The organism is Pseudomonas sp. MWU13-2862, from assembly GCF_023242495.1.
Lineage (GTDB): Bacteria > Pseudomonadota > Gammaproteobacteria > Pseudomonadales > Pseudomonadaceae > Aquipseudomonas > Aquipseudomonas gingeri_D.
Window position 1 is genome coordinate 1 of record NZ_JALMEZ010000017.1, and the last position, 57,671, is coordinate 57,671.

Below are 57,671 nucleotides of genomic sequence, written 5' to 3' on the forward strand. Positions count from 1 at the left end.
ACCACAGAATTTCATCACGGCCTCCTCACAGCAAAAGACTAAGTTCGCACCTTGAATTTTGCGCCACCTCCGTGAGGTGGGGAGGCCGGCCAGATGATTCTCAGATATCATGGGCCAGGGCGACACTTCGCAGCGCCTGCTGGTTGAGCAAGGGCACGCCGACCGAGGCCTGTCTCGCTGCGGGAAGGCGGTCGTAAAAGCCTCGGGCCAAGGGGCAGGACTCGCCGTGACAGGCCTTGTCCAGGTGTTCGCAGGCCTTGTCCCGGGCCACCAACTCCAGCACCCGCAGCGGCAACTCGGGTGAGCGCCCATAGAGGACCTGCGCCGCATCCAGGGCCAACTGACGACCCGGGGTCTTGGCCGTCAGGAAAAACACCTTGTCCAGTTGCTGCGGCGCCAGGGCCTTAAGCATCGGGAACAGCGTGCCGAGGGTCTTGCCGATCCCGGTCGGCGCCTGGGCCATCAGGCAGCGACCGGTGCTGACGGCCTTGTACACCGTCTCGGCCAGGGTTCGTTGGCCGGGGCGAAAAGCGTCGTGGGGAAAGGCCAGGTCCCGGGCTGCCTGGTCGCGGGCCTGGCGATGGCCGGCCTCCTGCTCGGCCCAATGCAGGAAACGTTCGCACTGCTGCACGAAGAACGCCTCAAGCTGCGCGGCGCTCCAGGTTTCCCGCAGCACGGTTTCCTTTTCGCTGACGATATCGAAGTAGACCAATGCCAGGTTCATTTCCGGCAGTTGCAACTGCCGGCAGAGCAGCCAGGCGTAGATCCGAGCCTGGGCCCAGTGCAGTTGGCGATGGTTGGCCGGCTGGGCGGCAAGGTCGCCGCGATAGGTCTTGATTTCCTCCAGCAGGTTTTGCCCCGGGTCATAGCCATCCGCCCGGCCCTGGACCTTGAGGTGACGGTAATGCCCTTCCACCGCCAGTTCCGCCTGGTAACCCTCGGCGCGCCGCGAAGCCACGGTGCGATGGCCGAGCATGCCCTCCTGGGCCGTCGGCGACGGCGTGAAGCGCAGGTCCAGGTCGCCGACCTTGGCGGTGAACTCGCACAAGGCGCGCACGGCAACGCGGTAGGTCAAGGTTCCTCCACTGTCCATTGCACATAGCAGACGGCAATCGGCATCTGGTGCTGGCGGCAGAACTCCAGCCAACGCAGCTGGTTGTCCTGCAAGCGGTCACCCGGGCCTTTGACTTCGATCATCCGGTAGCGCTTATCCGCCGGCCAGAACTGGATCAGGTCGGGCATGCCGGCGCGGTTGGCGCGGATATCCAGCAGCAGGCGCTCGAACCAGTGTTGCAGATGTTCGGCGGGCAGGCAGTCGAGGGCCTGCTCCAACAACTCCGGGGTGAGGATATTCCAGAACACAAAGGGTGATTGCAGGCCCCATTTGGCGTTGAAGGTAGAGCGGATGCTGTCCCGGTAGCGACCGTCCTCCAGTTGTCCCAGGCACTCGGCGAACAGCTCGGCACGACGGGCGTGGAAGTCTTCGTCATGCAGGTCCGCCGGACCGCTCTGGAACGGGTGGAAAAAAGCCCCCGGCAGCGGCGCGAAGATCGCCGGCCAGCACAACAGGCCGAACAGCGAATTGACCAGGGTGTTTTCCACGTAGTGCACCGGGGCCTGCGGTTCGTGCAGGTGCCGGGCGACGCCTTCCTCGACGGACAGGGCCGGGTCATTGACCAGTACCAGGTCCAGCCGGGTAATCGCCACCGGCGCTATCGGGGCAATCGCCGGCAGGCCGAGCTTGCGCCGCAGCCGTGGCAGGATACGCAGCAGATGCTGTTGCTCTTCGGCGCTGCGGGGCGCGTCCTGTGCCTGCAACGCCAGGTCCATGGCCGACTGGAACTCGCCCAGGCGTTCGAGCACGCGGATCCGCCGCAAACGTGCCGGCGGGTGGCTGCAGCCGCTATAGATCGCCAGTGCGCCGGGCCAGTCCTGCAAGCGCTCGCTCTGCTGCCCGAGCTGGAACAGCAGTTTGCCCCGACGCCGTTCCAGCCAGGGGTTGTCGGTGTCCAACCGGTTGACGTGCTGGTGTATCAGGCCTGGCTCCTCGCCGGCCTCCAGGGCCTCGCGGGCTGCATGCAGATGCAGGTAGCCATCGAGGTCGGCGCGGCTGCGCAGGCCGCGGGACGACGCTTGGAGTTCGACCTTTTCATAGGTAAAGATGCCCAGGTCCGCCAATACGAATTCGGACCAGTCCTGGTACAGGTTGCCAAAAAACATCAGCCGCAGGCGGTCGCACAGGAGCATCACCTGCAGGCTGTAAAGCGGTTCGGGAATGCTCGGGCACCATCGGGCAAACGACCGGTTCTCGTCGAAGCGCAGGGCCAGTTGCCCATAAAGCTCCGGTTTGTTGGCCCTGGGCTGGGTGATATCGGCCTTGAAACTGCTCAGCACCTCGGCCTTTTGCAGGACCGCGAACAACTGCGCCAGGCTTAGGGGCGCGTCATCACGTACCCAGCCCAGGACCAGCAACGGCCGCGCCGCCTGCTCGGGGTCGCCGATTTCGGCATAGTTCAGCTTGCCGGCGCGAAAGTGCTCGCCCTTGCGCATCACCATTCTTACCAGCAAGGCCCGGGAGGCCTTGGGCAAGCCGGCAAAATCGCGGATAAAGGCCTGCTCCCGAGCGTCCAACAGGTCGGCATAACGCGCGGCCAGCCAGTCGAGCACTTGCTGGAAGTTGTTCAGGTAGTAGAACGGATCGTCGAGGGGCTGGGTTGTCACAGGCGGGAAGGACCACGGTTATCGAATGCTGGTTATGCATACAGATAACAGGCCCTCCCGCCCCTGGCAAATACAAACGGACAAAGGGCGCCTCAGTCGAGCTGTTCCAGGCGCAAGGCATCGGCCAGCACGCCCAGGGCCTGGTCCAGATGACGGTGGGCATTGGCGGTGCTGCACAGACGCAGGTGCTGCTGATGCAAGCCATGCAGGCTGAAGAGTTCGCCGGGGGCGATGACGATCTTCTGCTCCAGCAGTCGCTCGAACACCTTGCGCATGTCCACTGGCCGGGTCGCCTGCGCCCATACCGTCGCGCCCCCCTCTGGCGGCACGAACGCCAGGCTGTCGGCCAGACGTTCGCGTAGCAGACCGCCCATATGCGCCATGCGCTCCTGCAACAAACGACGCAAGGTCGCCAGGTGCTGATCAATCCGACCGCTGCTGTAGAGCCGGGCAATCGCCTTCTGCCGGGTCGGCGACATGCGGAACGAACGCAACAGGAAATGCCGCTGCAACTCCGCCCCCAGGTGCCGGGACAGCAGGTAGCCGAAAGGCGCCTCGGCGCCCATGATCCGCTCGAAGCTGGCGAACACCAGCAGGCGATCAGGGTCCACCAGGTCGCGCATCCGCGGTCCGCCAGGCTCGAAGGCGAACTCGCCATGGCTGTCGTTTTCCAGTAACCAGACGCCGAAATGCTCCAGCAACCGTGCCAGGTGCTCGCGCTGTACCAGGGGCATCAGGCTGCCACGGGGCACACTGAGCCCGGAAGACATCAGCAACAGCTTGACCGGCTGGGTCTGCAGCAAATGCTCCAGGGCCATCAGGTCAAAGCCACCGTCGTCCAGTAGCGGCAACTCGACGATATTGACTCCGCCGGCCTGCAACAGCCGTAGAATCACCCAATCGCAGGGCGACTCCACCAGCACCGTGGCCTGTTTCAGGCTCATAGCGGCCATCAGGGTTTCCAGCACGCTGCGCAGGTCCGCGCCGATATAGACATCGTCGGCATGCCAGTAACGCTGGGCCGAGGTGGTGTAGCGCACGGCCAGGGCGGTGCGCAGCTCCAACTCGCCAAACGGCTGGAACTGTGGCGCCTGCTGGCGCGGGTACTGGCGCACCAGCTCGCGTTCGAGCAACAGCAACGGATTGTCCAGCGACAACAGCAGCGCCGGCTCATCGCTGCTCAGCACCAGGGTACCGGGCCGCCGCGAATGCACATACAGGCGCTCCAGCACATCGGCGCTGCCACTGACAAACGACACCCCGGAGACCGGTAGCGCGTAGTAACCCGACTTGGCGAGCGAGTACACCCGCCCCTCCTTTTCCAGCAGGGAATAGGCGTACTGGATGGTCGAAATCGAAACATTCAGGCGCTCGGCCAACTGACGCAGGGACGGCAACTTGACCCGGGCATCGGTCTCGACTTCACTGATCAGGCTGACCAGATAACGGTAGACCGCCTGGTAGGCGAAGTCCGAGTGTTTACGCCCCTTGTCAGGTAAGGGTTGAGTCATGTCCTGTGGTACGGACGAATCCGCACCCGGCTTGGGAGTGTCTGAAACTATCAATACCAATCCTTTTTAACGTCCCGACAAGACTTCTTTGAATACTTCACCGTTGTCGGGATTGACGATGTCGATGCGGTACTTGTCCGGGTCGCTGGCGCGAACCCGGGCAATCAGCGAACTGACGCCGGAAAAGTCCACCTGGGCCTTGGTGTAGAGATCACCAAGCAAGGTCGGGGTCAGGCCGCTGACTTCGCTCAGCCATTGCCAGATCTGCTCGGCCCCCCCCTGCCCCGACAGCGCCTTGTGCAAGTCCGGCAGCGCCACCAGCATGCCGGGGTGGTAACTGCGCAGGAACAGCTCGAGCCCATGGCCACGGTTGACGAAGGGCGCGAACAACAAACAGGTCAGTTGCACTTCGCTCAGGCCGAAGGCCTCTTGTGCGTAGGCACTGGCCAGCGCCCGTCGATCGAGGATCTTCTCGTCGCTGTCATAGGCCCCCATGGCCTGCTCCACCAACCGCGCCGGCATGCGCTTGCGGCGCATCATGGCGGCGGCCAGTTGCAGGTACTCGCCGATGCCACCCTCGTAGCTCAAACCCCGCACGTACTGCGCCTGCAAACCGCGCATATGGGCCATCAGCAAGGGATTGGCGCAATCGGATTCGCTGAAGTGGAACGCCAGGTCATCGAACTGGAAACCGAGAAACTCGGTCAGCAACGGCCAGCGCTCCTCAAGGTCGCGACCGACCAGGTCATAGACGCTGACCAGCATCGGCGCCGAGGCCCGACTGGAACGACTGATGGCCGGACCTTCGGGCTCCACCAGGGCCTCGCCATACAGCTCGCGGTAATAATCCAGGCCGAGGTCGTGACAGGTTTTGACCGCCTCGTCGAACTCCAGCGCCCGCCCTCCGGCCCAGGTTCGCTCCGGCGTCTCGGTCGCCCGCAGCAACCAGGTCATGTACTGCTTCTGCTCCCGGGGCGACTCGCCGCTGACCAGGGCATCGACGCCTTTATCCCAAGCACTGGAGCGCTCGTAGAAATCGGCCATGGACAGATAACAGCCATTGCAGAAGGTCGCGCGCCCGTCACCCGCGGTCAGGTGGCCGCTCATCAGCAGATTGCGACGGTTGATATCGCGATTGAGTTCCGACATCGGCAGGCGATGATTGAACGGCCGGACATGTTTGTTATCCACCATCAACAACTCGACCCGGGGGTCGTCATAGACAAACAAGGCACTGTAACTGCGGTGGATATTGTGCATGACCGTAGCCGTCACACCGGCATGGCGCAACGTGGCGACCCGCAGGTTGAAGGTGGCCGGCGAACGTCCGGCAATACTCAACTGCGCCGCCCGCAAGAACGCCAGCGTATAACTGCTGTCCTTGCCGCCGCCGTGGGCCACCATGACCTTGAATTCGCCAATACGCTCAATACCGCCCGCCGCTACGATCAGACGTTGAATCAACAACTGCAGTGCAATACGTTCAGCGCGCGTAAAGTAACTCATCAGACGCTGCAACACCTGCTGATAAACATAATTCATTGCCTGCTCATGAATGGAGCTCATAGCCTTTATACACCTGGTTTGAGTTCAGTGTCGGGCAAACAGCGCTCGCATTACCGGCAGCGGCCGGATCAGACGGAAGATTGCCTGCCCCATATAATCCTGAATGCGGACAAGCAACACCCGAAGTATTGCACAGGCCTGAAACACCCACGACAAGAGCTTTCGAGCATGACCGACGTCACGGATTGCCAGTTAGCGCTGGGAGTCTGCGTGCCAATAAAAATATCTTAGGAATATTCTTACAATGACCTACAACTATTAACTACCCGCAAGAATTTAACGACATAAGGAAACCATCTTCGCCCGAGACCCTGAAGACGAGACATCCCACACGTTGCATTCAAAAGAGTTCGACCTGAAACTTCGAAAAACAACGAGACTCCGATACGGCGGCTGGTAGTGAACCATAACTCATTCCTTGAGCTGTAAGTGACGCTTCAATTATCAGCACTTAACCGGCGATTAACAGATACAGAATCCGGCAAAAAACCGGTTCAGTTGATGGTATTTTTCGGCGCGAGTAAACGCCTGGAAAGTTGTTAGTAAATATTTCAAGGCATTAATAAAAAACCCCGTATCGCAGAACGATACGGGGTTATGTCAAACCGCTTCAGTCAGCTCAACTGGGCTCAACTTGCAGCGCGACCCGACCGCGGCACGGGCAACCATCCATGAAACGGTGCGCCTCGACAAACTCGTCGAACGGGAAAGTCCGGATTTCCAGCGGCGGCAACACCCGGTCGGCCGTCAACTGGTTGATATCGCGCAAGGCCCTTTGCAGCGCCGCCTGATCCTGGACGATGCCCAGTTCCGGCTTGCCGGTGAAGTTGCCGATGCAGTGGACGAAGAACTGGATGTTCTTCTGGAACGCCGCACACGCCGGGAACGGGGTCTGGTTGCCGCCCTGCAGGCCGTAGAGCACCAGGCTGCCACGGGGCGCCAGGACATCGCCGAGCATCGACATCTGTGGGCCACCAAGGCCGTCGAAGACCATGTCGACGCCACGGCCATCGGTGTATTTGTTGACCTGCATCAGCAGGTCCTGCTCTTCGGTGACAATCACCTTGTCGGCACCCAGGGACAACAGGTACTCGCGCTCTTCCGGGATCTTGGTCGCGGCAATCACCTTGGCACCCAGGGCCTTGCCCAGTTGCACGAAGGACGGCCCGGCACAGTGGCTGGCATCGGTGACCAGGGCGAACTGCCCCGGCTTGACCCGCGCCAGGTCCACATAAGCGAAATAGGCGATCAATAGCGGCGTGTAGTGCACGCTGGCCTGGACCGGGGTCAACACATCCGGGTAACGGGTCAGGGCCGAGCGTGGCAGGACGATCTGCTCGCCATAGACCGGGTAATCGTTGGGGCTCTGGGCCGGGAAGCTGGCGACCTTGTCGCCGACGGCCAGGTCATCGACGCCATCGCCGATGGCGGTGACCACACCGGCCATCTCATGACCGATACCGGCCGGCAGGCGGGCCTGGGACGACGCCAGGTTCTGCCGCCAGAGAACGTCATACCAACTGATGCCAATGGCCTCGACACGCACCTGCACTTCGCCCGGCGCAGGCAGGGTGGCCGTATGCTCTTCGCATTTGAGCACCTCGGCCGGGCCAAACTTGTGAAAACGGATCGTGCGGGACATCGCAAACCTCGTCAAATGAACCTCTAATGCCACGAACTCTATCCGGGCTTTTCGTGCAAGACCATCAGTGGCTATTAATAGTCGACATGCCTGTCATTGATTGGCGACCATTGTACACAGTTCAAATTTCCGTGCGAATCAACCACTTTTGCCCGTAAGATTGACCTTCCCCGCCAGTGAATATCCTGTGAAGCGAGCCCGATGAACCGTAACGACTTGCGTCGCGTCGATCTGAACCTGCTGATCGTATTCGAAACCCTGATGCACGAGCGGAGCGTGACCCGGGCCGCCGAAAAGCTGTTCCTCGGCCAGCCGGCCATCAGCGCGGCGTTGTCGCGCCTGCGCAGCCTGTTCGATGACCCGCTGTTCGTGCGCACCGGCCGCAGCATGGAGCCGTCGGCCCGTGCCGTGGAGATCTTCGCCCTGCTCTCCCCGGCCCTGGACTCGATTTCCACCGCGGTCAGCCGCGCCTCGGAGTTCGACCCGGCCACCAGCACCTCGGTGTTTCGCATCGGCCTGTCCGATGACGTCGAGTTCGCCTTGCTGCCGCAGTTGCTCAAGCGCCTGCGCGCCGAGGCGCCCGGCATCGTCCTGGTGATCCGCCGCGTCAACTATCTGCTGATTCCGGCCAAGCTGGGCTCCGGCGAGATTTCCATCGGCGTGTGCTACACCACCGACCTGCCGGCCAACGCCAAGCGCAAGGTGCTACGCCGCAGTTCGCCGAAATTGCTGCGGGCCGACACCATGCCCGGCCCGATGTCGCTGGATGACTTCTGCGCGCGGCCCCATGCCCTGGTGTCGTTCGCCGGCGACTTGAGTGGCTTTATCGATACCGAGCTGGAAAAACTCGGGCGCAAGCGCCACGTGGTGCTCGCGGTGCCGCAGTTCAACGGCCTGAGCACCCTGATCTCCGGCACCGACATCATTGCCACCGTGCCGGACTACACCGCCGATGCGCTGACGGCAGCCGGTGGCGTGCGGGCCGAGAACCCGCCGCTGGACACCCAGACCTTCGAACTGCACATGGCCTGGCGCGGTTCCCAGGACAACGACCCGGGCGAACGCTGGCTGCGCTCGCGGATCCAGATGTTCTGCGGCGACCCGGACAGCCTCTGACGATTGCCCGGATCCCCCGACAACGGGCCGAAGCGTCAATCCAGCACCCTGTCCATCCATCAGGTCATGTTGCCTACAAATGGCAACGCCAGATACAGCTTGATCACAATGGCATTGGCGATATCGATAAAAAACGCCCCCACCATGGGGACCACCAGAAACGCGATCCGCGACGGGCCGTAACGCTGGGTCACCGCCTGCATGTTGGCAATCGCCGTGGGCGTTGCGCCCAGGCCAAAACCGCAATGCCCGGCGGCCATGGCCACGGCATCGTAGCTGCGGCCCATCGCCCGGAAGGTGACGAAGATCGCGAACAGCGCCATCAGCACTGCCTGGGCCGTCAGCAGGATAAAGATCGGCAAGGCCAGCGCCGCCAGATCCCACAGTTTCAGCGACATCAGCGCAATGGCCAGGAACAGCGACAGGCTGACATTGCCCAGCACCGATACCTCTCGTTCGAACACCTCGTGCCAACCCAGCACCGACAGGCTATTGCGTAGCAGCACGCCGACAAACAGCACACAGACGAAGGTCGGCAGCTCAAGGGCCGTGCCCTTGATCAGCTCGCTCAGGAAGGTACCGGCCAACAGGCTGATGGCAATCAACGCCAATGTCTCGATAAACGAACCCGGTGTGATCATCCGCTCGCGATTGGGCTGCTCGAAGCCCTTCGGCATGCTCGGTACTTCACCGATCAGTTCCTGGGTCTTTACACGCTTCAGCAGAAACCTGGCCACCGGCCCGCCGATCAGGCCTCCCAGCACCAGGCCGAAAGTCGCCGAGGCCATGGCCAGCTCTGAAGCCGACGCCACGCGATACTGCTCGGTGAACACCGAGCTCCACGCGGCGCCGGTACCGTGACCGCCCGATAAGGTGATGGAACCGGCCAGCAACCCCATCAGCGGATCCAGGCCCAACGCGGCGGCCAGTGACACACCGAGGGCGTTTTGCACCACCAGCAAGCCCACGACCACCAGCAGGAAAACACCCAGTACCCGTCCGCCTTTCTTCAGGCTGCTGAAGTCGGCGCTCAAGCCAATTGTAGCGAAGAAGGCCAGCATCAACGGGACTTGCAGAGAGGTGTCGAAGCTCACTTTAAAATCGGCGAATACCCGCAGGAGCAACAGCACCAGAGCCACCACCAGGCCGCCGGCAACGGGCTCGGGAATGTTGTAGGTACGCAGGAAACCAACGCGGCGACAGAGTCCGCGACCAAGCAGCAGCACCAGCGAAGCGGCTACCAGTGTGCCGTAGAAGTCGAGTTGAACCATATGGATAATCCTCGGTAATTATTTTTGTCTGACCCTGTTCTGGACAAAGTCGAGCCGCCCCGACAACCCGAATGTCGAGGTTTGAATAGGCGTGTTCGTGTCGTTGATTAACGGAGTCGATAATCAAAGGAGGCGAATGAATGGGTGTCCGAAACGTGGTCCCTGTCTGAAATTGCGATCCTGCAAAGGCTCACGGTATGTTTACCGATCATGTAGGACAACGCCCTGCTAACGTACCGACCCGTCGGTCGGACTTGCCATTTTACTGAACCTTTTTGCAGGCGATGTAGGCATTATTCCCATCAATGACCGGATAATTCTGAATATCCAGATCGATCGCCGTGTAACTGTCCTCCGTTGCAAGGGCCTTTCAAGACGGTAGCGACATTCCCGACATTACCCTGCGCGACAGCGCCCCGCGGGATGACGCCAGAGGGGCTTTTGCATTCCCAGCAACAGTGATTTGTCATTTCCGGAATAGATAGCAACCTAACGGAAAGCGCATGCTAGAGGGCTCGAGTCGGATTGATATCATTCCGAATGATAGTTACCTTCGCTTCATTCGATTCGTGCGCAACCACCCCGCCACAGCATGATCCGCCCATCTCAATAGATTGGCGGACTCCCCCCATGGAACAGTCACTTAAACTTTTGCGCTTCCCTCTGGCTGCCCTGGCGGTCGTGGTGATGAGCGCCTGCGGTAAAGCGCCCGTGGCGGCAGGTGGCGCGATGCCGGCAGCCAAGGTCAGCGTGGCCAAGGTCATCGAGCAGCCCGTCAATGAATGGGACGAGTTCACCGGTCGCCTCGAAGCCCCGGAAACCGTCGAGATCCGTCCGCGCGTCTCTGGGCAGATCGACTCGGTCGCCTTCACCGAAGGCGCCCTGGTGAAGAAAGGCGATCTGCTGTTCCAGATCGACCCACGTCCTTACCAGGCTGAGGTCCATCGCCTCGAAGCCCAATTGCAACAAGCCCGCGCCAGCGCCAGCCGCAGCGCCAACGAGGCCGAGCGCGGCAAGCGCCTGCTGACCAGCAACGCGATTTCCGCCGAACTGGCCGACACCCGCAGCAGCTCCGCCCAGGAATCCAAGGCCGCGGTCGACGCCACCCAGGCGCAGTTGGACCTGGCGAAACTGAACCTGAGTTTCACCCGCGTCACCGCCCCGATCAGCGGCCGCGTCAGCCGTGCCGAAATCACCGCCGGCAACATCGTCACCGCCGATGTCACCCCGCTGACCAGCGTGGTTTCCACCGACAAGGTCTACGCCTACTTCGACGCCGACGAGCGGGTCTACCTCAAGTACACCCAACTCGCGCGCCAGGGCAAACGTGGCCAGACCACCCCGGTCTACCTCGGCCTGTCCAATGAAGCCGGCAACCCGCACCAGGGCGTGATGAACTTCGTCGACAACCAGGTCAACCCCAAGACCGGCACCATTCGCGGTCGCGCGGTGTTCGACAACGCCGACGGCGCCTTCACCCCGGGCCTGTATGCACGCCTGAAGCTGGTCGGCAGCGGCACCTACGCCGCCGTGCTGATCAACGACGAAGCCGTGGGTACCGACCTTGGCAAAAAGTTCGTGCTGGTCATGGACGCCGACAAGAAGACCGTTTACCGCTCGGTCGAGCTGGGTCCGAAAATCGAAGGGTTGCGCATCGTGCGCAATGGCCTGAACAAGGACGACACCATCATCGTCAAGGGCCTGCAACGCGTTCGCCCTGGCTCGCCCGTGGATCCGGAAGTGATCCCGATGGCGTCCAAGGAAACCCTCGCGGCCCTGGCCCTACAAAAACAAGCCCTGGAAGCCAGCAACCTGCCCCAGGTCACGCCCGCCAAGAGCGCACCGGCACCGGCTACCAAGCTGGCCGTAGCGACTCCACGCGGTTAAGGGATACACACGATGAATTTTTCCCAGTTCTTCATATCAAGACCGATCTTCGCGGCGGTGCTTTCGCTGCTGATCCTGATCGCGGGTGCCATCTCGCTGTTCCAGTTGCCTATCAGTGAATACCCGGGAGTGGTACCGCCGACCGTGGTCGTGCGTGCCAACTTCCCTGGCGCCAACCCCAAGGTAATCGGTGAAACCGTGGCCGCGCCGCTGGAACAGGCGATCACCGGCGTCGAGAACATGCTCTACATGTCCTCGCAATCCACCGCCGACGGCAAGCTGACCCTGACCATCACCTTCGCCCTGGGTACCGACCTGGACAACGCGCAGGTACAGGTGCAGAACCGTGTGACCCGTACCGAGCCGAAACTTCCAGTGGAAGTGACGCGGATCGGTATCACTGTCGACAAGGCCTCGCCCGACCTGACCATGGTTGTGCACTTGACCTCGCCGGACAAACGCTACGACATGCTCTACCTGTCCAACTACGCCTTGCTCAATATCAAGGACGAGTTGGCGCGCCTCGGCGGCGTGGGTGACGTGCAGTTGTTCGGCATGGGCGACTATTCCCTGCGAGTCTGGCTCGACCCGAACAAGACCGCATCGCGCAACCTGACCGCCACCGATGTGGTCAACGCCATTCGCGAGCAGAACCGCCAGGTCGCGGCCGGCCAATTGGGTGCGCCCCCCGCCCCCAACGCCACCAGCTTCCAGCTGTCGGTCAATGCCCAGGGGCGCCTGGTCTCCGAGGAAGAATTCGAGAACATCGTGATTCGAGCCGGCGACGACGGCGAGATCACCCGCCTGAAAGATATCGCCCGGGTCGAGCTCGGCTCCAGCCAATACGCGCTGCGCTCGTTGCTGGACAACCAGCCGGCGGTGGCGATCCCGATCTTCCAGCGTCCGGGCTCCAACGCCATCGATATCTCCAACGAAGTCCGCGCCAAGATGACCGAGTTGAAGAAGGACTTCCCCGAAGGCATGGACTTCAGCATCGTCTATGACCCGACGATCTTCGTCCGCGGTTCCATCGAAGCGGTGGTTCACACCCTGTTCGAAGCCCTGATCCTCGTGGTCCTGGTGGTGATCCTGTTCCTGCAGACCTGGCGTGCCTCGATCATCCCGCTGGTAGCAGTACCGGTGTCGCTGATCGGTACCTTCGCGGTCATGCACCTGTTCGGCTTCTCGCTCAACGCCCTGTCGCTGTTCGGCCTGGTACTGGCCATCGGTATCGTGGTGGACGACGCCATCGTGGTGGTGGAGAACGTCGAACGAAATATCGGCCTCGGCCTCAATCCGGTGGAAGCCACCAAGCGCGCCATGCGTGAAGTGACCGGTCCGATCGTGGCCACGGCGCTGGTGCTGTGTGCGGTGTTTATCCCGGCGGCCTTTATTTCCGGGTTGACCGGGCAGTTCTACAAGCAGTTCGCCCTGACCATCGCCATCTCCACCGTGATCTCGGCATTCAACTCGCTGACCCTGTCGCCGGCACTGGCGGCCGTACTGCTTAAAAGTCACGACGCACCGAAGGATGGTTTCTCCAAGGTCCTCGACAAACTGCTGGGCGGCTGGTTGTTCCGTCCGTTCAACCGCTTCTTCGACCGCGCCAGCCATGGTTATGTCGGTACCGTGACCCGCGTTATCCGTGCCAGCGGCATCGCCCTGGTGCTGTACGCCGGCCTGATGGTCCTGACCTGGTTCGGTTTCGCCAGCACCCCGACCGGTTTCGTCCCGGCCCAGGACAAGCAATACCTGGTGGCCTTCGCCCAACTGCCGGATGCGGCGAGCCTGGACCGTACCGAAGACGTGATCAAGCGCATGTCCGACCTGGCCCTGAAACAGCCTGGCGTGGAAAGCGCGGTGGCCTTCCCTGGCCTGTCGATCAACGGTTTCACCAACAGCCCGAACGCCGGTATCGTGTTCGTGACCCTGAAGCCTTTCGACCAGCGCAAGGACCCGAGCCAGTCCGCCGGTGCCATTGCCGGTGCCCTGAACGGCAAGTTCGCCGGGATCCAGGAAGCCTACATGGCGATCTTCCCGCCTCCGCCGGTACAAGGCCTGGGCACCATCGGCGGCTTCCGCCTGCAGATCGAAGACCGTGGCAACCTGGGTTACGACGAGCTGTACAAGGAAACCATGAACATCATCGGCAAGAGCCGAAGCGTGCCGGAACTGGCCGGATTGTTCACCAGCTACACGGTCAACGTGCCGCAGGTCGATGCCGCTATCGATCGGGAAAAGGCCAAGACCCACGGCGTGGCCGTCAGCGACATCTTCGACACCCTGCAGATCTACCTGGGTTCGCTGTATGCCAACGACTTCAACCGCTTCGGTCGCACCTATCAGGTCAACGTCCAGGCCGAACAGCAGTTCCGCCTCGAGTCCGACCAGATCGGCCAGCTGAAAGTGCGTAACAACAAAGGCGAGATGATCCCCCTGGCGACCTTTATCAAGGTCAGCGACACCTCGGGTCCGGACCGCGTCATGCACTACAACGGCTTTATCACCGCGGAAATCAACGGCGCCGCCGCACCGGGCTACAGCTCCGGCCAGGCCCAGGTGGCGATCGAGAAACTGCTCAAGGACGAACTGCCCAACGGCATGACCTACGAGTGGACCGACCTGACCTACCAGCAGATCCTCTCGGGCAATACCGCGCTGTTCGTGTTCCCGCTCTGCGTACTGCTGGCGTTCCTGGTACTGGCCGCCCAATACGAAAGCTGGAGCCTGCCGCTGGCGGTGATCCTGATCGTACCGATGACCCTGCTGTCGGCGATTACCGGGGTGATTGCTTCCGGTGGCGACAACAACATCTTCACCCAGATCGGCCTGATCGTACTGGTGGGCCTGGCGTGCAAGAACGCGATTCTGATCGTCGAGTTCGCCAAGGATAAACAGCAGGAAGGCCTCGATCCGCTGAGCGCGGTACTGGAAGCCTGCCGCCTGCGTCTGCGGCCGATCCTGATGACTTCCTTCGCCTTCATCATGGGTGTGGTGCCCCTGGTGTTCTCCAGCGGTGCCGGTGCCGAGATGCGTCATGCCATGGGTGTGGCGGTGTTCTCCGGGATGCTCGGGGTGACCTTCTTCGGTCTGCTGCTGACGCCAGTGTTCTACGTATTGATTCGCCGCTTTGTCGAGCGCAGCGATGCTCGCAAAGCCGCCCGGGCCCTCAAGCTGGAGGCGCAACAATGAGCAGTCTGAAGGCCTTTCTACCGAGCCTGCTGGTGCTGGCGCTGGGCGCCTGCACCGTCGGCCCGGACTACAAGACCCCGGCCACGGAGAAGGCGAACATCACCGCCGCCACCGATGGCAGCGCCGGTCAGAAGAACTATGACCGTGCGCACTTCCAGGGTATCTGGTGGCAGCAGTTCGACGATCCGACCCTGAACCAGCTGGTGACCCAGTCACTGGCCGGCAACCGTGAATTGCGCGTGGCCTTCGCCCGCCTGAAAGCGTCGCGGGCGATCCGCGACGATGTCAGCACCGAAACCATGCCGACCATCACCAGCCGTGCCAGCGCCGACCTCGGCAAGGGCCAGGTGCCGGGCACCACCGAGCAGCGGGTCAATAGCGAACGCTATGACCTGGGCCTGGACATGGCCTGGGAAGTCGACCTGTTCGGCCGTATCCGCCGCAACCTGGAAGCCGCCGATGCCGACCAGCAGGTGGCCGAAGCCGACCTCTACCAACTGCAAGTCACCATGATTGCCGAACTGGTGGATGCCTACGGTCAACTGCGTGGCGCGCAACTGCGGGAAAAGATCGCCCTGGCCAACCTGAAGAACCAACAGGAATCCAAGGGCATCACCGAAAGCCTGCGTGACGCCGGTGTCGGCGATCAGCTCGACGTGGTCCGTGCCGACGCCCGCCTCGCGGCGGTCGAAGCCACGGTGCCGCAATTGCAGGCCGAACAGGCCCGTGAGCGCAACCGTATCGCGACCTTGCTCGGAGAGCGTCCGGACACTTTGACAGTGGACCTGGGTCCGAAAGACCTGCCGGCGATTTCCAAGGCCCTGGCCATTGGCAATCCGGGCGACCTGCTGCAACGCCGTCCGGATATCGTCAGCGCCGAACGCAAGCTCGCCGCCGCCACCGCGCGGATCGGCGTGGCCAAGGCCGACCTGTTCCCCCGGGTCAGCCTCAGCGGCTTCCTCGGCTTTACCGCCGGGCGCGGTTCGCAGATCGGCTCGCCGGCCGCCAATGCCTGGGCCCTCGGTCCGAGTATTACCTGGCCGGCGTTCAACCTCGGTAGCGTCAGGGCCCGTTTGCGCGGTGCCAACGCCGAGGCCGAAGGCGCCCTGGCCAGCTACGAGCAGCAAGTGTTGCTGGCCCTGGAAGAAACCCAGAACGCCTTCAGCGATTACGGCAAGCGCCAGCAACGGCTGATCTCGCTGATCCGCCAGAGCGAATCGAGCCGTGCCGCCGCCGATCTGGCTGCGATTCGCTACCGCGAAGGCACTGCTGACTTCCTGGTCCTGCTCGATGCCCAGCGCGAACGCCTGGCCGCCGAAGACAGCCAGGCCCAGGCCGAGACCGATCTGTATCGCGGCATCGTGGCGATCTACAAGTCCCTCGGTGGCGGCTACGAGCCACAGACGGTCGCCAGCAGCAACTGATTCAAGACCTCCCGGGGTTGGATGCCCTCCGACCCTTTTTCAGCCCCGCGCCACCTTGGTCGCGGGGCTTTTTTTCGTCCGTGAATAAGCCCTGGCAATAGCGTTGCTGGATATTTCAGCAGCTTCGAATTGCTCTAACGAACTGTCATTTCTGACAGTTACTGGTGGAGTGGGCCCAGGGGTACGGTAAGTGCGCGCACAGATCGTGCGTTCACACTCATCGCAAGGAGAAGCGTTATGAAACGCCCCTCTCGTCTTGTTACTTCACTTGGATTGGTTATCGCAGGTGTCAACCTGGCCACGACGGCCCAGGCTGTCACCTGGACCGACAACATGTACAACGTCACAGTTATGCCGTTGGTGTCACTAACAATCATCTGACGATTGCCAACTCCATTGGAAAGGACTTCGTCCACTACGCCGTTTCAGATCTCAATTCAGGCGGGGCCACTATCCTGCCGTCGTTGTTCACCTCCAGTGCCGGAGTCGCAGGGGCCTGCGCCGCGGGCGAGGTCACGCCGGTAGTCTGGACCGCCACCGGGACAGCGAACAGCCTGCTCCCGCCACTGCTCGGCTCGGTCACCAACTGCAATCCGGCGGACATCAGTGACGCCGCCATTTTTCGCCCGTACACCCATCGACCGGCCCCGAGTGCCTTTGGCCTCGGGGCTTTTTCAAGCAGCGACTTGGCCTTTTCGGGCCATCTCGGGATATGCTCGTCGCCAGGGGCCGAACTGATAGCTATTTGCCCCGAAAGGACTGAAGGTCTAAAGGGGTTGGGCAATGTCACAGTCAGTCTTCCAGTTGTTCCTGACCCAGCGCCTGGCCGCGCTGGCCGGGGCCGATTCGCTGCGAGCCATCCGCGAAGGCCTGCTGTGGCTGCTGCCCTGCCTGCTGGTGTCGACGGCGTTCCTGATCCTGTCGGCCTGCGCCCGCCTGGCCGGGCTGCCCGACGACTGGGTGAATTTCCTCGCCGGATTGCACGAGAAGATCAGCGGCATCCTGCCCTTGCTGGTGGCCGCCTCCATCGGCTATATGCTTGCCATCCGCTATCGCCTGCCCCAGGTGCCGGTGGCCTTCCTGTGCCTGGCCCATGTGGAAATCGCCATTTACCTGCTCAGCGACTTTCCCCGGGCCGCGGCCACCCTGGTGCTGTTTATCGCCATCGCCTCGCCGCTGATCAACGTACCGATCATGGCCTGGCTGTACCGACAATCCTGGACACGGCTGGTACGGGAAAACGTGGTCGGCTTCAATGTCCGCGACAGCATCAACGTGGTGCTCCCCGGCCTGATCGCCACCGCCCTGCTGGTCACCGTGCTATCACTGCTGCTGGAGATTCCCCTGGTCGCCCAGATGCAGGTGCCCTTCGACCGCGGGGCACTGGAGCATCCCTACCGCTACGGCGCGCTGATCAGCGCCAGCAACTCGGTCCTGTGGTTCTTCGGCATCCACGGCCTGCACGCCATGCAGCCGGTGTTCAGCGTCCTCGACGAGGCGGTGACTATCAATCAGATCAACCTCGCCGCCGGGGAACCGCACCGCTATATCCTCAACAGCGGCCTGCTGGGCTGTTTCGCCTTTATCGGCGGCTCCGGCGCCTCGCTGTCACTGATCGTCGCCGTGCTGCTGTTTACCCGTGACCGCTCCCTGCGCCTGCTGGCCCTGGCCGCGGTGCCGCTGTCGTTGTTCAACGTCAATGAGATCCTGCTGTTCGGCCTGCCGATCATTCTCAACCCGCGCCTGTTCATCCCCTTTCTGATCACCCCGCTGCTCAACGCGCTGATCGCGGTGGCGGTGACCCAGGCCGGCTGGGTGGCACCGATGGTCACCGGCATGCCGCTGAACTCGCCGGTGCTCCTCAACGCCTACCTGAGCACCAACGGCGACTGGGCCGCGGTGGTCCTGCAATTGGTGCTGCTGGGTATCGGCAGCCTGATCTACGCCCCCTATGTGATTGGCCTGCACCGTCACCAGGACGCCGACAACGGCATCTATATCAAGTCCTTCGACACCACCTTCCGCAGCCTCGAGGAAAAGGGCCGGCTGTTCGAACTCGACCCGGTGGCGGCCTCGTACAAGAACGACGCCCGTCGTGCCCGGGAAGTGGACCGCATCCGCCAGATCAGCGAATACGAGTTTTACCTGGAGTTCCAGCCGCAAATCTCCAAGACCACCGGCCTGTGCACCGGTTGCGAGGCCCTGATGCGCGCCCGTGACAAGGACGGCAATACCCAGCAGCCCTGGGAGTTCCTCAAGTGGCTGGGCCAGGCCAACCTGATGCCGGATGTCGACCTGTGGGTGGCCTCCCAGGCGCTGGAGCAATATCGGCGTTGGCACAAGGCCGGCTTTGAACTGCCGATGACCATCAACGTGACCGGCGCCACCTTGTGCATGCCGGAGTACGGCGAGCGCCTGCTGGAGATACTCGCCCAGGCCCAGGGCATGATTTCCGTCGAACTGACCGAGGACGCCCTGGTCGGCGATGTCCAGGTGATCAACCGCCTGATCGAGCGCCTGCACGGTTTCGGCGCCAAGCTGTATATCGATGACTTCGGCACCGGTTATTCGGCGTTGAGTTACCTGCACCAGTTCAAGATCGACTGCATCAAGATCGACCGCAGCTTTGTCGTCGCCCACTGCCATCCCGAGGGCGCGCGGGTCTTGAATGGCATGCTGCGGCTGTGTGAAGCCCTGAACCTGGGGATCATTGTCGAAGGCGTGGAAACCCAGGAGCAGTACGATGCCCTGCACTCGTCGACGGAACTGGTGATCCAGGGTTGGTACTTCAGCAAGGCGATCCCCGGCGAGCGCATGGCGGAATTCGTCCACCAGCGCCAGTCATTGACGCGGGAGACCAGCGGCTTGATGCTGCCCGGCTAATGCCGTCATAGAGCCCTTCGATCATCTTGTCGGCCAGGGTGATTGGACAACGGCGGGCAGCGGCGCTTAAGGTGCAGTACCGTCATTTTTCCCAAGCCCCAAGACCCTCGCCATGATCGTCCGCTCCAAGCCGAACCTGATCGCCATCCTGTTTTCCCTCAAGGGCTCGATTGCCAAGCGCATTGCCCTGCGCTGCCTGCTGGTGACCGTGCTGGCCTCGGTCATCGTGCTGGTGGAGACCTGGCATCCGGACTATTTCTCCAAGGTCAATGCCACGCCCTTCACCTTGCTTGGCTTGTCCCTGTCGATCTTCATGAGCTTTCGCAACAACGCCTGCTATGACCGCTGGTGGGAAGGTCGCAAGCAGCTGGGGCAATTGATCATCGACGTGCGCTCGTTGATTCGCGAAAGCCAGGTGCTCGGCGATGGGCCGCAACGGACCGCGCTGCTGCGCGAGCTCTGCGGTTTTGCCCACGGCCTGATTGCCCGTCTGCGCCTGGAGGACGAACGCCAGGCCATCGAACCCTGGCAACAGGAAACGCCCGCCGCCGGCCATCCGAATGCCACCGACCAGTTGCTGCAACGGATCGGCGCACGTTGCTCCGGGTTCGCGGCACAAGGGCTGATCAGCGAGTACCGCTATACAATCTTCTCGGCGCTGCTGCTCAGCCTCAGCCAGGTCCAGGCCAGCTGCGAGCGGATCAAGCACACGCCACTGCCCTTCCCCTACAACCTGCTGCTGCACCGCACCATCTACCTGTTCTGCATTCTCCTGCCCTTCGCCATGGCCGAACCGCTGGGCTGGCTGACGCCGGTGTTCACCGCCATCGTCAGCTACACCTTCCTCGGCCTGGACGAGATCGGCGACGACCTGGAGGACCCGTTCGGCTTCGATGAAAACGATCTGCCGTGCAATGCGATCCTGCGCAGCGTGGAACGCGAAGTCCTCGCCAGCCTCGGGCACAGCGAACTGCCACCGGTGCTGGAACCGGTGGACTATGTGCTGACCTGAGGCGGGCTGATCGGTGGCGCGGGTTTGACTCCTGAGCGCGGCTGACCGAAGCTGGTACATTCAACGCTCGCCAGCTCACGGACCCTGCATGACGAAGCCTCGCCGCTACCTGCTTACCAGCCTGTCGCTCCTGCTTGCCCTCGGCCTTGTCTGGCACTGGCTGCCCGGCAAGCCGGCGGCGCCCCAGGCCCCGCATATCAATTACGGCCAGGCGCTGAAGCAAGCGCATAACGGCCTGCCCGGCGCGGCGCGGGTGCTCTACCAGCAGCTGGCGCGCAAAGACCTGACGGATGCCCGCCGCGCCGCCCTGCATGCCGAACTGCCCAACTACCCCAGCCCCCAGGCCCTGAAACTGGCCGATGCGGACCTGCAGAACTCCTCGCCGGTGGTTCGCGAAGCGGCGATCCAGAGCATTGTCGGCCTGGTACCCGGGGCCCAGCGCAGCCTGTTGCTCGGCCCGGTGCTGGAAGACCACGAGCAAGCCGTGCGCTTCGCCGCCGCCAACGCCATGCTCGGTTTGTCACCGGACGACCAGGGCTTGTATTACGGCCCGCTGCAACAGGTGGTGGACGAGTACGAACGGACCCTCGCGGCCCAGCCGGAAAGCGCCGAGGCGCAGTTCCAGCTGGCGCGCTTGTATTTGCATGAGGGACAGCTGGACAAGGCCCAGGCGGCGCTGGAGCATGTCTCGCGGCTGGAGCCGGACAACCTCAAGGCGCTGGTGGCCCAGGTCGAATTGCTGGACAAGCGCAACCAGCCGGACCAGGCCCGGCAACTGCTGGCCAAGCAGCTGCAGGTGCAGCCGCAATCGGCCTATCTGCAACATGCCCTGGGGGTCTGGCTATTGCGTCACGGCCAGACCGAACTCGCGGTGCTGGGGTTGGCCAAGGCGGTGGAACTGCAACCGGAGAACGCCGAGTACCGCTACAAGCTGGCCACCACCCTGCATGACTTGCAGCAGGTCGAGGCGGCCCAGCGGCAGTTGGAGGAAATCGTCCAGCGCCAGCCGTCGAACCGCAAGGCGCGGGTGCTGCTGATCAGTTACTGGAAGGAAACCGGGCAATTGCAGAACGTGCAGATCCTGCTGGCCCAGTTGGAGCAGCAGAACCCGGATGATCCGGCGTTGCAGCAGGGGTTGTAAGTGCTCGTCCGCGAGACTTTTGGCGGGTTCGAGGGCCTCTTCGCGGGCAAGCCCTGCTCCTACAGTATGGCGTCGTTCACCGATTGTGTGTACGGCACAACGTTGTAGGAGCAGGGCTTGCCCGCGAAGCTTCTGGCTATCTTGCAGCCCCCATCGCCGGCAAGCCGACACCCACAGGGAGAGATCGTGTTCAGCCGGCTGAGTCGCTCAATAATTTTGAACCCCGATAAATGCCCAAGGTCCAGTACAAGACCCCTCCTAGGTAACAAGAGGTCTGGACTTGACTACATCACTTGCCCCCATCACTCCCAAGGCAGCGACCGGCATTGAAGGGCTGGACGATATCCTCTGCGGCGGCTTGTCCCGCGGCCATGTCTTTCTCCTCGAAGGAGAACCCGGCACCGGCAAGACCACCGTGGCGCTGCACTTCCTGCTCGCCGGTGCCCAGGCCGGCGAACGCTCGCTGTATATCACGCTCTCGGAAACCGAACGCGAACTGCGCCAGGGCGCCGCGTCCCACGGCTGGGAACTGGACGAGAACATCAGCCTGTTCGAGCTGACCCCGCCGGAAAGCCTGCTCAACGCCGACCATCAGCAAAGCCTGCTGTACTCCTCGGACCTGGAACTGGGCGAAGCCACCAAGCAGATTTTCGAAGTGGTGGAACGGGTCCAGCCGACCCGCGTGGTCCTCGACAGCCTGTCGGAGATTCGCCTGCTGGCCCAGAGCTCGCTGCGCTATCGCCGGCAGATCCTGGCGATCAAGCACTACTTCGTGCGTTATGACGCCACCGTCCTGCTGCTCGACGACCTGACCACCGAATCCCTCGACAAGACCGTGCACAGTGTCGCCCATGGCGTGATCCGCCTGGAGGAACTGACCCCCAACTACGGCGCCGAACGACGCCGCGTGCGGGTGGTGAAGTACCGTGGGCAGAAATACCGTGGCGGTTTCCATGACTTCACCATCATGGGCGACGGCCTGCATGTCTTCCCCCGGCTGGTGGCGGCCGAACACCGTGGCCGTTATGTGCGCCAGCAACTCACCAGCGGCATCGTCGAGATGGACGCACTGCTTGGCGGCGGCATCGAAACCGGCTCCAGCACCCTGATCCTCGGCCCGGCCGGCACCGGCAAATCGCTGATCGCGATGGTCTTCGCCGCCGCGGCGGTGGCCCGCGGCGAGAAAGCCGCGTTATTTATTTTCGATGAAGAGCTCGGCTTGCTGTTCGAACGCATGCGCAATATCGGCATTGATCTCCAGGCCCTGCAAGACACTGGCAACCTGTTGATCGAGCAGGTCGACGCCGCCGAACTGTCGCCCGGTGAGTTCTCCCATCGGGTGCGCCGCTGCGTGGATCAGGGCGGCATCAAGACCGTGGTGATCGACAGCATCAACGGCTACCAGGCCGCGATGCCGGAAGAAAATGCGCTGATCCTGCATATGCACGAGTTGCTGCTCTACCTCAATCGCCAGGGCGCGGCGACCTTCATGACCGTCGCCCAGCACGGGCTGGTGGGCGACATGCAGGCCCCGGTGGACATCACCTACCTGGCGGACACCGTGATCCTGCTGCGTTACTTCGAAGCACTGGGCAAGGTCCGCCGGGCCATCTCCATCATCAAGAAACGCACCGGCGCCCACGAGTCGACGATCCGCGAATACCGCATCAATGCGCGGGGCATCACCATCGGCGCGCCGCTGGAGGCGTTCCAGGGAGTCTTGCGTGGCGTACCGACCTACCTCGGTGAAGGCCCGCCCCTGCTCAAGGAAGAAGGTTTGTGACTACCCCCGACGTGGTCTCCGAACGGGCCATCATCCTCGCTCCGCTGGGGCGCGACAGCCAGATTGCCCTGAGGATTCTCGCCGAGGCCGGTTTTCCCGCGGTAATCGCCCGGGACCTGGCGGCACTCGGCGCCGAGTTGGAACAAGGCGTGGGTTTGATCATCATCGCCGCCGAGGCCCTGCGCGAAGCGGACCTGGGCGCCCTGCAGGCGTACCTGCAACAGCAGCCGGCCTGGTCCGACCTGCCGATCGTGCTGCTGACCCATCACGGCGGCCCGGACCAACCGCCCTCTTCCCGGCTCGGCGCGCTGCTGGGCAATGTGACCTTTCTCGAGCGCCCGTTCCACCCGGTAACCCTGATCAGCCTGGTGACCGCCGCCATTCGCGGACGCCGCCGCCAGTATGAAGCCCGCGACCGGCTGTTCGACCTCAGCCAAAGCGAACTGCGCCTCAAGGACACCCTCGAAACCCTCGAACAACAGGTTGAAGAGCGCACCGCGCAACTGCGTCACAACGAGGAAGCCTTGCGCCAGTCGCAGAAAATGGAAGCCGTCGGCCAACTCACCGGCGGCATCGCCCATGACTTCAACAATATGCTCACCGGCATTATCGGCAGCCTCGAGTTGCTCAAGCGGCGGCTGGCCCGTGGTCGCCTCGAGGACCTCGACAGCCTGATCGACCTCGGCGTGACCTCGGCCAACCGCGCCGCCGGCCTGACCCACCGCCTGCTGGCCTTTTCCCGGCGCCAGTCGCTGGACTCCAAGCCCGTCAATATGAACGAGCTGGTGACCTCCATGGGCGAGCTGCTGAACCGCAGCCTCAATGAAAGCATTCGCCTGGAAATGGCCCTCGGTGAAAACCTGTGGACCGCCGAAGCCGACCCCAACCAGTTGGAAAGCGCCCTGCTCAACCTGGTGCTGAATGCCCGCGACGCCATGCCGGACGGCGGCAACCTGCTGGTCAGGACCTTCAACCAATCGCTGGACCTGGCGTTTACCGAAGCCCAGGCCAACCTCGAGCCCGGCGACTATGTGGTACTGCAGGTGCGCGACAGCGGCAGCGGCGTACCGCAAAGCATCATCAACCGGGTCTTCGATCCGTTTTTCACCACCAAACCCATCGGCCAGGGCACGGGCCTGGGCCTGTCGATGATCTATGGTTTCAGCAAACAGTCCCGCGGCCATGTGGCCATCGACAGCACCGTCGGCCAGGGCACCACGGTCAGTCTGTACCTGCCGCGCTACCAGGGTGCCCCGGTGGTCCAGGACGAAGCGCTGCACTCCGGCCATGCGCCCCATGCCGAAGACGGTGAAACCGTACTGATCGTCGAGGATGATCCGGCGGTGCGGGTGCTGGTCAGCGAAGTGCTCGGTGAGCTGGGTTACCGTTTTGTCGAGGCCTGCGATGCCAATGGCGCGATACCGATTCTTGACTCCGGCCAGCGCATCGACCTGTTGATCAGTGACGTCGGGCTGCCAGGGATGAACGGCCGGCAACTGGCGGAAATCGGCCGGCAACTGCGGCCCGGACTGAGGATCCTGTTTATCACCGGTTACGCCGAACACGCGGCGGTGCGCGGCGGCTTCCTCGACCCGGGCATGCAAATGATCACCAAGCCCTTCACCTTCGAGCTGCTGACGGCCAAGGTTCGCGAGATGATCAGTGTGTGACGGGGGTCAGGCCAACAGCTTGCGGATCTGCTCCTGGAGGACATCCAGGTCGAACGGCTTGGCCAGGATCGGCGCGCTATGGGCAATGGGACTGTGGGACTCGCGGATTTCCGCCGGGTAACCACTGATGAAGATCACCTTGAGGTCCGGGCGCAGCTTGACCGCGGGCTCGGCGATCTCTACCCCGGAAACACCACCAGGCAAACGAAAATCGGTGATCATCAGGTCCAGGTTGGGTTTGCTCGCCAGGATCGCGAACGCCTGCTCGCCGTTTTCCGCTTGCAGTACCCGATAGCCCTCGCTGGAAAGGTAGGCCGAAAGGACCATCAGGATCGAGGCATCGTCCTCGACGATCAATACGACGTCTTGTGCATCTTCACTCATGGGAAGCCTTTATTCCTGAAATTGCTGCCAATACGACCATCGGCTCAGCCAGAGGTTGCGTCTGATGTCGGCTTTTCCTACAAGGGCAGGCAAACGCAGAACAAGGCCCCCTCGCCAAGGGTACTCTCGACGGTGATGCGACCACCATGGGCCGCGACAATCTGCTCGGAAATAAACAGGCCCAGACCCAAGCCGGCGGCGACATGACTGCCGGACACCCGCTCGAACTGCTGAAAGATCCGCGCCTGGTCATCTTCGCCGATGCCGATGCCGCGGTCACGCACTTCAACCCGGGCCTCGTTCGCCTGGCGGTACACACGCACCTCGATCGGGCTTTTGGCGCCATAGCGCAAGGCGTTGGTCAGCAGGTTGGAGATCACCTGTTCGATGCGGAACTCATCCCACTCGCCCACCAGTGATGCCTCGCCCGAATAGCTGATCGTCGACCCGGCCGCGTCCACCTGCGCAGCGAAGCTCTCCAGCAATTTGCTCACCAGTTGCACCAGGTCCAGGCGTACGGGGCGGATCGACAGCTTGCCGGTGCGAATGCGCGAGACATCGAGCATGTCTTCGATCAGGCGAATCAGGCTCTGGATCTGCCGCTCGTCCCGCGCGACCATGCTGCGCATCTTGTCCAGGCTGAAGGCGTCGGCATTGTCCCGGGCCAGGTGCATCTTGCGCAGTTGGGTCTCCAGGATCAGCCCGTTGAGCGGCGTGCGCACCTCATGGGAGACGATCGACATGAAGTCATCGCGCATGCGCACGGCGTGCTGCAACTCTTCCTGGGTTAGCTGCAGTTGCTGCAACAACAGCCCCTGCTCGCGGCGACTTTGCTCCAGGGCCTCGACTTGCAGCTTCATCGCCTTGCTCTGTCGATAGAGCTCGACAAAGATGCTGACCTTGCTCTTCACCGCATGGGTGTCGAGGGGTTTGTGCAGAAAGTCCACCGCGCCGCTCTCGTAGCCCTTGAAGGCGTAGTTGCGCTCGCGGCCGGCGGCGCTGACAAAGACGATGGGAATATTCTTGGTCTTCTCGGTGCCGCGCATCAACTCGGCCAGTTCGAAACCATTCATGCCCGGCATCTGCACATCGAGAATGGCCATGGCGAATTCGTGCTGAAGCAGCAGCGACAGCGCCTCATCCGCCGAGAGCGCCTTGTAGACAATGCGGTCCTCGCGCCTGATCAGCGCTTCCAGCGCCAGCAGATTCTCCGGCAGATCGTCGACGATCAGCAGTTTGGCCTGGATAGTACTCAGCATGTGATTCGTTCCAGCTCGACAAGCAGGCGGCCGATGCCCTGCAAAGAAAGAAGGTAGTCCGGCTGGTGCAACGCCAACGCGGCTTCGGGCATGGTCGCGACCCGAGCGTCATTCGGGTCTTGCACCACGGTCAAGCCACCCTGGCGTTGGATCTGTACCAGACCCGCGGCGCCATCCTGATTGGCGCCAGTCAAGAGTATGCCCATCAGCCGCGAACCATAAGCGTCCGCCGCCGAAGCAAAGAGATAATCGATCGAGGGCCGGGAGTAATGCACCCGCTCTTCGCGACTGAACGAAAAGCTGCGGTCCTGCTCGATGGACAGGTGGTACCCGGGAGCGGCGAAATACAAAGTACCCGGCACAATGCTTTCCTTGTCGTCCGCCTCTTTCACCGGCAGCGCCAGGCGCCGCCCGAACACTTCGGCCAACTGGCTACGGTGCCCGTCCGGCATGTGCAGGACGGTCACGATCGGCAGGCTGAAACGCGTGGTCAGCGAGCCGAGCACGGTCATCAGGGCCTCGACGCCACCCGCCGAGGCCCCCACCACGACCGCTTCGACCCGCTGGCGGTCGATGCTTTGCAGTAACGGGTCGTTCATGATTTACGGTAGATCCGTTCTTGTTTGAGCAACGCCTCGAACCGCTTGCCATAGGCTGAAAAGTCCAGCGTCTCCTTGCTGCCCAGCACCAGGAAGCCCCGATGACACAACGACTCATGGAACAGCCCAAAGGCTCGATCCTGGAGTTTTTTATTGAAATAAATTAATACGTTACGACACGAAATCAGCTGTGTTTCAGAGAATACACTATCCGTCGCCAGGCTGTGGTCGGCAAAGGTCACGTTTTCCCGTAGGGTCTTGTCGAATATCGCGTAGCCGTAGGCCGAGTTGTAGTACTCGGCAAAGTCGCGCTCGCCGCCGGACGCCCGGTAGTTATCGGCGTAGGTGCGCACGTTGTCCAGGGTAAAGATGCCCTGCTTGGCCTTTTCCAGCGAATGGGGGTTGATGTCGGTGGCGTAGATGATCGTGCGTTCGAGCAAACCTTCTTCACGCAGCAGGATCGCCATGGAGTACACCTCCTCACCGGTGCTGCACCCGGCGATCCAGATCTTGATCGATGGATAGGTCTTGAGCAGCGGCACCACCTCCTGGCGAATCGCCAGGAAATGCCCGGGATCGCGAAACATCTCGCTGACCGGAATGGTCAGGTACTGCAGCAACTGCATGAACGCCGCCGGATCGTGCAGCACCCGCTCCTGCAGCGCCGAGATGGTTGCGCAATCGAGCTGGAGCAAGGCATGGTGAACCCGGCGCTTGATCGACGCGCCGGAGTAATCGCGAAAATCGTAGCTGTACTTGAGGTAGATCGCCTCGATCAACAACCGCAACTCGATGTCGGTACTTCGATCCACTAGATCCGTTCCATCTTCGGTAGCCAGACACGGATCAACGAGAACAGTCGATCCAGGTCTATCGGTTTAGCCAGGTAGTCATTGGAGCCGGCCTGCAGGCAGCGCTCCTGGTCATCCTTCATCGCCTTGGCCGTGACCGCAATGATCGGCAGCTTGCGCCAGCGCGGATCCTTGCGGATCTCCAGCGTGGCCTCGTAACCATCCATCTCCGGCATCATCACGTCCATCAACACCAGGTCGATGTCCTCCACTTCGTTGAGTCGCTGAATCGCTTCGCGGCCATTACGGCCGATTTCGACAATCGCGCCCTTGTGTTCCAGCGCGCTGGTCAAGGCGAAGATATTGCGCACATCGTCGTCCACCAGCAGGATCTTGCGCCCTTCGAAGACCTTGTCGCGGCTGCGGGCGGTCTTGAGCATGCGCTGTCTTTCATGGGACAGCTGGGATTCGACTTTGTGCAGAAAGAGTGTCACTTCATCGAGCAGGCGCTCCGGCGAGCGCGCGCCCTTGATGATGATCGAGCGCGAGTACTTGTGCAGCTCGGCCTCTTCGTCGCGGGTCAGGTTGCGCCCGGTATAGACGATCACCGGCGGAAAAGCGCGGATGTCTTCGCTGGCCATGCGCTTGAGCAACTCGTTGCCGAGCATGTCCGGCAGCTTGAGGTCGATAATCATGCAGTCGAAGACCGTATCGCGCAGCAGATCGAGGGCCTCCTGGGCAAACCCCACGGCGGTGATCTCGATATCGTCGTCGCCGATCAGGCGGGCGATGCTGTCGCGTTGCAGGTCATCGTCTTCCACCAGCAGTACGCGCTTGAGCTTCTGGGTCAGCTTGGCTTCCAGGCGCGTGAAGATCTCCTTGAGTTCGTCGCGGGTGGTCGGCTTGAGCGCGTAGCCCATGGCGCCCATGTGCATGGCGGCCTCGACGCGGTCCTCCACGGAAATCACATGCACCGGGATATGTCGGGTCGGTGCCTGTTCCTTGAGGCGCTGCAGCACCGTCAGGCCGGAATGATCCGGCAGGCGCATGTCCAGCAGGATCGCGTCGGGGATGAACTGCGCGGCGAGCTCGAAGCCCTCGTCCGCGCCATGGGCCACCAGGCACTGGTAACCCAGCTCATGGGCCAGGTCGTAGAGAATCTGGGCAAACTTCTGTTCATCTTCGATCACCAGGATACAGCGGCTGCTGAACGGGCCTTTTTCACGGTCATCGGCAAAACGCTGGATCGGCGTTTCCATCACCACCACCGGCGCCAGCTTGCGCGGCGGATCCAGGGACTCCAGCGGTGCCGGCGGCGCTACCACCGGCGCGGGGCCCACGCCATCGTGGCGCTCCACATACCGCTCCGGCATCACCAGGGTAAACACACTGCCCTGGCCGGGCTGGCTGGCCACATTGATGGAGCCGCCGAGCAGCGCCGCCAGGTCGCGGGAAATCGACAGGCCGAGGCCGGTGCCGCCATAACGGCGGTTGGTGGTGCCGTCCGCCTGGCGGAACGCCTCGAAAATGCTCTCATGCTGTTCGGCGGCGATTCCGATGCCGGAGTCGCGGACGGTAAAGGCAATCCCGACACCCGGCTGGCGCGACACGCTCAGGCTGACCCGACCGGTCTCGGTGAACTTGATGGCGTTGGACAGCAGGTTCTTCAACACCTGTTCCAAACGTTGGCGGTCGGTGAACAGCGTCGTCGGCAGATCGCCGCGCAACTCGACCTCGAACCCCAGCTGCTTGTCGCTGGCCAGTGGCTGGAACATGTTGCGCAACCCCTCCACCAGACGTTCGATACTGGTGTTTTCCGGGCGCACCTCCAACTTGCCGGCCTCGACCTTGGAGATATCGAGGATGTCGTTGATCAGATTGAGCAGATCGTTACCGGCGCTGTAGATCGATTCGGCGAACTTGACCTGTTCCGCCGTAAGGTTGTCCTCGGGGTTCTCCGCCAGCAGCTTGGACAGGATCAGCGAACTGTTGAGCGGCGTGCGCAGCTCGTGGGACATGTTGGCGAGGAATTCGGACTTGTACTTGCTCGAGCGTTGCAGCTCCTCGGCGCGTTCCTCGAGTTGGACCTGGGCCAGGTTCAACTGATTGTTCTTGAGGTCCATCGCATCACGCTGCTCGGCCAGGGCCAGGGCCTGCTCGGCCAACTGCTCGTTGGTCTGTTCGAGTTCGCTCTGCTGGCTTTCCAGATGAACCTGGGACTCCTTGAGCACCTGGGACTGTTCTTCCAACTCTTCGTTGGCGGTCTTGAGCTCTTCCTGCTGGACTTGCAACTCTTCGTTGAGTTGTTGGGTCTCGGCCAGCACCTCCTGCAAGCGCTGGCGGTAACGCGCGGCTTCGATGGAGGTGCCGATATTGTCGGCAATCAGTTCCAGCAGCTCGATATCACGGTCGTTCAAGGGCCGCAGGAAACCCAGCTCGATCACCCCGTTGATCCGCTCATCGTTGGTGGTCGGCACCACCAGCACACTGCGCGGCGAGCCGTTGCCCAGGCCCGAACTGACCCTGAAGTAATCCACCGGCACTTCGTCCAGGCGGATCAGGCGGCCCTGGCCCGCGGCCTGGCCAACCAGGCCTTCATCGCTGAAGATCGCCTGCTCCTGCTGCTCCTGCTCACGGGAAAAGCCATAGCTGGCGACACGGGTCAGGCCACCATGCTCTTCGCGCACATACAACGCCGCGACCGCACTGCCCATGTACTGGGCGCAGAATTGCAGGATATTGCGCCCCAGCAATTGGAGAGTCAGTTGGCCGAGCACCTGCTCGGCCAGTTCGGTCTGGCCGCTGCGCAGCCAGGCTTGCTGCTCCAGGCGCTCCGCACTCTTGAGTTGTGACGCGAGGTTTTTTGCATAATTAGCTGAAAGTGCTAATAAATCTCGTCGACCAATAAAGGCCAACAAGGCGCTCAGACCCAGCACAAAAATGAGATAGAGGACGATGCTCCAGATCGTGGTGCGGCTTACGGCATCATTGCGCGCGAGCCGCAGTTGCTGCTCCATGTCGATGGCGTTTTCAAACTCGCTACGGATCTCGTCAACCAGGCGCTTGCCACGCCCCGACAGGATCGCCCCCTGATAGTCGCCGCCGGAACGCCGCAGTCCGATCATCGCCTGAGCGTATTCGCTCCAGGAGCTCTGCAAGGCTTCGATACGCTTGAAGCGGTCGACCTGCTGCGGATTGTCCGCGACCAGTTCCTGCAAGCCACGCAGGTCGGCAATGATTTTCGGCTTGGCGACTTCATAGGGGTCGAGGAAATGCTCGTCACCGGTGATCAGGAAACCGCGCATGCCGGTTTCCAGATCCACCGAGAGCTTCATCGCCTCGTTGCTGTTATTGATCACCCGGTCGGTATGCTCGACCCACTGGATCACCGACAGCAGGTAGGTGATCAGCGAAACGAAAAAGATCGCGCTGAGAACCCCGACAGCCAAGGGCAGGCTGATGTTGCGGCTCAATAACTTGCGAAAGCTTTGTTCATCCACCGAAGACGACGAATTCATTTCAGGGCCCGGATTAAAGTTATTGATTATCAAGGAGTCTGCCGTATATACGAATAAAAGACCGACTTTTTTCTCACAGCTTAGAATGCAATTTCCCAGGCCGCACTGCCGTGACGTGATGACTCACCTTAGCCTATCATCTTGTACACTTTGTTTTTTTTGTACAAGTGTGGGAACTTGTCCGACCTGGTGGCTTACTGATGCAGAAGGCAGAGCATTTCAGCGGCCTTGATCCACCCTTCACTTTTGGGATACCCCCTTATGCCAGCAGCCACCTCCACCATCCTTGTTGTCGAAGACGATGCCATTGTGCGCATGCTGATCGTCGACGTCCTGGAGGAACTGGAGTTCCATGTCCTGGAGGCCGACGGCAGCGACAAGGCCCTGGATATTCTCAGACAGGCCGATACCCGTATCGACCTGCTGATGACCGATGTCGGACTGCCCGAGATGGATGGCCGCGAGTTGGCCAAGGCCGCCTGCCAGATGCGCCCCGGGCTGCCGGTGCTGTTTGCCAGCGGCTACGCCGAAAGCATCGAGCTGGCGCCCGGCGTGCAGGTGATCGGCAAGCCCTTCTCCATCGATCAGCTGAGACTCAAGATCAAAAGCATTCTATAACTCACTCCAGCCCCGCCATCCCCCCCGAGCCTCACCCATGACACAAACCCAGACAACGCCGGTCCTTGCGATTGGCCTCGGCTGCCGCCAGGGCTGCAGCGCTTCGACCCTGCAGGCGTTGCTGGAGCAGTCGTTACAGGCCCATGGAATCGACCTCAAGGCGATCAAGGGGCTGGCGAGCATTGACGGAAAAAAGGCTGAGCCGGGCCTGCTCGAACTCGCGCAGCGCCTGAACCTGCCGCTGGTGTTCTTCAGCGCGACCGAGCTGGCGCCTTACGAACCACGCCTCAGCCATCGTTCCCGACTGGCCTTCGAGCAGACCGGCTGCCATGGCGTGGCCGAAAGTGCCGCGCTGGCCCTGGCCGAACAGTTGGGGCAAACACGGGCGAACCTGCTGGTTTCACGGCAGAAGAACCCCATGGCGACCTTTGCGCTGGCCTGGACCGGGCAAAACCCTAGATAATCCCCTCCTCCTGCATGAACATCGTTCATGTGAGGCCCTGTGCAGTCCGTCCAGAGAGTGTCATGACCGTCTATTTCATCGGCGCCGGCCCCGGCGACCCGGAACTCATTACCGTCAAGGGCCAACGCCTGATCCGCAGTTGCCCGGTGATCATCTACGCCGGCTCCCTGGTGCCCGAAGCCGTCCTGCAAGGCCACTGCGCCAGCCAGGTGGTCAACAGCGCCGAACTGCACCTGGAACAGATCATCGACCTGATCAAGGCGGCCGATGCCCTGGGCCAGGACGTGGCGCGGGTGCATTCCGGGGATCCGTCGCTCTACGGCGCCATCGGCGAGCAGATCCGTCCCCTGCGCGAACTGGGCATCGCCTATGAAATCGTCCCCGGCGTGACCGCGACCGCCGCCTGCGCGGCCCTGCTCGGTGCCGAGCTGACGCTGCCGGATATTTCCCAAAGCGTGATCCTGACCCGTTATGCCGACAAGACCGCGATGCCGACCGGAGAAGAGTTGGCCAGCCTGGCCCAGCACCGGGCGACCATGGCCATTCACCTGGGGGTCAAGCATCTGGCTAAAATCATCGAGGAGCTGCTGCCGCATTACGGCGCGGACTGCCCGATCGCGGTGATCCATCGCGCCACCTGGCCCGATCAGGACTGGGTTGTGGGGACGCTCGCGGATATTCAGGCCCAGGTCGAGGCCAAGGGCTTTCGTCGCACGGCCCTGATCCTGGTGGGGCGCGTGCTGGGCAGCGACCACTTCAGCGAGTCTTCGCTGTATCGGGCCGGCCATGCCCACCTTTATCGACCGTGATCATTTGGGGGATAACACCATGTCCGAACCGCTGTTCTCCGGCGCCAAGCTGGCCCTGCTCTGCGGCGACGAGCTGCTGACCTATCTGCGTGACATGAAGGACAGCATCCCCTATCCCGGGCATTGGGACTTTGCCGGCGGCGGTCGTGAAGGTGAGGAAACACCGAGCGAATGCGCGCTGCGGGAGCTGGACGAGGAGTTTTCCCTGCGTATCGGGGCTGAGCGCATCGAATGGGCACGGCGTTATCCCAGTGTCACCCAGCCCAATACCCATTCGTGGTTCCTGGTGGGGCAACTGAGCCGCAAGGAAATCGAGGCGATCCGGTTTGGCGACGAAGGCCAGTATTGGCGAATGATGTCGATTGTCGAGTACCTGGAGCACCCGTTGGGTGTGCCCTATCTGCAGGAACGGTTGCGTGACTATCTGGAGAATACAGCCCGCTGAATGACCTCCATAGAAAAACGGTGCTCACGGGCACCGTTTTTTTATCCAACCGGACACAGCGAACGCCCTGCTACCGAACTCAGTAGTAGGCGTTTTCTTTCTGCGTATGGTCAGTCACATCACGTACGCCCTTGAGCTCGGGAATCCGCTCGAGCAAGGTGCGCTCGATGCCTTCGCGCAAGGTCACGTCGGCCTGGCCGCAGCCCTGGCAACCACCGCCGAACTGCAGCACGGCGATGCCGTCTTCAACCACCTCGATCAGGCTGACCTGACCGCCGTGGCTGGCCAGCCCCGGGTTGATTTCGGTTTGCAGGTAGTAGTTGATACGCTCGTTGACCGGGCTGTCGGCATTGACCATCGGCACCTTGGCGTTTGGCGCCTTGATGGTCAACTGGCCGCCCATACGGTCGGTGGCGTAATCGACCACGGCATCATCGAGGAAGGCTTCGCTGAAGGAATCGATCCACGCGGTGAAGCTTTTCAGCCCCAGCGCGGTGTCTTCAGGTTTTTCTTCACCCGGCTTGCAGTAGGCAATGCAGGTTTCGGCGTACTGGGTACCCGGCTGGGTAATGAAAACGCGGATGCCGATCCCCGGGGTGTTCTGCTTCGACAGCAGATCAGCCAGATAATCGTGGGCGGCATCGGTAATGGTTATGGCGCTCATGGAATCTCCTCACAGACTTGCCGCCAGTTTACGCCAATCGAGCCGCCGGACAAAGTCCTAGTATTTTTGTCGGGAAAGCAGGGGTCGCCAACGGATCGCCCCCACCAGCAACGCCGAGAAAATCAGCGCGCTGGCGATCCAGCCCGCCGGGCTTGGCCAGGTGCCGAGCAACAGCATCGAACCGACAATGGCAAATACCGGAATCAGCAGAGACAGTGGTGCTACCCGCGACAGCGGGTATTCGCGCAACAACAGGTTCCAGCCCCAGTAACACAGGTGCGTGGCGCCATAGACCTGGAACGCCAGGGACAACAGCAGGCCCGGCCCGACCTGATCCGGCAGCGCGACGAAGGGCGCCGCGCCGTGCTTGAGCCAGGTGAGCAGGAACAGCGGCAGCGGCGCGAACAGACTGGCCCAGACCACGAAGGCGAACACCTCCTTGACCCGGGACAGCTTGATCAGCACATTGCCCAGGCTCCAGGCGACGGCGCTGAGCACGATCAACAGCAACCCGGCGCGGCTCTCGCCCGCCGGGCTGTCGCACAGCACGCAGGCCAGGCCCAGGGCCGCCAGCAGTGCGCCGAGCAGCTGGGACCCGCTCAACGACTCGCGAAACAGCAACACGCCCCAGCCCAGGGTGAAGAAGGCGCTGGTCTGGATCAGCAGCGCCGCCGTTCCGGGGGGAACCCCCAGGCTGATGCCGAAGTTGATCAGGCCCCACATGGCGACCCCGAAAATCAGACCGTAGGCGACGATCCAGGACATGGCCACTTGCGGCCGGCGAATGAAAAACACCCACGGCAGAGCGGCCAGGGTAAAGCGCAGCGCCGTCAGCAGCAGCGGATCGATGTGGGTCAGGCCCAGCTTGGTGATGGGGAAGTTCAAACCCCAGACAGCCGTGACCAGCACGGCGAGCAACAGGTGTTTTTTCTGCATGGCAAACCATCCGGATAGTCAGGAACGGCGATATGACTCGCCGGTACCCGACTACTTTGCCGATGCCCGTACCTGGCCCGCTTGCAATGCAAGGTCAACTTCAATTAAAAATGGGCCATGCCTATTCTCACCACCGACTTTTATCCCAGCACCTCACGCGAGGTGGTCGTCACCCGCCACGACTATGCCGACAACCAGGGATTCGACCACCATAACCACGAACGCGGCCAGTTCGCCTATGCCGCCTGTGGGGTGATCACGGTATTTACCGACCAGGGCGACTGGGTCGTGCCGCCGGGGCGCGCCATCTGGGTTCCGGCCGGACTCCCTCACGCCATGTGCATGCGCGGCCCGGTGACCATGCTCAACGCTTATATTCTGCCGGCCGACCAGCAACGTCTGGCGCTGGCCGAAGACTGCCAGGTACTGGGGGTTTCCGAGCTGCTGCGGCAGTTGCTCGAGCAGGCGGCGCAGGTCCCGGCCCCGCTCAGCGAGCGCGACGAGTACCTGCTGGGCCTGTTGCTCCACGAAATCGCCAGGATGCCGAAGCTGGCACTGAACGCCCCGCTCCCCAGGGAACCGCGCCTGGCCAGGATCTGCCGCCGCTTGCTCGACCAGCCATCCCTGGAAATCGCTATCGACGAGATGGCTCAAGGCGCTGGCATGAGCCGGCGTACCTTCACCCGGCTGTTCCGCCAGCACACCGGCGTCAGCTTCGTCGAATGGCGCCAACAGGCATGCCTGCTGGCGGCGATCGTCCGCCTGGGCAATGGCGAAGCGGTGACGCGAGTAGCCATGGAACTGGGCTACAGCAGCCCGAGCGCCTTTGCCACGGTATTCCGCCGGGCGCTGGGCGAATCGCCCAGTCGCTATTTCCAGTGACCCCTGCCCTCAAAGGTTCTCGTAGCGGTTCATATCCAGCACCCCGGCATTGACCGGGTCGGTTTCCTGCAGGTAAGTCGTCAAATCATGGAAATACTGCCAGAACTGCGGATGACTGCGACGAATCCCCCAGCGCTGGACGATCTTTTCGAAGCTCGCGGCGTCCTTGGACTGCTCCATGGCATCGACAAACTCAGGCACCTGATCGGCGGGAATATTGAACATGAAATTCGGATAGCTGCTGAGGATCCCGGGATAAATGGTCACGGTGTCCAACCCCGGCTGATAGCGAGAAGCCTCGCCAAGCATAAAGGCCACGTTGCTGTGGGCACGGTTGCGCAACAGGCTGTAGATCTCACGCTTGCCGCTACGGCTTTCAATGCGCAGCATCGTGGCCTCCGGCAACTGTTCGACAACCTTGAGCCCGGCCGCCGGCCGCGAAGTCAGGCGACTCAGTGACTGTTCGGCCTCCTGCAGTCCCGGGTCGATGTTCGGGCGCGAACAGTACGCGCCCTCACATCGGTTGATCGGGTCCGGGTGCGCATTCAGATCGCCGTAACGCACCAGCAGTTGCCTGACGAAGTCGCCCTTCGGATCCTTTTCATCCAGCTTCAGGGCACTCGGCTTGCTGTCGTCGATACGCTCGTAGTCCAGCCACATCTTCAGCTTGCCGCCGTTCTGGTACCAGTCGTCGAGGTACCCATCGCGGGAATTAGCCGGCATCAGGCGCAGGAAGTTCTGTTCGGCACCGTTGCGGATCAGATCGAAGTACAGCCGGGTCTGCGCCTGATGGGACACATTGCCAAACACGTCGAAGTTCACCACCAACTGGTAATAGGTCCGCTCCAGCAGCGGGTAGTCGAACAGCCACAGGGTTTGCGGTACCTCGCCGATCAGGCCCTTGCTCACCGTGGCGCTGTCAAAATGGCGGAAAATGCTCAGCAAGGCATTGTCGTTGCCGGCCCACAAGCTCGACCAACTCGGGGCCCGGACAGTGGCGTAGGCATCCCTGCGCAAGGCCTCATACTCGTTGCGCTTGTCGCGATAGGCCAGCCACAGGCTCAACACACTGCCGACATCGTCATTCTGCCCCGGCGTCGCCAGCAGCGGCGTCGCGGCACCGCGATAAACCGCATCGGTGATGTACAGATCATGTTCCGGGGCCTGGAAAAACACCCAGAAGTTGTCACGAATCACGTCGGTAGCAATCTGCCCGCGACAGACCGGCCCACGGATAAAGGTGTCGACGAAGTATTCGGCGTTATCGAGCATGAACTGATAACGCGCCGCCACCGGGATCGCCTCGAAGGTTTCGAAGGGGTTGGCCCGTCGCTGCGGGCCGTAGCCCGGCGAGGCCGTGACCTGCCAGTTGCCGCTGTAGAACAGGGTCTTGATCCGCGCCATCTTCGCCGCGCTCAGGGCATAGGTGATATGGGTCTTGTACACGATCACGCCCTGCACCGGCCATAACCGGTAATACACCTGGATGCCCGGGTCATCGTTCGGCTGGCGGGTGTTGATCAGTTCGATCGGCTGGCCGCTCGGCGTGCGCGAACGCACCCACTGGAAAAAGTGTCCCGGCTCGCCCCCTTCGAAATAGATGTGCGCCAGGAACCAGTGTTCATAGAGCCAGCGCCCCACCAGGCTTTCCCGGGCTCCCGGAGCGTTGAGCAGGTTTTCCCATTGGGTAATCTGCAACGACTCCCTGGCACTCGGTGCCAGGGCCTGTTCATCCATCGGCGCGCCGGAGGCCAGCCAACGTTGCAAGGTCTGGTACTGCTGATCGGTCAGCCCGGTCACGGCCAGCGGCATGCCCTCTTTCGGGTGGGCATCGGCATAGACCTCGAACTCGCCGGGCATCGGGCACATATTCTCGCGGTTCAGGCCCAGTACGATGTCTTCCGGCAACTTGGCATTGGGCTGCAAGGGCGTACGATGACCCAATTCCAACATGCGTGACATCAGGGCGGCCTGGCTGCCCTGGGCATCCAGCACGGAGTAAAACTGCTTCTGTTGCCATTGGCGCGGGGTATGGGCGTCGATATACAGGCGCGTGGGCTGGGAGGCCTCACTGCGGTTGCCGTTATACACCAGGATCTTCGACGCGCCGCGCGCCGCGCCCTCGGCGCTGCCCAGGTTGAGCTGGCACGCCGCGTCGTAGCACGCATGGCAAGCCACGCACTTCTCGGCGAAGATCGGTTGAATGTCGCGGGTATAGGAAATCGCCGGAGCCGAGTCTTGCGCCTGGGTGATACTGCTAAGCACCAGCAGTAGGAAAGCGCTGAAAAAACGGTACGGCATGGTCCTGATCCTTGAAGTAAAAACGCGACGATTCTACAGCCTCATTGCGTCTTAAACATGAGTGATATTCATGCAAAACCTTGGAATGCTCTAAAAGCGCACAGGTTTGCTATCATCGCGGCTCTTCTGTATCCGTCCTTTCCAGGTAGTTTCCATGTCCGATCGCAGCGTTCGCCTTCAAGCTCTCCAGAAAGCTCTCAAAGAGCGCATCCTGATTCTCGACGGCGGCATGGGCACCATGATCCAGAGCTACAAGCTCGAGGAGCAGGACTATCGCGGCAAACGTTTCGCCGACTGGCCCAGCGATGTAAAGGGCAACAACGACCTGCTGGTCATCACCCGCCCGGATGTGATCGGCTCGATCGAGAAGGCCTACCTGGATGCCGGCGCGGATATCCTGGAAACCAACACCTTCAACGCCACCCAGGTGTCCCAGGCCGACTATGGCATGGAAGCGCTGGTCTACGAACTGAACGTGGAAGGCGCGCGCCTGGCCCGCAAGGTGGCCGACGCGAAAACCCTGGAGACCCCGGACAAGCCACGTTTCGTCGCCGGCGTGCTCGGCCCGACCAGCCGTACCTGCTCGCTGTCGCCGGACGTGAACAACCCCGGCTACCGCAACGTGACCTTCGATGAACTGGTGGAAAACTACACCGAGGCCACCAAGGGCCTGATCGAAGGCGGCGCCGACCTGATCCTGATCGAGACCATCTTCGACACCCTCAACGCCAAGGCGGCGATCTTCGCCGTGCAAGGCGTGTATGAAGAGCTGGGCTTCGAACTGCCGATCATGATCTCCGGGACCATCACCGATGCCTCCGGCCGCACCCTGTCCGGCCAGACCACCGAAGCCTTCTGGAACTCCGTGGCCCACGCCAAGCCGATCTCGGTGGGCCTGAACTGCGCCCTCGGCGCCAGCGAGTTGCGCCCTTACCTGGAAGAGCTGTCGAACAAGGCCAGCACCCACGTGTCCGCGCACCCCAACGCCGGCCTGCCAAACGAATTCGGCGAGTACGACGAACTGCCGGAAGAGACCGCCAAGGTCATCGAGGAATTCGCCCAGAGCGGTTTCCTGAACATCGTCGGCGGTTGCTGCGGGACCACTCCCGGCCATATCGGCGCCATCGCCAAGGCGGTGGCCGGTTACGCGCCACGCCCCATTCCGGACATCCCAAAGGCCTGCCGCCTGTCCGGCCTGGAGCCGTTCACCATCGATCGCCAGTCGTTGTTCGTCAACGTCGGCGAACGGACCAATATCACCGGTTCCGCCAAGTTCGCCCGGCTGATCCGCGAGGACAACTACACCGAAGCCCTTGAAGTCGCCCTGCAGCAGGTGGAAGCCGGTGCCCAGGTGATCGACATCAACATGGACGAGGGCATGCTCGACTCGAAGAAGGCCATGGTCACCTTCCTCAACCTGATCGCCGGTGAGCCGGATATCTCCCGCGTACCGATCATGATCGACTCCTCCAAGTGGGAAGTGATCGAAGCCGGCCTCAAGTGCATCCAGGGCAAGGGCATCGTCAACTCCATCAGCATGAAGGAAGGGGTCGAGCAGTTCATTCATCACGCCAAACTGTGCAAGCGCTACGGCGCCGCCGTGGTGGTGATGGCCTTCGACGAAGCCGGCCAGGCCGACACCGAAGCGCGCAAGAAGGAAATCTGCAAACGCTCCTACGACATCCTGGTGAATGAAGTCGGCTTCCCACCGGAAGACATCATCTTCGACCCGAACATCTTTGCCGTCGCCACCGGCATCGAGGAACACAACAACTACGCCGTCGATTTCATCAATGCCTGCGCCTATATCCGCGACGAGCTGCCCCACGCACTGACCAGCGGCGGCGTGTCCAACGTATCGTTCTCGTTCCGCGGCAACAACCCGGTACGCGAGGCGATTCACTCGGTGTTCCTGCTGTACGCGATCCGCAACGGCCTGACCATGGGTATCGTCAACGCCGGCCAGCTGGAGATCTACGACCAGATCCCGGCGGAACTGCGTGACGCCGTCGAGGACGTGATCCTCAACCGCACCCCGGAAGGCACCGACGCCCTCCTCGCCATCGCCGACAAGTACAAGGGCGACGGCAGCGTCAAGGAAGCCGAGACCGAAGAGTGGCGTGGCTGGCCCGTCAACAAGCGCCTGGAACATGCGCTGGTCAAGGGCATCACCACCCACATCGTTGAAGACACCGAAGAGTCGCGCCAGTCCTTCAAGCGCCCGATCGAAGTGATCGAAGGCCCGCTGATGTCCGGCATGAACATCGTCGGCGACCTGTTCGGCGCCGGGAAGATGTTCCTGCCCCAGGTAGTGAAGTCCGCCCGGGTGATGAAGCAGGCGGTGGCCCACCTGATCCCGTTCATCGAGCTGGAAAAAGGCGACAAGCCGGAAGCCAAGGGCAAGATCCTCATGGCCACGGTCAAGGGCGACGTCCACGACATCGGCAAGAACATCGTCGGCGTGGTCCTCGGTTGCAACGGCTACGATATCGTCGACCTCGGCGTAATGGTCCCGGCGGAGAAAATCCTCCAGGTGGCCAAGGAGCAGAAGTGCGACATCATCGGCCTGTCCGGGCTGATCACCCCGTCGCTGGATGAAATGGTCCATGTCGCCCGGGAAATGCAGCGCCAGGACTTCCACCTGCCGCTGATGATCGGCGGCGCGACCACCTCCAAGGCCCACACCGCGGTGAAGATCGAACCGCGCTACAGCAACGATGCGGTGGTCTATGTCACCGACGCCTCCCGCGCCGTCGGCGTCGCGACCCAGTTGCTGTCCAAGGAACTCAAGCCCGGCTTCGTCCAGAGGACCCGCGAGGAGTACGTCGAGGTCCGCGAGCGCACCGCCAACCGCAGCGCCCGTACCGAGCGCCTGAGCTACCCGGTGGCCGTCGCCAAGAAGCCGCAGTTCGACTGGAGCACCTACCAGCCGGTCAAACCGACCTTCACCGGCACCAAGGTGCTGGACAATATCGATCTCAGGGTCCTCGCCGAATACATCGACTGGACCCCGTTCTTTATCTCCTGGGACCTGGCCGGCAAATTCCCGCGCATTCTCGAGGATGAAGTGGTCGGCGAAGCCGCAACCGCGCTCTATGCCGATGCCCGGGAAATGCTCGACAAGCTGATCAACGAGAAACTGATCAGCGCCCGCGCGGTGTTCGGCTTCTGGCCGGCCAACCAGGTGCAGGACGATGACCTGGAAGTCTACGGCGCCGATGGCCAGCCACTGGCCAAGCTGCATCACCTGCGCCAGCAGATCATCAAGACCGACGGCAAGCCGAACTTCTCCCTGGCCGACTTCGTCGCGCCGAAAGACAGCGGCCTGACCGACTACGTGGGCGGCTTTATCACCACCGCAGGGATCGGCGCCGAAGAAGTCGCCAAGGCCTATCAGGACAAGGGCGACGACTACAACTCGATCATGGTCAAGGCCCTCGCCGACCGCCTGGCCGAGGCCTGTGCCGAGTGGCTGCACCAACAGGTGCGGAAAAACTACTGGGGTTATGCCAAGGACGAGCAACTGGACAACGACGCGCTGATCAAGGAGCAGTACAGCGGTATTCGTCCGGCGCCCGGCTACCCGGCCTGCCCCGACCACACCGAGAAAGGCACCCTGTTCGCCCTGCTCGACCCGGCGGCCAGCGAAGGCAAGGCCGGCGACAGCGGCGTGTTCCTCACCGAGCACTACGCGATGTTCCCGGCGGCGGCGGTCAGCGGCTGGTATTTCGCCCATCCGCAGGCGCAGTACTTCGCCGTCGGCAAGGTCGACAAGGACCAGGTCGAAAGCTACACCGCGCGCAAGGGCCAGGAGCTGAGTGTCAGTGAGCGCTGGCTGGCACCGAACCTGGGCTACGACAACTAACGGGAGAATTGTCTATGCTCTCCACACACAACCTTGTGTGTGGAGGACTCCATGGACGATCCGCTCGACAACAAGCCGCCGACCTTCTGGCAAATGCTCCATAGCGTCATGGCGGCGGCCTTTGGCGTACAAAGCGGGAAAAACCGTGCCCGTGACTTTACCCATGGCAAACCGAGCCACTTCGTGATGATTGGCATCCTGTTCACCGCGATCTTCGGTCTGACGCTCTACGGGGTGGTCAAGCTGGTGCTGCACTTCGCCGGCGTATGACACCGGCAGGCGCGGCCGAACTCAGGGCAGTACGGTTTTCAGGGTGAACGGATAACGGTAGCTGCCCGACTTGCCGCGGGCACTCAGAGCCCTGAAATCCACGCGGTAATCCTCGTTGGTGCTGAAGCGCAACAGTTTCTCGGCCTGGGCCTTGTCGATCAGTTCAAGTGCCTGGACCTGCCGATCACGGCCACCATAGTGGGTAAAGTCGACTCCGTCGGCATGATCACGCAGCAGCACCATCGCCCAGCCACCCAGGGTGAAGTGCCCGGCCACCAGCACGCTCAGGCGCCCGTCGATACGCGCCCGGAGAATATCCGCAGAACTGTTGACGGCACTGAACAGGACATCCCGTCCAGGCCGGCGACCCGCCTTTTCGAAGGCAGCCATGGCGCCCAGGGCCATTTCATCGTTGGCCGCCCAGACCAGTGACGTCTGCGGATAGCGCCGAATCATCTGCTCGGCTTGATCAAAGGCGCGGGCGCGACTCCACTCGCCGTAGACCAACTGCCGCAGATGCACCTGCGGGAACTCCGCCAGCGCCCGACGCAGGCCTTGCTCGCGCAGTTGCGAGGCCGGAGTGAGCTTCATCCCGGCAAAGGCCAGCAAATCAATGGGCTGGCCGGGCGCCTGCAACGAGCGTTGCCGGACCAGCTCCTTGAGCATCAGGTAGCCGCCCTGTTCGTCGTTCTGCACCATGCTGCCCAGCAGCTCCGGTACGTCACCGAGCCGCTCGCTCTGCTCCGCGGTCAAGCGGTTGTTGACAATGAACAGCTTGACCCCGCGGCCCTGGGCCATCCGCAGGATTTGCGGGGCCACGGACTGCTCATTGACGAATATCAGGTAATCGGGAGGGTGCGTGGCCTGCAGGGTTTCGTAAGCCTGGGCGAGACTGGTTTGCGGGTCGCGCTCGCCATAACGCACCGTCAGGTCCATGCCGAGATTGCTCGCGGCCGCCTGCATGAAATGGGCATAGCTGACCCAGAACGGCTCCGTGGAATAACCAGGATTGAGAAACACCACCGTGGTGGCCTGGGCCACCATCCAGAACGGCAGGCTCAGGATCAGCAAGCCTTTGCAGAGAGTCTTCAGCATGTCACCGCGCCCCGGAAAATAGCGGCGTATCATACAGGCAAATTGCCTGTACCTTGCGGCAGACCATCGGAATTGTCCGACAACTCTCACCATAAAAACGCTATGGAATGTAGGAGCGAGCTTGCTCGCGATGGACGTCAACGATAACGCGGGGCCTCGGATAAGCGCAGTGCCCTTGCGTTCATCGCGAGCAAGCTCGCTCCTACAGTTACGGCAGATTGTGCATCCGTGTGACGGCAGGTGCCGCCTTATTTGTGACTGACCCAGAATACAGCGGTGGCCACCACCAGGATGATCAGGAACAGGATCGCCCAGGCATCAACCGTGCTGTCGCTTTTCCTTGCTTTGACTGGATTGCTCATCGCATCGCCTCTTGTCGGTTTTATCGGTGATTGCTGCAAACTCGCTGATAGTTAAGTAGAGAATTGCCCATACCACAAACAGGGTTATGGTTCGTCGACGAACGTTAGTCGTTTTGGTTCTGTGCATATACTCAAACATCACTTTTACGCATAACTGCAAACTGCTATCGTGCGCCGGCTCCGTCAATGGAGTGCGCGGCCGTGCGCGCAGAATTGTTGAGATACCCCGGGGGCCTGGAGCGCCGGGGGTATTTATGAAGCCTGAGAACAGGATCTATATGTACGTATACGACGAGTACGATCAGCGGATCATCGAGGACCGCGTCAAGCAGTTCCGTGATCAGACCCGACGCTATCTGGCAGGTGAGCTGAGCGAAGAAGAGTTCCGCCCGCTGCGTCTGCAAAATGGCCTGTATGTCCAGCGTTTCGCCCCGATGCTGCGGGTTGCCGTGCCTTATGGTCAGCTGACGTCGCGCCAGGCGCGAATGATGGCGCGGATCGCCCGCGACTACGACAAGGGCTACGCCCACGTCAGTACCCGGCAGAACGTGCAGTTCAACTGGCCGGCGCTGGAAGACGTGCCGGAGATTCTCGCCGAGCTGGCCACCGTGCAGATGCACGCGATCCAGACCAGCGGCAACTGCCTGCGCAACGTCACCACCGATCAGTTTGCCGGTGTCGCCGCCGACGAGTTGATCGACCCGCGCCCTTGGTGCGAGATTGTCCGCCAGTGGACCACCTTCCACCCGGAGTTCGCCTACCTGCCGCGCAAGTTCAAGATAGCCATCAACGGCTCGACCTCGGACCGCGCGGCCATCGAAGTCCACGACATCGGCCTGGAGCCGGTGCATAACGCCGCCGGCGAACTGGGCTTCCGGGTCCTGGTCGGTGGTGGCCTGGGCCGTACCCCGGTGGTCGGTGCCTTTATCAACGAGTTCCTGCCGTGGCAGGACCTGTTGAGCTATCTCGATGCCATCCTGCGGGTCTACAACCGCTACGGCCGTCGCGACAACAAGTACAAGGCGCGGATCAAGATCCTGGTCAAGGCCTTGACCCCGGAAGTCTTCGCCGAGAAAGTCGACGCCGAGATGGTCCACCTGCGCGGCGGCCAGACCACCCTCACCGAGGCAGAAGTCCATCGCGTCGCCAAGCACTTCGTCGACCCGGACTACAAGGTCCTGGACAACCAGGTCGCTGAACTGGCCGAACTGGACCAGCAGCACCCGGGTTTCGCCCGCTGGCGCACTCGTAACACCCTGGCCCATAAAAAGCCCGGCTATGTGGCCGTGACCTTGTCCCTCAAGCCCACCGGCGTAGCCCCGGGCGACGTGACCGACAAGCAATTCGATGCCATCGCCGACCTGGCCGACCGCTACAGCTTCGGCCAACTGCGCACCTCCCACGAGCAGAACATCATTCTCGCCGACGTGGAACAGAGCCAGTTGTTCACCCTCTGGGGCGAACTGCGCGAAAACGGTTTCGCCACGCCGAACATCGGCCTGCTGACCGATATCATCTGCTGCCCGGGCGGCGACTTCTGCTCCCTGGCCAACGCCAAGTCGATCCCGATCGCCGAGTCGATCCAGCGCCGCTTCGACGATCTGGACTACCTGTTCGATATCGGCGAACTGGACCTGAACATTTCCGGTTGCATGAACGCCTGCGGCCACCACCACGTCGGCCATATCGGCATTCTCGGGGTGGACAAGAAAGGCGAAGAGTTCTACCAGGTGTCCCTCGGCGGCAGCGCCAGCCGTGACGCCAGCCTGGGCAAGATCCTCGGCCCGTCCTTCGCCCAGGAGGCCATGCCCGACGTGATCGAGAAACTGATCGACGTCTACGTGGAAAAACGTACCGAAGACGAACGCTTCATCGACACTTACCAGCGAATCGGTATCGACCCCTTCAAGGAGCGCGTCTATGCAGCGAATCATTAAGAACAACGCCGTTATCGACGAGACCTGGCACCTGCTGCCCAAGGACGCGTCCTTCGACGGCATCTCCAACTGCGACGACCTGATCGTGCCGCTGGCCCTGTGGCGCGAGCACGCCCACGCCCTCAAGGCCCGCGACGGCGGCCTGGGCGTGTGGCTGGACGCCGATGAAGAAGCCGAGGAAATCGGCGATGACGTGCAACACTTCCAGGTCATCGCGCTGAACTTCCCGGCCTTCACCGACGGCCGCAACTACTCCAATGCCCGCCTGCTGCGTGACCGTTACGGTTACAAGGGCGAGCTGCGGGCGATTGGCGATGTGCTGCGCGACCAGTTGTTCTACCTGCACCGTTGCGGTTTCGACGCCTACGCCCTGCGTGCGGACAAGGACCCCTACGAAGCCCTGGAAAGCCTCAAGGACTTCTCGGTGACCTACCAGGCCGCCACCGACGAACCGCTGCCGCTGTTCCGTCGCCGCTGAAGCTTGTCCGGCCGGGTGCCTCCAGGCACCCGCGCCGGGCTTCAAGCATCCAGCTCCTGCGCTGGGATTCTCTCGAGCACCTCTTCGGTCAACGCCAGCGTCTCCCTGGCCTGGGCTTCCCGCCAAGCCCTGAGTTGATCCCCCATCTGGGCCTCCAGTTCGATATCGATGAACTCATGCCAATGGGGATCACTTCTGCTCGTACGCCGGGCATCCAGCGCGGACACAGCAGCCTGGTGCTGCGCATCAATCCCCTTGAATCGCGAAGGGTTATGCTCCTTCAGGTAGCTGGCCCAGAACTCGCGATCGGCCAAGGCCCGCGCATACGCCGGGGTCCGCTCCCGGGCCAGGACCTTGGCATAAGCCGCGTCCAGATGCTGCTCCGTCACCCGGGCCAACTCAGTAAACGTCATGTGTTTGGGCTGTCCCGGCAAGCGAAGTCGCTCCGTCAGACCGATGCGGTAGGCCAGCCTCACCTCCACCGGGTCGACCCCTGACGCATCGGGCAACTTCAACCGCGCCTCGATATCCGTCTGAGCCAGGCTCTCGACTTCATCCAGGCGCCACAATCCCCGGGACAGCTTCAACAGATTCAGTTCGGTAGTAGCCGGGGTGCCCACGACCATGGCCCTCGCCTGATTCACCAGGACCCGGATCTCCATGTCGCTGAAGATCAGTTCCGCACCATCGGAGCAGGTCTGCGGATGGGACGCCGAGACAAACAGCTCCTCGCGCAGTTCACTGTATTGACTGACCGCCTCCACGACCTGCCAGACCCGCAGGCTCAAATCCTCGCGCGCCTCGCGATATTCGGCGGTGACACTCAGGTCCGCCAGCAGCTTGAAAAAGTCCGCGGAACCTTGCTGCCGATGCAGCAACTGCCATTGCTGTTCTTTCAGAACCTTCTGCTCGGCGGATATGGCCCCCAGCCAGTTGTCGCACTCGCGAAGCGACGTGGTTCGACGCAGGGCATGGGGGTGCCGCCGGCCCGGCATATCGATGCCGAAATTGATGCCGGTTTCGCGTTCGTAACGCTGCAACCGCAGCATGCCCTCGACCGAAAGCGCCGGGTTGTCATGAAGGTGGGTAATCCGGTTGATGGAGACCGGCCCGGAGTAAACCGCCTCGGGGATGGTCGAAATCCGATTGCCCCGCAGATCCACACGCTGCAGGTTGCTCAACCCCGGCAGCCCGACAGGCCAGCGATCCAGCTCGGTATGACGCAACAACAGGGTCTCCAGCTGGCTCATCTGGCTGATATCGGGGGGCTGGACCAGAGGGTTATCCGAAAGATTCAGGAATTTCAGCCGGGTCAGCCGGGTCAACACCTCCGCGCTCTGGCGGTTCAGCACAATCTGGTTGCCTGGCAGGTGCAGATGGATCAGTTCGGACATCTGCCCCAACTCCACCGGCAGGCTACCCAGATGGTTGAAGCCCATGGACAACCAGCGCAACTGCCTGAAGCAGGATAAAAATGAGACTTCGGTGCTGGCGACGGCCATATCATTCATGAACAGAAAGCCCACATGACTGAAGTCGGCGCTGATCGCCGGCAAGTCTCCGACCCGCATGCCCAACAGGTCCAGTTCGTAGAAGTACTGTCCACCCAACCGATTGCGGTTGGACTGTTTTCTCCAGCAGGCCAGGATCGCATCGGCCACCCGCTGCTTGTTGTCGAGGGCCACGGGAGCGACTTGCAAGGTGCCCCGCACACGCCTCCAGGTCTGGCGCTGCACCCATTTATCCAGTGTGGTGAACAACACCTCATACTCCCCCCGCAGGCGCTCGAGCTCCACCAGGCAGGCAGACTCGGGCAGGTGGAGTGAAGTGAGAAAACGACCCACCTCTTCCGAGGAGAACCCCGGATACAAGTCACGCACACGCCCTATCAATCGCTCGGAATACCCCAGGACCCTGCCGACATCGCTCATCGGGTAACCGATGCGCCCGGAGGCCAGGCGCATCGGTGGCCTGAACCTGCGACTGAAAGGCGACAGGCCCAGCGTATCCTGGGCGGCATAAGGATCTCGGGCAACCTGGGCGACAATCTGTTCTTTCAGCCAGGCGCCTCGCTCCGCACCGCGGAATCCGAGGGCAACGCGATCAGGCTCCGGCAAGGCACGCACCATCGCGTCGAATATGTTATCGGCCCTGCCCAGGAGCGTCCCCGAGTGATCGAAGGCGTTGTACTGTCGACCGACCTTGAGAATCACCCGGGGCGTGGTGATATCCGGATCCCCCGCCGTTTCCAGCGCCTCACTGGTAAAGCGCTGTTCTCGCAACTCAATCCGCAACCCCTTGGCCGGCCAGCCGGGTAATCGCCCAAGCGTATGCAGTGCAAGACGGTCTGCCAGGGCGTATTGCGGGGCCAGCAAATACCAGCTCTCGCACACCCGGTTAAGCCGCAACTGCTTGAGGTACCAGCTAATTTCCTCCGAGAACCGTAGCGGCACCCGCTCGCTCAAGAGATCGAGTTCGGCGCTGTTGGCATGGGCGATCAATTCCCGGGCGACACTTCCCGGTAAGCCGGGGAACACCCCGAGAATACGATTGACCCTGTCGTCGTCGGTTTTCTCGCTCGCCGCGTACAACTCGTCGAACAACCATTGCCTTCGCTGCCCGGCCCATTGCCTGAGGCGTTGGCTCAGTACCCGGACACGCCGCCCGTTGTCCGTCAGCTCCGCACCGAACAGCGTTTGACGCTCAGGCTCGCTCAACATGTTCAGCGTCGACTGGAGCAGGTTGCCATTCTTGAGCTGCGACTCGATGATCTGCAACGAGGAGAACTGCTCGCCCGTGCGCCGACCGTACTCCTGCATGACTTCACCCAACCCATTGAACACCTGGACGACCCGGTTTTCCGGCCAGTCGGGCAACGATGTCAGTACCCGCAAGCGCAGATCGCCCTGCTCCAGCGTTCGCGATAGCGCGTCGGGTACCTCGCCGATAAAATCGCTGATGGCCTGGTCGATCCTGAAGCGCTTGATCGTATCGAGCAGCAGCGCGGGCACCGGCTGATTGTCCGCCAGGGCTTTGCGCAAGACATTCTCCTGAGCGGAACAGAACTGGCGGATCTTCAAACGCAGCTGGTTGCCGAGTCCGACCATGGGCTCGCCGAGGCGGCGGAACAATTGCTCCACGGGCCAGTCAGCGACGCGCTCGTAAATCGTTTGCCAGACACCCGTACGGTTGAACCTGAGCGGCACGGCGTGAAACGCTTCGCCTTCCGGGTGCTCAATCTGCCATTGCAGGCGAGCCCGGTCATACCTCACGGCATATACTTTCCCTTCCAGCGGCAAATAGAGATTGTCCTGGAACGGATAAAGCCCCATCGCGTCGGCCTCGAGATCCTCAGGCAAACGGATATCACGCTCATAGGGGGCAAGATCGGCTCTCCACAAGCGGCGCCGACCTCCCGGCGCTTCAACGGGAATCAAGGCATCGACTGAAGACGGGGACAGCGTCTTGAACAGGGCCTTGCCGCCCTTCACCACCACCGCCCCGGCCGCCAACAGGGCGAGGTCTTCGACCACACCCAGCAGATAGCCGAGGGCCTCGCGTTTTTCCCCGAGTTGCCAAGCCGCGAATCCGTCATAGACCTCCACGACCATCTTCACCGCCGCCGCCGCCAGGATGATCTGACCGATTACCGGCACGAACGATAAAGCCAGCGCCAACAGGCTCAGACCGGCTTCGCGGTAGGCGTCCAGACGCGCCTGGCGCACCCGGGCGTCGACGTCGGCCGTGGGCACCGCCAGCAGCCGCGCATGCGCCTTGATCTGACGGTAGCGTTGCTGCTGGAAACTTTCGAACAGATCGCCTTCGATGGGTACTTCGGTCAGCGGGATATATTGGAAAATCGCCGGCACGGGCGGCCAGGTTCGATCCTGGGAAAGCAATCTGGCATTGAGGGTTCGCAGGAACCGCAGCCGGTGCTCCTCGGGGACGAAACGGGCGAAAAACTGCCGATAAGACGGGTCCCGAAGTTTCAGCGTCAAATCATGCTCAAGGAGGAGAAAGTGCCGGTAGTACTTCAGTGGACCACGCGGGTCATCCGGAATATAGGCAATACAGGGTAAGGTCGAGTCCTCCGCCAGTTTCGCGCCGATGACCACCCATCCGCTCAACTCGATATCGAACATTTTCATCCGACTGTAATGCAGGAGTTCGCCACCCAACCTCAAACCTGCCTGCCCCTTGACCAACTCCAGCAGTAAAGCGTAGGTGGTCGCGGTGATCTCCCCCTTCATGTAGGCGATATCGGCGGTCACCGCCAAGGTCTGCTTGTCATACTCGGCAAAGTGCTGTTTTACCGACAAAGCTCCGTTGGCCGACGGCTGACCGGGAGGATTGAAAACACTGTCGATATGCGCCTGGTACAAGGCCCCCAGGTTCAGCGTTCGACAAGCCCAGGCAAAGTCTTCCGGTGCAAGTGAGGTGTTAACACCCCCAGCATCAGCGGGAAACTGGATAACCGCCTTGCCTGACAACACTCCCGACAAGGTCTCGCCAGCCTCGAAGTTCTGCAAGGCCGCCTCCAGCAGCGTCTGGCTGTGGGAGAAGGTATAGAATTTATCTTCGAAGATACTGGACAGGTAAGTAGCATCGACCCTGACAAAGCGGGCACTTTGCAAGTCCTGGTCGCTGTTGATCTGTCTTTCCAGCGCCTGGACCAGAAGTGGCGTACAGAACACATCAATCTTCTGCAACTGCGCCATGATCCGCCGGACTTCATGTCTCGACGTTTCCAGGGCCAGCAGATGTTCGCGAAATAACAGGCGTATTTCCGGAGCGGCTCGGTAGAGCCAACTGGGAATCTTCTCTTTGATCCTATCGAAATGAATACCTGCCTCGGCAGGTATCCGGCTGTACTCAACGACGTTTGTTTCTTCCATGGCAATCAACCTGGATATCCATTAGAGATTCCAGCTTATTGAGTGTTTGCCATGGAAAGGGGGTACTTATTTGAGGGTCGGATGGTTTCTGTCCGAGACGATTGACAGAAACCATCGAGGTAGCGGTCTACCAGAAACGTTGCTGGGTCAAACGACTCCACCCATTGACCAGCACACGCTCCAGCGAGCTGCTGGCCGCCAGCCCGACGCGCTCTTGCAGGCTCTTGCGTTCGGCATAGTGCAGATGGAACAACTCGGCATGTTTTGCGCGGTCGGACAGGTATTCATCGCTGGTCTTCAGTTCGTCCACCAACTGCTTGTCCAGGGCCGCGACACCCAGCCAGATTTCGCCGGTGGCCACTTCATCGATGGCCAGTTGCGGGCGGTACTGCGAGACAAAGTTCTTGAACAGGCGATGGGTGATATCCAGGTCCTGCTGAAACTTCTCACGGCCTTTTTCAGTGTTTTCGCCAAACACGGTCAAGGTACGCTTGTACTCGCCGGCGGTCAGCACTTCGAAATCGATATCGTGCTTCTTCAGCAGCTTGTTGACGTTGGGCAACTGCGCCACCACGCCGATGGAGCCGAGAATGGCAAAGGGCGCGCTGATGATCTTGTCGCCGATGCAGGCCATCATGTAGCCGCCGCTGGCCGCGACCTTGTCGATGCAGATGGTCAGCGGTACGCCGGCCTCGCGGATACGCGCCAGTTGCGAGGAGGCCAGGCCATAACTGTGGACCATGCCGCCGCCGCTCTCCAGGCGCAACACCACTTCATCCCTGGGCGTGGCCAGGCTGAGCAATGCGGTGATCTCATGACGCAGGCTTTCAGTGGCCGAAGCCTTGATGTCGCCGTCGAAATCCAGCACGAATACCCGTGGCTTGGACTCCGGCTGCTTCTTGTGTTTTTTCTCGCTCTTGGCCTGCTGCTTGCGCAGGACCTTGAGCTGGTCCTTGTCGAGCAGGCTCTGCTCCAGGCGCTCGCGCAGACCCTTGTAGAAATCGTTGAGCTTGCTGACCTGCAACTGCCCCGCCGACCGGCGCCGACCTTTGCTGCGTAGCGTGGCCGCGGTCACCAGGACCACGACGATCGCAATAACCAGGGTAACGGTTTTAGCCAGAAAACTTGCGTACTCGGCGACAAACTCCACGGTGACTCCTTACAAAACCAGGCGGCCCCCGGCTGTGGGAGCTCACGACCAATCCAGCATACCGTCGAGGCGGCCTTGCGGCCAGTTGTGGCACCGCCTGAATTGTGTCTCTAACAAACATTTCAAACGAGCGTATGTTTTTTTATTGACAGGCTTCCGCCATCCTCATAACCTCGCCAGACCTTCAACGTACCGGGACGACGCGGACGTGGGCAGCATTTATCTGATTCGACATGGCCAGGCCTCCTTCGGTGCGGATGACTACGACGTGCTCTCGCCGATCGGTATTCGCCAGGCCGAGGTCCTCGGTAAGCACCTGGCCGACCTGGGCCTGAGCTTCGACCGTTGCCTGGCCGGCGACCTGCGCCGCCAGCAGGATACCGCGCTCACCGCCCTGGCGCAGTGCGACGGCGCCGGCCTGTTGGTCCCGCCCCTGGAAACCGATACAGCCTTCAACGAGTTCGACGCCGACGCGGTGATCCGCGCGCTGTTGCCCGGCTTGCTGCCGGATGAACCCGAAGCCCTGCACATCCTGCGCAACGCCGCGCAAAACCGTGGCGAGTTCCAGCGCCTGTTCGCCCTGATCATCGAGCGCTGGCTCAGTGGCCAGCATGACACCCCGGAGCTGGAAAGCTGGCTGGGGTTTGTCGCCCGGGTCGAGGGCGGGCTGCGGCGGATTCTCGAACAGGCCGACAACAGCCAGAAAATCGCCGTGTTCACCTCCGGCGGAACCATCACCGCCCTGCTCCACCTGATCACCCGAATTCCAGCCAGGGAAGCCTTTGAGCTGAACTGGCAGATCGTCAACACCTCGCTCAACCAGCTCAAGTTTCGCGGTCGCGAGGTGGCCCTGGCGTCCTTCAACAGTCAAGCGCACCTGCAACTGCTGAAGGCCCCGGAGCTGATCACCTTCCGATAAGCTCCGGCCCACCGTGACCCTTGGGGTCGTTGCCGTATTTACCCATAAAAGGATCGAACCATGACCTCTGTAGCCCACGCCGTAGAAGCAATGCAACACAAGTTCAACCCAGCCGCCGCCGCCGGCCTGGACGTTGTCTTCGGCTTCCGTATCGACAATGACCAGCACTTCTCGCTGATCGTCAAGGACGGCACCTGCAAACTGCTGGAAGGCGAAAACCCGGATGCCAACGTGACCCTGGTAACTGACGGCGAGACCATGAAAGGCATCGTCAGCGGCGAGACCGACGGCATGCAAGCATTCATGGGCGGCAAGCTGCGCGTCGAAGGCGACATGATGCTGTCGATGAAGCTGAGCGAGCTGTTCCCGACCTGATCCACGCCCGTAGAACAGTCGAAACCCGATAGCCCGCGATGCCCACCCTGGCGTCACGGGCATCGGGTTTCGTGCGTTATATCGCCCCCCCCCCGAGCAAGCCTGCTCCGGCAATGGGCACTCTTGCCAAGCACCGCTTTCCCTCTACGCTGGCCTATCAGGCACGCTGATCATCCTGCAACACCCCGGCCTATAACAGCGGAGCGCGCTTGTAGGCAGACAGGGCGAGCATTAGATTAGTCAATAATCTCTGGCCTCCAGAATAAGCAGAAGGGATAAGCATGACGCTTACTGACCAGTCCACCCGTATCCGCGCCGGCGAAGAGCTGGATGCCGGCTTGATCGATCCGTATCTCAAGGCTCATATTCCGGGCCTGCACGGCCTGCCGACGATCAGCCAGTTCCCCGGCGGCGCCTCGAACCTGACCTACCTGATCCGCTACCCGGAACAGGAATTTGTCCTGCGTCGGCCGCCGTTCGGTCACAAGGCCAAGTCCGCCCACGACATGGGTCGCGAGTTCCGCATCCTCAACCAGCTCAAGGACGGTTTCCCGTACTGCCCCAAGGCTTATGTGCACTGCACCGACGAGTCGGTGATCGGCGCCGAGTTCTATGTGATGCAGCGGGTCGAGGGCATCATCCTGCGCTCCGACCTGCCACCGGAGCTGGGCCTGGATGCCGCGCAGACCGAAACCCTGTGCAAGAGCTTTATCGACCGTCTGGTCGAACTGCACCAGGTCGACTACACGGCCTGCGGCCTGGCTGACCTGGGCAAACCCGAGGGTTACGTCGAGCGGCAGATCCGTGGCTGGAGCGAGCGTTACGAAAAAGCCCTGACCCCTGACGCCCCGAGCTGGGAAGCGGTACGGACCTGGCTCAAGGACAAGATGCCCGCCGACCATCCGACCTCGAGCATCGTGCACAACGACTATCGCTTCGACAACGTGATCCTCGATCCCCACAACCCGATGCAGATCATCGGCGTGCTCGACTGGGAACTGACCACTATCGGCAACCCGCTGATGGACCTGGGCAACACCCTGGCCTACTGGATCGAGGCGGGCGACCCGGCCCCGGTGCAATTGATGCGCCGCCAGCCCAGCCACGCCCCCGGCATGCTGACCCGCCGCCAGTTCGTCGACTACTACGCCGAACGTTCGGGGATCGCCATCGACAACTTCGATTTCTACTACACCTACGGCCTGTTCCGCCTGGCCGGCATCGTGCAGCAGATCTACTACCGCTTCTTCCACGGCCAGACCCAGGACAACCGCTTTGCGCAGTTCATTCACATGAACAAGCTGCTGGAGCAGATGAGCCTGAAAGTCATCCAGTCGTCCAGCCTCTGACCGCGCCTACAACCAGGAAAATCACCATGTCCAAGACCCAGTTGTTCGACCTCGATGGCAAGATCGCCTTTGTTTCCGGCGCCAGCCGTGGTATCGGCGAGGCCATTGCCAAGCTGCTGGCCCAGCAAGGCGCCCATGTGATTGTCTCGAGCCGCAAGCTCGAAGGCTGCCAGCACGTGGCCGATGCGATCATCGCCGACGGCGGCAAGGCCACCGCCATCGCCTGCCATATCGGTGAAATGGAACAGATCAGCCAGGTCTTCGCCGGTATCCGCGAGCAGTTCGGGCGTCTGGACATCCTGGTCAACAACGCCGCTACCAACCCGCAGTTCTGCAATGTGCTGGACACCGATCTCAGCGCGTTCCAGAAAACCGTCGACGTGAATATCCGCGGCTACTTCTTCATGTCGGTGGAAGCCGGCAAGCTGATGCGCGAGCACGGCGGTGGCAGCATCATCAACGTGGCCTCGATCAACGGCATTTCCCCGGGCATCTTCCAGGGCATCTACTCGGTGACCAAGGCCGCCGTGATCAACATGACCAAGGTCTTCGCCAAGGAGTGCGCGCAGTTCGGTATTCGTTGCAACGCCCTGCTCCCGGGCCTGACCGACACCAAGTTCGCCTCGGCCCTGGTCAGCAACGAAGCGATCCTCAAGACCGCCCTGCAACAGATCCCCCTCAAGCGCGTCGCCGCGCCGAGCGAAATGGCCGGGGCCGTGCTGTACCTGGCCAGCGATGCCTCCAGCTACACCACCGGGGTAGCGCTGAACGTGGACGGTGGTTTCCTGTCCTGATCATGAAATAAAAATTCCATCAGTTGAATTTATTGAATTTAAATTCTATAAATAGCCCTTCCTGAAAATAATAATCAGAGGGCGTGGTGATGGACGAGTTGGGAATAGGCTTGATCGGCACGGGCTTTATGGGCCGTGCCCACGCGCTGGCATTTCACAATGCCAGCGCCGTATTCGAACTGCCGCTGAAGCTGCGCCTGGTGGCACTGGCGGATGCCGACGCCCGGCGTGCCGAATCCTGCGCCCAGGCCTGGGGTTTCGAGCAGGCCTACGGCGACTGGCAACAACTGATTGACGATCCCCGGGTCGGGGTGGTGGCGATCACCACGCCCAATCACCTGCATTTCCCCATGGCCATGGCCGCCCTTGCGGCGGGCAAGGCGGTGTACTGCGAAAAACCCCTGGCGGTCGACCTGGATCAGGCAACGCAAATGCGTGACGCTGCCCGACAGGCCGGCGTGGTCACCCGCGTGGGCTACAACTACCAGCACAATCCGATGATCGACCTGGCCCGGGAGCTGATCCAGAGCGGCGAACTGGGGGAAATCGTCGGTTTCCAGGGCGAATTCAGCGAAGACTTCATGGCCGACCCCGCCTCGCCCTGGTCCTGGCGTTGCGAAGCCCAGCATGCCGGCGGCGCCCTGGCCGACCTGGGCAGCCATCTGCTGGCCATGGCTCGTTATCTGCTCGGCGATATCAGCGCCGTGTGTGCCGACACCCGCACCGTCCATGCACAGCGCCCGGCCAGTGCCGGCAGCCTGGAGACCCGTGGGATTGCCGTCGACGACCAGGTCCACGCCCTGCTGCGCTTCGCCAATGGCGCCCGGGGCACCTTCAGCAGCAGCTGGCTCAAGCACGGCTACAAGAACCACCTGAGCTTCGAGATCAGCGGCACCCGGGGCACCCTGGCCTTCGACCAGGAGCGCCTGAACGAACTGCAACTCTGCCGCGCCGGCCAGAACGGTTTCCAGCGCCTGCTGGCCGGGCCGCATCTACCGCGTTACGCAGCCTTCAGCCCGGCCGCCGGCCATCAGTTGGGTTACAACGAACTCAAGGCCCTGGAGGTCCAGGCATTGATCGAGGCCCTGGCCGGTCGAAGCCAGACGGGGACCGACTTCGAAGAGGCCTGGCAAGTGGAGCGCCTGGCGACAACAATTCGCCGGGCGGCCAGGGAGCGGCGCTGGGTCGACGTCAGCGAACTGTAGAACCTGTGGGCTGCATTATTTGAGGCTGGCGGCAACCTTGTTGGCCACATCCACGGGCAACCAGGCCTTCCAGACCTCCGGATGCCCCTTGAGGAAAGCCTCCGTCACCTGGCGTGGCGGCAGGCGCTCCTCGCTCATTTTCGCCAGCGCCTGGTTCAACACATCAATCGGCAGGTCGACCTTGGCGAAAAACGCCAGTATCTGCGGGTATTGCGTCTTGAACGGCGTAGACACGCCAATGCTCAGCTTCGAAGCCAAAGAACGGCTCGGCTTGGGATCGGGATTCTCCGGGTCGGTCAGGGTCTTCCAGGCCTCGGCATCAAAGGCCGGCTCCTGCAACTGGACCAGCTTGAACTTGCCCAACAGCGGCGTCGGCGACCAGTAATAGAACAGGATCGGTTTGCCACGCCGGATCGATGAGGTGATCTCCGCATCCAGCGCCGCTCCGGAGCCACTGCGAAAGTTCACATAACTGTCAGTCAGGCCGTA

41 protein-coding genes and 1 pseudogene (1 of these 42 running past the window's edge) are annotated in these 57,671 nt (G+C 61.8%); 24 read left to right on the forward strand and 18 right to left on the reverse strand.

What is annotated here, in order from left to right; translation table 11 throughout:
• Positions 1-103: 103 nt before the first annotated feature.
• The 5 genes and pseudogenes from M5C56_RS26320 to M5C56_RS26340 form a co-directional block, all read right to left on the reverse strand.
• Positions 104-1,075, reverse strand: a pseudogene (locus M5C56_RS26320) (DEAD/DEAH box helicase); the annotation flags it as partial.
• Positions 1,072-2,721, reverse strand: coding sequence for a VRR-NUC domain-containing protein (locus tag M5C56_RS26325; protein ID WP_103494855.1), 1,650 nt, complete (start codon positions 2,719-2,721; stop codon positions 1,072-1,074). The pseudogene M5C56_RS26320 and the gene M5C56_RS26325, both read right to left, overlap by 4 nt.
• A gap of 92 nt (positions 2,722-2,813) precedes the next feature.
• A complete protein-coding gene (locus M5C56_RS26330) occupies positions 2,814-4,232 on the reverse strand; it encodes a PLP-dependent aminotransferase family protein (RefSeq protein ID WP_103494854.1) in 1,419 nt (472 codons plus the stop codon).
• A 66-nt stretch (positions 4,233-4,298) separates the two neighbouring features.
• Complete coding sequence (locus M5C56_RS26335; RefSeq protein ID WP_247263368.1) at positions 4,299-5,798, reverse strand: hypothetical protein; 1,500 nt, start codon at positions 5,796-5,798, stop codon at positions 4,299-4,301.
• Positions 5,799-6,417: 619 nt separating this feature from the next.
• Entirely contained in the window at positions 6,418-7,440 is a 1,023-nt protein-coding gene (locus M5C56_RS26340) for a zinc-dependent alcohol dehydrogenase family protein (protein ID WP_103494852.1), read from the reverse strand.
• A 201-nt stretch (positions 7,441-7,641) separates the two neighbouring features.
• On the opposite strand from M5C56_RS26340, the gene M5C56_RS26345 reads away from it, so the two are divergent.
• Entirely contained in the window at positions 7,642-8,556 is a 915-nt protein-coding gene (locus tag M5C56_RS26345) for a LysR family transcriptional regulator (RefSeq protein WP_103494851.1), read from the forward strand.
• Positions 8,557-8,615: 59 nt separating this feature from the next.
• Here the strand turns inward: M5C56_RS26345 and gltS are convergent, their stop codons facing one another.
• Entirely contained in the window at positions 8,616-9,827 is a 1,212-nt protein-coding gene (gltS, locus tag M5C56_RS26350; protein ID WP_103494850.1) for a sodium/glutamate symporter, read from the reverse strand.
• A 630-nt stretch (positions 9,828-10,457) separates the two neighbouring features.
• On the opposite strand from gltS, the gene mexE reads away from it, so the two are divergent.
• From mexE to M5C56_RS26395, 9 genes are all read left to right on the forward strand, one after another.
• Positions 10,458-11,714: a multidrug efflux RND transporter periplasmic adaptor subunit MexE gene (mexE, locus tag M5C56_RS26355; RefSeq protein WP_103494849.1), complete on the forward strand. Its 1,257-nt coding sequence runs from the start codon at positions 10,458-10,460 to the stop codon at positions 11,712-11,714.
• A 12-nt stretch (positions 11,715-11,726) separates the two neighbouring features.
• The gene (locus tag M5C56_RS26360) at positions 11,727-14,906 is read left to right on the forward strand and encodes an efflux RND transporter permease subunit (protein ID WP_103494848.1); all 3,180 of its coding nucleotides are present in this window, start codon (positions 11,727-11,729) and stop codon (positions 14,904-14,906) included.
• On the forward strand, positions 14,903-16,330 hold the full coding sequence (locus M5C56_RS26365; protein WP_103494847.1) for a TolC family protein: 1,428 nt from the start codon (positions 14,903-14,905) through the stop codon (positions 16,328-16,330). Before M5C56_RS26360 ends, M5C56_RS26365 begins: the two co-directional genes overlap by 4 nt.
• Before the next feature lie 237 nt (positions 16,331-16,567).
• Entirely contained in the window at positions 16,568-16,711 is a 144-nt protein-coding gene (locus tag M5C56_RS26370) for a hypothetical protein (protein ID WP_247263369.1), read from the forward strand.
• 402 nt (positions 16,712-17,113) lie between these two features.
• Positions 17,114-19,213, forward strand: coding sequence for an EAL domain-containing protein (locus M5C56_RS26375; protein ID WP_103494845.1), 2,100 nt, complete (start codon positions 17,114-17,116; stop codon positions 19,211-19,213).
• A 112-nt stretch (positions 19,214-19,325) separates the two neighbouring features.
• The gene (locus M5C56_RS26380) at positions 19,326-20,225 is read left to right on the forward strand and encodes a bestrophin family protein (protein WP_103494844.1); all 900 of its coding nucleotides are present in this window, start codon (positions 19,326-19,328) and stop codon (positions 20,223-20,225) included.
• 88 nt (positions 20,226-20,313) lie between these two features.
• Entirely contained in the window at positions 20,314-21,366 is a 1,053-nt protein-coding gene (locus M5C56_RS26385; RefSeq protein WP_103494843.1) for a tetratricopeptide repeat protein, read from the forward strand.
• Between the two features lie 280 nt (positions 21,367-21,646).
• Positions 21,647-23,149 carry an ATPase domain-containing protein gene (locus M5C56_RS26390; protein ID WP_103494842.1) on the forward strand — a complete coding sequence of 501 codons (1,503 nt, stop codon included), beginning with the start codon at positions 21,647-21,649 and terminating at the stop codon, positions 23,147-23,149.
• Positions 23,146-24,819, forward strand: coding sequence for an ATP-binding protein (locus M5C56_RS26395; RefSeq protein WP_103494841.1), 1,674 nt, complete (start codon positions 23,146-23,148; stop codon positions 24,817-24,819). Before M5C56_RS26390 ends, M5C56_RS26395 begins: the two co-directional genes overlap by 4 nt.
• Before the next feature lie 6 nt (positions 24,820-24,825).
• Here M5C56_RS26395 and M5C56_RS26400 read toward each other — a convergent pair whose 3' ends face one another.
• The 5 genes from M5C56_RS26400 to M5C56_RS26420 form a co-directional block, all read right to left on the reverse strand.
• The gene (locus tag M5C56_RS26400; RefSeq protein ID WP_103494840.1) at positions 24,826-25,203 is read right to left on the reverse strand and encodes a response regulator; all 378 of its coding nucleotides are present in this window, start codon (positions 25,201-25,203) and stop codon (positions 24,826-24,828) included.
• 77 nt (positions 25,204-25,280) lie between these two features.
• A complete protein-coding gene (locus tag M5C56_RS26405) occupies positions 25,281-26,462 on the reverse strand; it encodes a hybrid sensor histidine kinase/response regulator (RefSeq protein WP_103494839.1) in 1,182 nt (393 codons plus the stop codon).
• The gene (locus tag M5C56_RS26410) at positions 26,456-27,061 is read right to left on the reverse strand and encodes a chemotaxis protein CheB (protein WP_103494838.1); all 606 of its coding nucleotides are present in this window, start codon (positions 27,059-27,061) and stop codon (positions 26,456-26,458) included. Before M5C56_RS26410 ends, M5C56_RS26405 begins: the two co-directional genes overlap by 7 nt.
• A complete protein-coding gene (locus M5C56_RS26415; protein WP_103494837.1) occupies positions 27,058-27,873 on the reverse strand; it encodes a protein-glutamate O-methyltransferase CheR in 816 nt (271 codons plus the stop codon). The genes M5C56_RS26410 and M5C56_RS26415 overlap by 4 nt, the downstream gene beginning before the upstream one ends.
• On the reverse strand, positions 27,873-31,370 hold the full coding sequence (locus tag M5C56_RS26420; RefSeq protein ID WP_103494836.1) for a response regulator: 3,498 nt from the start codon (positions 31,368-31,370) through the stop codon (positions 27,873-27,875). The genes M5C56_RS26415 and M5C56_RS26420 overlap by 1 nt, the downstream gene beginning before the upstream one ends.
• A 261-nt stretch (positions 31,371-31,631) precedes the next feature.
• Here M5C56_RS26420 and M5C56_RS26425 point away from each other — a divergent pair, with 261 nt between their 5' ends.
• The 4 genes from M5C56_RS26425 to M5C56_RS26440 all read left to right on the forward strand — a co-directional run bounded on the left by M5C56_RS26425 (position 31,632) and on the right by M5C56_RS26440 (position 33,705).
• Complete coding sequence (locus tag M5C56_RS26425; protein ID WP_103494835.1) at positions 31,632-31,988, forward strand: response regulator; 357 nt, start codon at positions 31,632-31,634, stop codon at positions 31,986-31,988.
• Between the two features lie 37 nt (positions 31,989-32,025).
• A complete protein-coding gene (locus M5C56_RS26430; RefSeq protein WP_103494834.1) occupies positions 32,026-32,451 on the forward strand; it encodes a cobalamin biosynthesis protein in 426 nt (141 codons plus the stop codon).
• Between the two features lie 62 nt (positions 32,452-32,513).
• Positions 32,514-33,260: a precorrin-4 C(11)-methyltransferase gene (cobM, locus tag M5C56_RS26435; protein WP_103494833.1), complete on the forward strand. Its 747-nt coding sequence runs from the start codon at positions 32,514-32,516 to the stop codon at positions 33,258-33,260.
• 19 nt (positions 33,261-33,279) lie between these two features.
• Positions 33,280-33,705: an NUDIX hydrolase gene (locus M5C56_RS26440; protein ID WP_103494832.1), complete on the forward strand. Its 426-nt coding sequence runs from the start codon at positions 33,280-33,282 to the stop codon at positions 33,703-33,705.
• A gap of 79 nt (positions 33,706-33,784) precedes the next feature.
• Here M5C56_RS26440 and nfuA read toward each other — a convergent pair whose 3' ends face one another.
• Both nfuA and M5C56_RS26450 read right to left on the reverse strand, forming a co-directional pair.
• Positions 33,785-34,369: a Fe-S biogenesis protein NfuA gene (gene nfuA, locus M5C56_RS26445; protein ID WP_100943656.1), complete on the reverse strand. Its 585-nt coding sequence runs from the start codon at positions 34,367-34,369 to the stop codon at positions 33,785-33,787.
• A gap of 57 nt (positions 34,370-34,426) precedes the next feature.
• Entirely contained in the window at positions 34,427-35,305 is an 879-nt protein-coding gene (locus M5C56_RS26450) for an EamA family transporter (protein WP_103494831.1), read from the reverse strand.
• Between the two features lie 117 nt (positions 35,306-35,422).
• Between M5C56_RS26450 and M5C56_RS26455 the strand changes: the two genes are divergently transcribed.
• Positions 35,423-36,187: a helix-turn-helix transcriptional regulator gene (locus M5C56_RS26455; protein WP_103494830.1), complete on the forward strand. Its 765-nt coding sequence runs from the start codon at positions 35,423-35,425 to the stop codon at positions 36,185-36,187.
• Between the two features lie 9 nt (positions 36,188-36,196).
• Here M5C56_RS26455 and M5C56_RS26460 read toward each other — a convergent pair whose 3' ends face one another.
• The gene (locus M5C56_RS26460; protein ID WP_103494829.1) at positions 36,197-38,488 is read right to left on the reverse strand and encodes a fatty acid cis/trans isomerase; all 2,292 of its coding nucleotides are present in this window, start codon (positions 38,486-38,488) and stop codon (positions 36,197-36,199) included.
• 154 nt (positions 38,489-38,642) lie between these two features.
• Between M5C56_RS26460 and metH the strand changes: the two genes are divergently transcribed.
• Both metH and M5C56_RS26470 read left to right on the forward strand, forming a co-directional pair.
• Entirely contained in the window at positions 38,643-42,353 is a 3,711-nt protein-coding gene (metH, locus tag M5C56_RS26465; RefSeq protein ID WP_103494828.1) for a methionine synthase, read from the forward strand.
• Between the two features lie 51 nt (positions 42,354-42,404).
• Entirely contained in the window at positions 42,405-42,623 is a 219-nt protein-coding gene (locus tag M5C56_RS26470; protein ID WP_103494827.1) for a DUF2970 domain-containing protein, read from the forward strand.
• A 21-nt stretch (positions 42,624-42,644) separates the two neighbouring features.
• Here the strand turns inward: M5C56_RS26470 and M5C56_RS26475 are convergent, their stop codons facing one another.
• A complete protein-coding gene (locus M5C56_RS26475; RefSeq protein WP_103494856.1) occupies positions 42,645-43,718 on the reverse strand; it encodes an ABC transporter substrate-binding protein in 1,074 nt (357 codons plus the stop codon).
• Positions 43,719-44,358: 640 nt separating this feature from the next.
• Between M5C56_RS26475 and M5C56_RS26480 the strand changes: the two genes are divergently transcribed.
• Together M5C56_RS26480 and M5C56_RS26485 are read left to right on the forward strand one after the other, a co-directional pair.
• Positions 44,359-46,017: a nitrite/sulfite reductase gene (locus tag M5C56_RS26480; protein WP_103498877.1), complete on the forward strand. Its 1,659-nt coding sequence runs from the start codon at positions 44,359-44,361 to the stop codon at positions 46,015-46,017.
• Positions 46,001-46,495 (forward strand): DUF934 domain-containing protein, encoded by a 495-nt coding sequence (locus M5C56_RS26485; RefSeq protein ID WP_100943648.1) that lies wholly within the window; start codon positions 46,001-46,003, stop codon positions 46,493-46,495. Before M5C56_RS26480 ends, M5C56_RS26485 begins: the two co-directional genes overlap by 17 nt.
• Before the next feature lie 41 nt (positions 46,496-46,536).
• Here the strand turns inward: M5C56_RS26485 and M5C56_RS26490 are convergent, their stop codons facing one another.
• Both M5C56_RS26490 and sohB read right to left on the reverse strand, forming a co-directional pair.
• The gene (locus tag M5C56_RS26490) at positions 46,537-51,390 is read right to left on the reverse strand and encodes an NEL-type E3 ubiquitin ligase domain-containing protein (protein ID WP_247263370.1); all 4,854 of its coding nucleotides are present in this window, start codon (positions 51,388-51,390) and stop codon (positions 46,537-46,539) included.
• 127 nt (positions 51,391-51,517) lie between these two features.
• Complete coding sequence (gene sohB, locus M5C56_RS26495) at positions 51,518-52,540, reverse strand: protease SohB (RefSeq protein ID WP_103498879.1); 1,023 nt, start codon at positions 52,538-52,540, stop codon at positions 51,518-51,520.
• A 208-nt stretch (positions 52,541-52,748) separates the two neighbouring features.
• Between sohB and M5C56_RS26500 the strand changes: the two genes are divergently transcribed.
• From M5C56_RS26500 to M5C56_RS26520, 5 genes are all read left to right on the forward strand, one after another.
• Positions 52,749-53,459 carry a histidine phosphatase family protein gene (locus M5C56_RS26500; RefSeq protein WP_103498880.1) on the forward strand — a complete coding sequence of 237 codons (711 nt, stop codon included), beginning with the start codon at positions 52,749-52,751 and terminating at the stop codon, positions 53,457-53,459.
• A 60-nt stretch (positions 53,460-53,519) separates the two neighbouring features.
• The gene (locus tag M5C56_RS26505) at positions 53,520-53,834 is read left to right on the forward strand and encodes an SCP2 sterol-binding domain-containing protein (protein ID WP_103498881.1); all 315 of its coding nucleotides are present in this window, start codon (positions 53,520-53,522) and stop codon (positions 53,832-53,834) included.
• A gap of 281 nt (positions 53,835-54,115) precedes the next feature.
• Positions 54,116-55,183: a phosphotransferase family protein gene (locus tag M5C56_RS26510; RefSeq protein WP_103498882.1), complete on the forward strand. Its 1,068-nt coding sequence runs from the start codon at positions 54,116-54,118 to the stop codon at positions 55,181-55,183.
• Between the two features lie 26 nt (positions 55,184-55,209).
• Positions 55,210-55,977, forward strand: coding sequence for an SDR family oxidoreductase (locus M5C56_RS26515; protein WP_103498883.1), 768 nt, complete (start codon positions 55,210-55,212; stop codon positions 55,975-55,977).
• Between the two features lie 89 nt (positions 55,978-56,066).
• Positions 56,067-57,182 (forward strand): Gfo/Idh/MocA family oxidoreductase, encoded by a 1,116-nt coding sequence (locus tag M5C56_RS26520; RefSeq protein ID WP_103498884.1) that lies wholly within the window; start codon positions 56,067-56,069, stop codon positions 57,180-57,182.
• Between the two features lie 15 nt (positions 57,183-57,197).
• Here M5C56_RS26520 and M5C56_RS26525 read toward each other — a convergent pair whose 3' ends face one another.
• On the reverse strand, positions 57,198-57,671 hold the 3' portion of the coding sequence (locus M5C56_RS26525; protein ID WP_103498885.1) for an ABC transporter substrate-binding protein. Its footprint extends 543 nt past the window's final position; 474 of the gene's 1,017 nt are visible here — the last part of the coding sequence; its start codon lies off the right edge, out of view; it ends in the stop codon at positions 57,198-57,200.

Bases quoted from the DNA above. Each gene is read 5' to 3' on its own strand.
- M5C56_RS26330 (WP_103494854.1), bottom strand. From the start codon at position 4,232: ATGACTCAACCCTTACCTGACAAGGGGCGTAAACACTCGGACTTCGCC.
- M5C56_RS26335 (WP_247263368.1), bottom strand. From the start codon at position 5,798: ATGAGCTCCATTCATGAGCAGGCAATGAATTATGTTTATCAGCAGGTG.
- M5C56_RS26340 (WP_103494852.1), bottom strand. From the start codon at position 7,440: ATGTCCCGCACGATCCGTTTTCACAAGTTTGGCCCGGCCGAGGTGCTC.
- M5C56_RS26345 (WP_103494851.1), top strand. From the start codon at position 7,642: ATGAACCGTAACGACTTGCGTCGCGTCGATCTGAACCTGCTGATCGTA.
- gltS (WP_103494850.1), bottom strand. From the start codon at position 9,827: ATGGTTCAACTCGACTTCTACGGCACACTGGTAGCCGCTTCGCTGGTG.
- mexE (WP_103494849.1), top strand. From the start codon at position 10,458: ATGGAACAGTCACTTAAACTTTTGCGCTTCCCTCTGGCTGCCCTGGCG.
- M5C56_RS26360 (WP_103494848.1), top strand. From the start codon at position 11,727: ATGAATTTTTCCCAGTTCTTCATATCAAGACCGATCTTCGCGGCGGTG.
- M5C56_RS26365 (WP_103494847.1), top strand. From the start codon at position 14,903: ATGAGCAGTCTGAAGGCCTTTCTACCGAGCCTGCTGGTGCTGGCGCTG.
- M5C56_RS26370 (WP_247263369.1), top strand. From the start codon at position 16,568: ATGAAACGCCCCTCTCGTCTTGTTACTTCACTTGGATTGGTTATCGCA.
- M5C56_RS26375 (WP_103494845.1), top strand. From the start codon at position 17,114: ATGTCACAGTCAGTCTTCCAGTTGTTCCTGACCCAGCGCCTGGCCGCG.
- M5C56_RS26380 (WP_103494844.1), top strand. From the start codon at position 19,326: ATGATCGTCCGCTCCAAGCCGAACCTGATCGCCATCCTGTTTTCCCTC.
- M5C56_RS26385 (WP_103494843.1), top strand. From the start codon at position 20,314: ATGACGAAGCCTCGCCGCTACCTGCTTACCAGCCTGTCGCTCCTGCTT.
- M5C56_RS26400 (WP_103494840.1), bottom strand. From the start codon at position 25,203: ATGAGTGAAGATGCACAAGACGTCGTATTGATCGTCGAGGACGATGCC.
- M5C56_RS26405 (WP_103494839.1), bottom strand. From the start codon at position 26,462: ATGCTGAGTACTATCCAGGCCAAACTGCTGATCGTCGACGATCTGCCG.
- M5C56_RS26410 (WP_103494838.1), bottom strand. From the start codon at position 27,061: ATGAACGACCCGTTACTGCAAAGCATCGACCGCCAGCGGGTCGAAGCG.
- M5C56_RS26420 (WP_103494836.1), bottom strand. From the start codon at position 31,370: ATGAATTCGTCGTCTTCGGTGGATGAACAAAGCTTTCGCAAGTTATTG.
- M5C56_RS26425 (WP_103494835.1), top strand. From the start codon at position 31,632: ATGCCAGCAGCCACCTCCACCATCCTTGTTGTCGAAGACGATGCCATT.
- M5C56_RS26430 (WP_103494834.1), top strand. From the start codon at position 32,026: ATGACACAAACCCAGACAACGCCGGTCCTTGCGATTGGCCTCGGCTGC.
- cobM (WP_103494833.1), top strand. From the start codon at position 32,514: ATGACCGTCTATTTCATCGGCGCCGGCCCCGGCGACCCGGAACTCATT.
- M5C56_RS26440 (WP_103494832.1), top strand. From the start codon at position 33,280: ATGTCCGAACCGCTGTTCTCCGGCGCCAAGCTGGCCCTGCTCTGCGGC.
- nfuA (WP_100943656.1), bottom strand. From the start codon at position 34,369: ATGAGCGCCATAACCATTACCGATGCCGCCCACGATTATCTGGCTGAT.
- M5C56_RS26450 (WP_103494831.1), bottom strand. From the start codon at position 35,305: ATGCAGAAAAAACACCTGTTGCTCGCCGTGCTGGTCACGGCTGTCTGG.
- M5C56_RS26455 (WP_103494830.1), top strand. From the start codon at position 35,423: ATGCCTATTCTCACCACCGACTTTTATCCCAGCACCTCACGCGAGGTG.
- M5C56_RS26460 (WP_103494829.1), bottom strand. From the start codon at position 38,488: ATGCCGTACCGTTTTTTCAGCGCTTTCCTACTGCTGGTGCTTAGCAGT.
- metH (WP_103494828.1), top strand. From the start codon at position 38,643: ATGTCCGATCGCAGCGTTCGCCTTCAAGCTCTCCAGAAAGCTCTCAAA.
- M5C56_RS26470 (WP_103494827.1), top strand. From the start codon at position 42,405: ATGGACGATCCGCTCGACAACAAGCCGCCGACCTTCTGGCAAATGCTC.
- M5C56_RS26475 (WP_103494856.1), bottom strand. From the start codon at position 43,718: ATGCTGAAGACTCTCTGCAAAGGCTTGCTGATCCTGAGCCTGCCGTTC.
- M5C56_RS26480 (WP_103498877.1), top strand. From the start codon at position 44,359: ATGTACGTATACGACGAGTACGATCAGCGGATCATCGAGGACCGCGTC.
- M5C56_RS26485 (WP_100943648.1), top strand. From the start codon at position 46,001: ATGCAGCGAATCATTAAGAACAACGCCGTTATCGACGAGACCTGGCAC.
- M5C56_RS26490 (WP_247263370.1), bottom strand. From the start codon at position 51,390: ATGGAAGAAACAAACGTCGTTGAGTACAGCCGGATACCTGCCGAGGCA.
- M5C56_RS26505 (WP_103498881.1), top strand. From the start codon at position 53,520: ATGACCTCTGTAGCCCACGCCGTAGAAGCAATGCAACACAAGTTCAAC.
- M5C56_RS26510 (WP_103498882.1), top strand. From the start codon at position 54,116: ATGACGCTTACTGACCAGTCCACCCGTATCCGCGCCGGCGAAGAGCTG.
- M5C56_RS26515 (WP_103498883.1), top strand. From the start codon at position 55,210: ATGTCCAAGACCCAGTTGTTCGACCTCGATGGCAAGATCGCCTTTGTT.
- M5C56_RS26520 (WP_103498884.1), top strand. From the start codon at position 56,067: ATGGACGAGTTGGGAATAGGCTTGATCGGCACGGGCTTTATGGGCCGT.